This is a genomic window from Actinomycetospora sp. TBRC 11914 (genome assembly GCF_012933465.1).
Lineage (GTDB): Bacteria > Actinomycetota > Actinomycetes > Mycobacteriales > Pseudonocardiaceae > Actinomycetospora.
In genome coordinates this window covers 1-43,813 of the sequence record NZ_JABBND010000031.1, presented here as the reverse complement: position 1 = coordinate 43,813, position 43,813 = coordinate 1, and the positions used below count along the sequence as shown (strand labels likewise).

Sequence of the window (43,813 nt, the reverse complement as noted above, 5' to 3'; positions counted from 1 at the left end):
CGGGTCGGCGAAGCACCCGCCCGGAGCGTCCACCACCGCCGTCATGGTTCGAACACTAGTTCGAGGGTCCGACAGTCACGGCCCGATCCAGGAGAAGATCGGCTAGGCCATTCCGGTGATCTTCACGAACCCAGGTGCCCCCGAGCCACCGTCAGCTGTCGAGGTCGGCCATCGCCGCCGCGGGGTAGCGGTCGCCCGCGACCGCGCCCCGCGGGACCAGGTCCGCCAGCTCGGCGGCCTCCGCCGCGGACAGCGTGACCGGTTCGAGCATCGTCGTCACCTGCTCGACCCGGCGTGCGCCGAGCACCGGCACGATGTCCTCGCCCGCCGCCGACACCCAGGCCAGGGCGAGCTGGGCGACGGTGCACCCCTTGCGCGCCGCGATGTCCGCCAGCCGCGCCACGAGGGCCTCGTTGTGCTCGCGGTTGCCGTCGGCGAAGCGCGGGGTGACCAGCCGACCGCCCGCGAGGACGCCGCTGCCGCCGATCAGCCCGCGGGACAGGACGCCGTACGCGGTGATCCCGATGCCGAGCTCGCGGCACGTCGGCAGGACCTCGTCGTCGATGTCGCGCTGGAGCAGCGAGTACTCGGTCTGCAGGTCGCTGATCGGGGTGACGGCGGCCGCCCGCCGGATCGTCGCCGCGCCGACCTCGGAGAGCCCGACGTGGCGCACGTAGCCCTTCTCGACCAGCTCGGCGATCGCGCCGACGGTGTCCTCGATGGGGACGGTGCGGTCGAGACGGGCCGGCCGGTAGACGTCGACGTGGTCGACGCCGAGGCGCTGCAGCGAGTACGTGAGGAAGTTCCGCAGCGCGGCGGGGCGGGCGTCGACGCCCTGCAGGGCGCCGTCGGGCCCGCGCATCGCGCCGAACTTCACCGAGAGCACCACGTCGTCGCGGTCGCGGCCGGCGATCGCGCGCCCGATCAGCGCCTCGTTGTGCCCACTGCCGTAGAAGTCGCCGGTGTCGATCAGGGTGCCGCCGGCGTCGAGGTAGGCGTGGATCACGCGGAGGCCCTCGTCGTCGTCGACGGCGCCGTACGCGCCGGACAGGCCCATGGCGCCCAGGCCCGGGGAGGTGACGAGGGGGCCGGTGCGGCCGAGACGGCGGAGCTGGGGGGAGGAGGTCACGGGTTCCAGCCTGCGCCGCTCCCCGCGGGGTGGGCAGGGACGCAGTGTCCAGGGACCGGCCGACCCTGGCTGGGCCCGCGGCTCGCGACGATGCTGGGGGCGTGATCGACCGCGCCGCGCTCGCCGACTTCCTGCGTCGGCGTCGTGAGCTGCTGCGCCCGGCCGACGTCGGGCTCCCGCCAGGGTCCCGACGGCGCACACCGGGGCTGCGCCGCGAGGAGGTCGCGGCGCTCGCCGGGGTGTCGGCGGACTACTACACGCGGCTCGAGCAGGCCCGCGGGCCGCACCCGTCGTCGTCGGTCGTGGCCGCGATCGCCCGGGCGCTGCGCTGCGGGCGCGACGAGCGCGACCACCTGTTCCACCTCGCCGGCCTCACCCCGCCGCCGAGGCGGGCCGGGCGCCACGTCCCGCCCGGCCTGCTGCGTCTCGTCGACCACCTGACCGAGGTGCCGGTGCTGGTGCTGACCGACCTGACCGAGGTCCTCTGGCAGAACCGGCTCGCCGATCTGCTGACCGGCCCGCTCTCCCCGGACGGCGGGCGGGCGGACAACGCGGCGTGGCGGTGGTTCACCGACCCGGCCCTGCGCGAGCTCGCCCCGCCCGAGGACCGGGCGCGGCTGTCGGCCTCCCACGTCCGCGACCTGCGGGCGGTGTGGTCGCGCCGGGCCGGCGACGCCGACGTGACGACGCTCGTCGCCGACCTCACCGCGGCCAGCGTCGAGTTCGCCGAGCTGTGGGAGCGTCACGAGGTGGCCGAGCGCCGCGCCGACCACAAGCGGTTCCACCACCCCGAGGTCGGCCTGGTCGAGGTGACCTGCGAGGTGCTGCTGACCCCGGAGTCCGACCTCTCGCTGCTCGTGCTCTTCCCGACCGAGGGCACCGACGCCCGCGAGAAGCTCGACCTGCTGCGCGTGATCGGGACGCAGGACCTCGACCCGTCGCGGCCCTAGCCGCTTCCGGTCGGGCGGAGCACCGGGGCTCCCCGGTCCGGGGGTACTGCTGCACCCGGATGACGACCCGTCACACCGACGGCCGAACGAACCTCGTCGCGGACCGCCCCGCGCCCGTAACCCTGCGCTCGCCTACGACGACAGGGTGAGCACTCCGTTCGCCCTCGAGACCGCTGGGGCCGGCGCCGAAGGGCAGGCCACGTGCCTGCTCTCCACACACTCGAGGTGCCCATGGCGACCAGCCTCGCCGTCACACCGACCGGGCTCCGGGTGCGGTTCACGGGACCCGACCGGGTCGCCGCGTGCTCCCGGGGACTCCACGTGCCGTTCCCGCGCATCATCGGCTCCCGCGTGATGACCCGGCGGGACGCGGTCGCCTCGAGCCCGCATCTTCCCTGTCCCGGCGCCTGGTGGCCCGGGGCGCTCCGCGTGGGCGCCTGGGGCATCGGGGAACGACGCCAGCTCTGGGCTGTCCGGCGGAGCACCTACGTCGTGGTCGTCTACCTCTCCGGTCGCCCGTTCCACCGCGTCGTGCTGGACGTCGAGGACCCCCGCGGGGTCCACCGCGCCATCGAGGCGGCGCTGCTCGAGAGCAAGCGCACCAGCGCGCGGGAGTCGCTGCGCGACCTCCTGGCGGCCCGCGACGACGTCCCTCGCGAGTGATTCCGGGGCGTCGGCGCTCCTATGCTCCCGACGTGGGCCCGGGAGAGCGGAGCGACGGCGGCGCCAGCCTCGCCGACCTCCTGGGCGCGTTCTCGCTCGCCACCGACCTCGGCCTCGGGCAGCCGATGGAGCACGTGCTGCGGGCCTGGTGGATCGCCTCGCGGCTCGGCGAGCGGACGGGCCTCGACGACGCCGGGCGCGCCGACCTGTACTACACCGCTGTCCTCGCGTGGGTGGGGTGCGTCGCCGACACCCCCGAGGTCGCGAGCTGGTTCGGCGACGACATCGCGTTCCGCGCCGACAGCTTCCACGTCGACTTCTCCGGGCTGCCCGCGATGGCGTTCATGGTCCGGCACGCCGGCGCGGGGAGCTCGCCGTGGCACCGCGCCCGGCTCGCGACGACCCTCGTCGCCACCCGCGCCCGCGGCATCGAGCACGGGCTGCTGTCCCACTGCGTGTCCGCCTCGACGATGGCCGAGCGGCTCGGGCTCGGCCCGGACGTCCGGGACGGGCTGCGGCAGTTCTTCTGCCGGTGGGACGGCACCGGGGTTCCCGACGGCGTCGGTGGTGACGAGATCACGCGGTCGATGCGGCTCTTCCACCTCGCCGACGTCGTCGAGGTGTTCCACCGGACCGCGGGCGTCGAAGCGGCGGTCGAGGTGGCCCGGGCCCGGCGCGGCACCAAGTTCGACCCGGAGGTCGTCGACGCCTTCTGCGCGGCCGCGCCGGAGGTCCTGGCCGGCCTGTCCGACGACCTGGACCTGGGCGCCGAGGTCGCCGGCGACCCCCACCTGCGCCGGCCCCTGGCCGGGCGCGACCTCGACGGGGCCCTCGAGGTTGTCGCCGACTTCACCGACCTCCGCTCGTCCTTCCGCGCCGGGCACTCCCGTGGCGTCGCGCGCCTGGCCGGAGCGGCCGCCGAGGTGGCCGGGCTCCCCGCCGGCGACGTCGAGGCGGTGCGGCGGGCCGGGCTGCTGCACGACGTCGGCCTGCACGGGGTCCCCGCCTCCATCCTCGACAAGCCGGGGAAGCTCACCGCGAGTGAGGGCGAGCGGGTGCGAGCGCGGTCGTACTACACGGAACGGGTGCTGGCCCGGATCCCGCCGCTGGCCCCGCTGATCGAGATCGTCGACCCCGCGCCCCGCGGTCGGGGCCCGGCCGGCGGCCCAGTGACCGGGCGGATCCTCGCCGCCGCCGACGCCTTCCGGGCGATGACGGAGGACCGCCCGCACCGGCCCGCCCTGTCGGTGAAGGCCGCCACGACGGCGCTGCACGACGACGTGCGCGCGGGACGGCTCGGCGCGGACGCGGTCGACGCGGTCCTCGTCGGGGCGGGCGCCGCCCCGCCGCGACGGCGCAGCGGTCCCGCCGGTCTCACGCCCCGCGAGGTCGAGGTGCTCGTCCTCGTCGCCCGGGGAGCGTCGACGCGGCAGGTCGCACGGCGCCTCGGGATCACCCCGAAGACCGCCGGCACCCACATCGAGCGCATCTACGCCAAGACCGGCGTCTCGACGCGGTCCGGCGCCTCGCTCCTCGCGGTCCAGCACGGCCTCCTGGACTCGCTCGAGCCGCTCCAGGCGTAGGGAGAACTCCGGACGATTCCTCGGTCCGCCGTTCCTAGCGTCGTCCCCATGACGACGAACAGAGCCGTGATCAGCCTGACGACGGGCCTGGAGGACGCGGAGAAGGTGACCGTGGCGTTCCTCGTCGCGGTCGGCGCCGCGGAGACCGGGCGGGACACCCTGGTGTTCCTCACCAAGGAGGCGGTGCGCCTCGCCCTCGACGGCACCGCGACGGGAGTGGCCTGCGACGGGTGCCCGCCGTTGGCCGAGCTGGTGAAGCGCTACCAGGCCGCCGGCGGGCGCTACTTCGTCTGTCCGATCTGCTTCCACGCCAAGCACCTCGACGACCGCGCCCTGATCGCCGGCGCGGAACTGCAGGGGACGGTGCCGCTGTGGCAGTGGATCGGCGACGACGGCGCGACGACGTTCAGCTACTGAAAGGGGGGTGGAGATGGACAGGGAGCCCCGGGACCAGGTGCTCGACGCCGAGCGCGCGGCGGGCGTCCCGGACGGACCCGGCGAACGGTTCGCCGGCTGGGGCGTGATGGGCCTGCCCTTCCGCAGCGGGCACTACCTCGCGCTGCGGCACTTCACGTCCTCGATCGGCCCGGCCTTCCGCTCGGTGTGGCACCGCGACCCGGCCGGCCGGTGGACCATGTACTCCGACACCGAGCCGCGGCACGCCTGCATCCGCTACTTCGGTGCCCGGCTGGACCGCGTGGAGACGGCGCCGATCGGCGTCGACTGGGACGGTCCGCGGTCGTTCACCGTGACGATCCCCGGGCACGTGCACTGGCGGGTGGAGCTGGCCGCCACCCTCACGACCCGGCTGATGACGTGGACGGGCGGCGCACTCCCGGAACGCCTGTGGCACAGCGACCGGGCCCTGCGCCTCCTCGCCCCCCTGGCCGGGACGGTGCTGAGCGCCGGGCGGCTCCGGCTGAGCGGGACCGCACCCAACGGGCAGACCTTCCGGGCCGGTCCACGGCGCCTCTGGGGCGTCGTGGGCGGTCGGGCCGTCGTCGACGGCGCCGACGTCGGCCCGCCGGGCCGGCTGGCGCGCCAGGACCGGCTCGGGGACTTCTGGCTCCCGCAGCGCGGGCTGCTGGCGATCGGGGACGCGTCCTTCGAGCCCTTCGACCCCGCGCGGCACTCCGTCGCCACCACCGCCGGGTAGCCGGTCAGGTCATGGACGGGCCCGCCGACGACGCGTACCTCGACACCCTCACCACGGCGCTCGAGGCGGCGCTGCGAGCGGCCGTCCGCTGACCCGGGGCGCTAGGAGGCGGCCACGGCCTTCGACTGCTCGACGGCGAGGCGGTCCACCAGGTCGTTCATCTCGTCGCCCGAGTGGCCCTTGGTCCAGCGGAAGGAGATGTCGCCGCGGTCGTTGACGAGGGTGATCAGCGGCTCCCAGAGGTCACGGCTGACGACCGGCTTCTTCGCGCTGGTCACCCAGCCCCGCGCGAGCCAGCCCTTCCACCAGCCGTCGCGGAAGCAGTTGACGACGTAGGTCGAGTCGCTGACGACGACGAGCGGGCCGTCCAGCGCACGGACCGCCTCGAGCGCGGCACGGATCTCCATGCGCTGGTTGGTGGTCCCGGGCTCGCCGCCGCTGTCCTGCCGGCCGTCCCGGGTCGCCCAGGCCCACCCGCCCGGCCCCGGGTTGCCCGAGCACGCGCCGTCGGTCCACACCTCGAGCGCGCCCTCGGCGGCCGGCATGTCCGGCCGGGGGGCCTTCGCGGTCCTGGTCCCGGCCTTGCTCCCGGACGAGACCTTGCTCCCGGGCGAGACCTTGCTCCCGGACGATGCGTTGGCTCCGGACGACGCCGCCGAGGTCCCGTTCGACGACCCGGCGCACGCCGCGTGCGCCCACCGCTCGCCGGCCTTGGCGATGGACTCGCCGGGCTCGACGGGCGAGGCGCAGACCCCACAGGTGGTGGCGTACTTCGCGGTCATCGGCATCGGCGCCGATCCTAGTCGGCGGCCCCGACGGCCCGACGGCGGCGACTCACGGGGCGAGCACCTCTGGCGGGCGCGGCGGTCAGGCGGCCCCCGCCTCGGCCGACAGCGCCTCGGTCAGCAGCGCGACGAGTGCCGCGTGCTGCGCGTCGGTCGACGACCCGACCTCCTCCTCGGACCCGTCGAGGGCCACCGCGGCGAGACCGGCCTTGTCGTCGATCAGCGCGGCGATCCGCGCGTCGATCGTCTGCGCGGCGATGATGCGCCACGCCGTGACCGGCTCGGACTGACCGATGCGGTGACTGCGGTCGATCGCCTGGGTCTGCTCGGCGGCGGTCCACGGGAGCTCCGCGAGCACGACGTTCGAGGCGACCTGCAGGTTGATGCCCACCCCGGCGGCGGTCAGCGAGCAGACCACCACCGCGACCTCCGGGTCCTCGACGAAGGCGTCGATGTTCCGCTGCCGCACGTTCGGCGTCTGGTCACCGCGGATCGAGGAGTAGCGCACGCCCTGCTTGGCGAAGGTCTCCTCGGCCGCGTCCATGACGTCGACGTGCTTGGCGAAGAAGACGACCTTGCCGGCGCTGCGGGCCAGCTGGGCCGCGTAGTCGGCGGCCAGCGCGGCCTTCGCCTGGCCGATGCGGCGCATCATGCCGAAGACGTTGTCGCCGTTGGAGGCGCCGGCCGCATCCTTCTGCTCCCACGTGGCCACCTTGGCAACCAGGTCGTGGTCGATGCCGTCCCGCGGTCCCGAGCCCCGCGCGGCGAGGGCGTCCTCGTAGCGGATCACCATCCGGCGGGCCAGGTCGCGCTCGGCCGCCCGGATCGACCGGCCGGTGGCGCCGTCCAGCTCGACGGGGAGGTCGGCGATGCGGCGGTCGGGGATGTCGGCGGCGACGTCGACCTTGCGGCGCCGCACGATGCCCTGGTCCACCACGCACTGCCGCGCCGCCGCCGAGAAACCCGGGTCGGCCGGCGTCAGGCCGGTGTCGGTCAGGGCGTCCATGAGGGCACCGAGCGGCTTCTTCTCGTCGATCCAGCCGAGGAACTCCCAGATGGCCAGGAAGTCCTCGATGTCGTTGATCAGCGGGGTGCCGGTGAGGGCCATGAGCAGCGGGCGCGCGGTGAAGGCCCGGATGCGCTCGGAGAGCTCCAGCACGTGCTGGGAGCGCTGCGAGCCCTTGTTCTTGATGAAGTGCGCCTCGTCGACGACCATCCCGCGGAACCCGAAGTCGCCGAGCCAGCCCGCGTGCCGGTCGAGGACGTCGTAGTTCACGACGACGATGTCGGCGAAGCCGTCGACGGAGTCCCCGTTGCCCTGCACCGCGGTGGCCTTCCGGCGGGTCGACCAGAGGCCGGCCTCCCGGACCCAGTTGGTCTTGACGACGTTGGGCACGACCACCAGCAGCGGGTAGGCCTTGGCCGCCTCGGCCGCGAGCAGCGCCTGGGCGGTCTTGCCGAGCCCGGGCTCGTCGGCGAGCAGGAACGTCCGGTGCCCCTCGGCGGCCGCGGCCACGACGCGGGCCTGGTGGGGCATGAGCTCCCGGCCGCCGGGCACCGCGAGCGAGGTCGGCTCGGGCAGCTCCATGGTGGTCGAGGTGCCGTCGCCCGCACGCTCGAACGACCGCAGCAGCGGCCCGAGCAGCTCCCAGCCGCTCAGGCGGCTCGGACGGGCCGCGGCCGGCCGGGCCGCGGAGAAGTCGGGCGCGAGGAAGGGGTTGGCCATCTGGCGGGAGATGACCGACTGGGGCACCACCCCGGGCTTGGCGGGCGCCGTGGCCGGCTCCTCGGCCGGCGCGTCGTCCTCCTCCGGCGGGGCCACGTCGATGCCCGCGCGCCCGGCCATCTCGCGCTCGAGCGCCCGCGCGTCGTCGGTGACGACGGCGTCCTCGGACAGCAGCGCGAGGAGCGCCGGGTGCCGCACGGCGGTCTTGGCGAGCGACGTCGCGAGGTCGTCGAGGCGCTTGAGGCGCTCGCCGCGCTGCGAGTCGCTGAGCTCCGCGGCACGCACCCGTGCGCGCTCGTCGCGCAGCAGCAGGGCGGTGGCCTGGAACTTCGTCCGGATCGTGGACGTCACCCGGCCGTTGCCGAGCGCGTTGCGGATCTCGCGGACGGCGTCCGCGAGCACGGACATGACGTCCTCGCGCCCGCGGCCGCGGCGCCGGTCCTTCGGTGCGCCACGCCGGGCCCGGTTCTGGGGCTGGCCTCGTCGAGCCACGTACCTCCTCCGAAAGGTCCGTCCGGCCGGGGTCGGCCCGACGGCACCGTGCTGCGGGTGGCGGGGCCGGGTGACCCCTCGGGTGGCACCTCCGCAGCGCGACCCACCCGCGGAACCTCGGGAGGCCGCCGACCCCGGCTCCGACCCTCGCCGGGCCGGTCGTCGGTGGGACCGACGGCATCCACCGCACGCGCCGAACGGGCCGGACGGCCACCACGGGCGTGCTGGGTTCGCTGTCCAGTGTACCGGCTCGCGCGCGGAGGGCGACGCGGCGCGCCCGGAGCGGTCCGCGCGAGCGCCATGACCTGATCGGGTGACCCGCGGGGCGCTAACGCTTCTGCTCCCGCGCTCGACATCACGGGCAGATAACGGTCCGACCGGCGAGGAGACGATGTGACCATCACGGAGATGCTGTTGGACCGCGCGCACGACATCGACGCGTGCGACGGATACGTCGTGATGGTGGCCGACCCCGACACGAACGCGGTCGACACCCACGGCCCCTTCGACGGCATGGCGGCGGCGGTCGAGGCCGACCGGCGCCGCGTCGAGCTCGACGCCGAGGAGCTGCATGACGTCGTCGTCCGCGTGGTGCGCTGGCACCGGGCCGACCCTTAGGGCGGAGCGGACTCAGCTCGTGGGCCGCAGGTCGGCGACGAGGGGCCGGTGGTCCGAGGACGTCACCTCCGGTGCGTCTGGCGGCCCGACGGTGGTGAGCCCCCGCAGGAGGACGTGGTCGATCGACCCGTCGTCGGTGGTCCGGAGGCGGCCGTCGGGGTCGACCTCGGTGAGCCCGGCGTGCAGCGGGGCCAGCTCCGGGGCGTCGGCGCCGAGGTTGAGGTCGCCGAGCACGACGGCGGGTGCGGTCCCGCCGACGTCGTCGGCGAGGCGGCGGGCCTGCCCGGCGGCGACGCCGTCGAGCCCGAGGTGGGTGTCGTGCACGGTCACCGTCGCCCCGGCCGCCGTCGTGACCCGCAGCCGCAGGAATCCCCGCTGCTCGTCCCGGTGGTCCGGGGGATAGGTGACGACGACGGGGTCGGTCACCGGGAGCCGGGAGAGCACCGCGAGACCGAACTCGACGTCGTCGGGCCCGGTGCCACAGGCCGGGCCGAGCGCGGCGTTCACCGGCGCGTGCGCCTCCGCCGTCGTCGGCGGGCGGACCGGGCCGGGCACCACCCGGTAGACGAGGCCGTGCTCGCGGGCCAGGAGCCCCGCGAGCTCGTCGGCCTCGCCCGTGCAGATCTCCTGGAGGGCGAGCACGTCGGGGCGCAGGTCCGCGACGACGGGTGCCCACTCGGCGGGCCCGTGGGCGTGGGTCTCCACGTTCCACGTCATCACCCGCAGCGTGCCGGGAGGGGCCGGGGGCACCGGCGGGGCCGGTGTCGGTGTCGAGCACGCCGCCGGCGCGAGCAGGGCGGCGACGGCCAGGCCCGCCAGGACCGGCCGACGTCCTAGCCGGACCCGGCGCACCACGAGAGCCATCGCCCCCGCGACCGGGTGCCGGCCCCGGTCGCGGTCAGCACGGGGCGAGCCAGTCGGCCAGCTCCTCGAGGCATTCGGTCATCTCGCCGCCCGCGCCGTCGGCCCAGACCAGCCGGCTGGCCCCGTCGCGGTCGAGCAGCATCTCCACCGCGACCCAGTCGTGGCCCTGCCGGTCCCGCAGCCGGACGTGGTAGCTGCGGCCGCTGAAGCACGGGGTCCACCAGCTGCGCTCGACCTCCCAGACGCCGGTGGTCAGGGCCAGCCGCACCAGCTCGCCGGGCCCCTCGTGGCAGGCGGCGAGCCGGCGCTCGACGTCGCCGGCGTCGTGCGCGGGCGGGCGCGGCGGGGAGGCCGTCACCACCCGGGTCCGCGGTGCGTCCCGGGGCCCGCGCGAGTCGGTGACCGCCGCCCGCGGGCGGGGCACGGCGTCGAACGTCCGCGCCGAGGTCGACGCCCCGCCGCGCAGCGACTGCAGCCAGGCACGCGGCCCGGGGCGCCGGGACGGGTCCGCGCCGAAGCCGTCGAGTATCCGCTCGCGCAGCGCGTCCGGGGTGTTGTGCAGGAACGGGTGGGCGAACAGCTGGTCGGCGACGTCGTCGGGGTCGGCCGGCGGCGGGGTCCCGACGAGCACGAAGAACCCGAGGGCCGCGAACCCGAAGCGGTCCGCCGCCGGGGAGTACTCGCCGCGGGTCCAGACCTCCGGGGCGGCGTAGCCGGGGGTGGCGGCCGGGGTCACGGTCTGGTGGGACGAGAGCCGGACCTGGCCGAAGTCGACGAGCACGGCCCGGTCGTCGTCGGTGACGACGACGTTGCCGGGGGACAGGTCGCCGTGCACCACGCAGCGACCCGACGGGGTCACCCGGCCGCTGTGCAGCATCTCCAGCGCCTCGGCGACCTGCTCGAGCACGCCCAGCCCGGCGACCGTGCCCTCGCGCCCGGGGTGGAGCAGCAGCCAGTCGCGCAGCGTCGGGCCGGGCACCCAGTTCATCACCAGGTAGAGCGCCCGCTCCGTCGCGGTGTCCGCCGGCGCGCCGCCGGGGTGGGGCGGGATCCCCTCGAAGTGCTCGCGCACGGCCACCACGCCGGGGTGGGTGACGAAGCGCAGCAGCTCGGCCTGTTCGGCCCACCGCGCGCTGATCCGCGCCAGGTCGTCCTGGTGCTCGGGCCGCAGCGCCTTGACCGCGACGGTCTCGGACTCGCCGGCGAGGTCGACCTCGGCCCGCCACAGCGACGCCTCGCCGCCGGACCCCTCCAGACGGACCAGCCGGTACTTGTCCGGACGATCCGACGGGCCCACGAACAGGTCCTGGCCCATCGTCGCCAGCCCCCCACCGTCTTCCGTCGAGCCCCCGTGGGCCCCCTCCCGACGATAGCCGCGCGCCGCGCCGGGCCCTACCGTCCGACAGGGTCGCGACCGGGGACCTCCCGGCGCCACCGACCGACAACCCGGGAGTGACCATGCCGCGCCCCTACGCCAGCGGAGTCGTCAGCGCGCCCGTCGACAAGGTCTGGGCCCAGCTGCGGGCCTACGACGACCTGCCCGCCTACCTGCCAGCGATCGGGCACAGCGAGATCGTCGAGGGCGTCGACGGGCAGGTCGGGGCCGTCCGCCGGCTGACCCTCGCGGACGGCGGCGACCCCTTCGACGAGCGGCTGCTCGTCCTGGACGACCCCAACCGCACGTTCACCTACACCTTTACGGGCGCGAACCCCTTCGGTGTCCGTCGCTACGTCTCGACGGTCCGGGTCGCGCCGGTCTCCGACACCGGCGACACCTTCGTGGAGTGGTGGGCCGAGTACGACGCCGACGCGGACGAGGAGGCGGAGCTCACCCGGACCTTCGCGCAGGACGTGTTCGCCGCCGCGATCCAGGGCCTGCGGAGCACCCTCACCTAGCGGTGACGGACTGTGTCGATGGCGGGTCATCGACTACCGCCGACTGCTCCACTCGGTGGACAGCCCTCTTGCAGGGCCTCGGCTCGGCGGCTTTCCTGGTCACGGCGTGTCGAAACCGACATTCCTCACGAACAGGGCGCTGCTCGGTGTATCGGGCCGGCCTGGGGAGGAGACGATCATGACCACCGTGGCGACGACCCGCTCGCACGTGCGCAGGGCCGCCCCGACGGACGCCGTCGCCGTGGGCTCGGCGCTCGCGGCCGCGTTCCACGACGACCCCGTGTTCGCCTGGATCTGGCCGGCGGAGGAGGAGCGCGGCGACGCGGCCCGGGCGTTCTTCGACGCCGTCGTGGATGTCCTCGCCCTCCACGACGACATCTGGACGACGACGGCCGGTGTCACCGGGGCCGCCCTGTGGGTCCCCTACGGCAGTCCGCCGATGAGCGAGGAGCGCGGCGAGCAGTTCGGCGAGGAGCTCGCCGCGCTCGCAGGTCCCCGCGCGGACCGCGCGCTCGCGCTGGTCGCGGCGATGGAGGAACGACACCCGGAGGCCCCGCACGAGTACCTGTGGTTCGCCGGCGTCGTCCCGGTCGCCCAGGGCCGCGGTATCGGGTCCGCCCTCCTGGCGCCGGTGCTCGAGCGGGCCGATCAGCACGGCCGGCCCGCGTACCTGGAGGCCACCAGCGAGCGGAACAAGGTGTTCTACGAGCGGTGCGGGTTCCGGGCCGGTGCGCCCTTCTCGGCGGCCGACGGACCCCCGCTGTGGCCGATGTGGCGGGAACCGGCGACTCCCGGCCCGGCCCGCGGGGCACCGGGACCGATGAGCACCGCCGTGACGACCACCGACGGCCACACCGACATGACGACCGACGGCCGGACGACCGAAGCCTGCGCCGAGGCCGTGTTCGCCGGCATCCTGGGCATGGAGCAGACCACCGCGCTGTACCTGGGCGACCGGCTCGGCTGGTACCGCTCGCTGGCCCAGGACGGCCCGGCGACGGCAGGGGAGCTCGCCGCGCGCACCGGGACCGCGGCGCGCTACGCGCGGGAGTGGCTGGAGCACCAGGCGGTGTGCGGGCTGCTCACCGTCGACCACCCCGCCGCCCCGCCCGACGGGCGGCGCTTCGCGATGCCCGACGCACACGTCCCGGTGCTCGCCGACCTCACCAGCGAGTCCGTGCTGACCCCGTTCGCCCGCATCCTCGTGGCGTCCCTCCGCCGGATCGACGACCTCCTCGAGGCCTACCGCACCGGGGGCGGGGTGAGTTGGGAGCGGCTCGGGGACGACGCCCGGGAGGGCCAGTCGGCCCAGAACCGTCCGCTGCTGCGGGACGCGCTGCCCCGGGACCACCTGCCGCGGCTCGGGGAGGTCGACGTGGCGCTGCGTGCGGGCGGCCGGGTCGCCGACGTGGGCTGCGGGGAGGGCTGGTCGGGCATCGGCATCGCCCGTGCCTATCCGCGGGCTCGGGTCGACGGGTTCGACGTGGACGCCGCCTCCGTCGAGGCGGCCCGGCGGCACGCCGCCGCGGAGGGAGTCGCCGACCGGGTGCGCGTGCACCACTCCGACGTGTCCGCCGCCGAGGCCGGCGTCCACGACCTCGTCTGCGCCTTCGAGTGCGTCCACGACATGCCGGATCCGGTCGGCGCGCTCGCGGGCATGCGCCGGGCTGTGGCTCCGGCCGGCACGGTGCTGGTCATGGACGAGAAGGTCGCGGACGCCTTCGCCCCCGACGGCGACGACGTCGAGCAGCTGTTCTACGGCTTCTCGCTCATGTGCTGCCTGCCCGACGGGCTCTCGACGCCCGGCTCGGTCGGCACCGGCACCGTCATGCGCCGCGGCACGCTCGAGTCCTACGCCCGCGCCGCCGGGTTCTCCGGGGTCGAGGTCCTCGACGACCTCGAGCACGACATCTTCCGGTTCTACCGGCTGGTGCCCTGAGGGATCGGCTCCCGGGGATCGATCACGGCGTCGGGCCGCCACTCGTCACGGCGCCGAGGACCGTCCCAGCAGGTGCCGGGCCACGACGAGCTTCGCGATCTGGGCGGTGCCGTCCCCGATCTCGAGGCCGATGACGTCGCGGAGCCGCTGGCCGACCGGGTTGTCGGTCGACCACCCGGCGTGCCCGAAGGTCAGCAGCGCCTGGTGCACCGCGTCGGCCGCGAGCTTCGGGGCCCACCACTTGGCCATGTTCGCGGGCACGGCCGGGTCCTTGCCGGCGTCCTTGAGCGCGAGCGCCTCGTAGCAGAGGTGCCGGGCGGCGCGGATCTGCGTCGCGAACTCGACCAGCGGGAACGCCACGCCCTGGAAGGTGCCGATGGGCCGGCCGAACGCCTCGCGCTCGCGGGCGTAGGCCAGGGCGTCGTCGAGCGCCGCGGACGCGATGCCCAGGCACATCAGCCCGATCACGGCGCGGGAGTAGTCGAAGCCACGCATGACGGCGACGAAGCCCTCGCCCTCGGCGCCGATCATGTCCTCGCGACCGACCCGGACGCCGTCGAAGTAGAGGCTGGCGCGGCCGATGGAGCGGCTGCCGAGGTCGTCCAGCGGAGTGCGCGACAGCCCCGCGCCGGTGAGGTCGACGAAGAACGCGCTGACTCCCCGCGCCCCGGGGCCCCCGGTGCGCGCGAACACGACCCCGACCGGGGTGTACATCCCGAGCGAGATCGACGTCTTCTCGCCGACCAGCCGCCAGCCGTCGCCGTCGGGCTCCGCGCGCAGCGCGAGGTTCGCCGCGTCCGACCCCTGGCCCGGTTCGGTCAGGCAGACCGCGGGCATCGTCGCGCCGGACGCGATCCCGGGCATCCACCGGGCCTGCTGCTCGTCGGTCGCCCCGGCCAGCAGGATGTCCGAGACGAGCGCCGAGTCGAGCAGCACGTAGCAGGCGTTGAAGTCGTGCCGGGCGATCTCCTCGGCGGCCATCCCGGTGGTGACCGCGTCGGCCTCCTGGCCCCCGAAGCGCTCCGGGACGCGCAGCCCGGTCAGCCCCATCCGCGCCATCGCCGGGACCAGGTCGTCGCGGAGGGTCCCGGCGAGGTCGTCGGCGCGGTAGTGCGGCGCGAGCTCCTTCTCCCCGAAGCCGCGCAGTTCCGTCAGGTACGCCTCCTGCTCGGGGCTCAGGGAGAAGTCCATGGGCGCTGCCGCCTCCTCGGGGGTCCGTGGGCCAGGATCGATCACGACGATCGCGACGCCGCCCCTGGACGTCAACGGGCGGTCGGGAGGGGACAGGGATGGCGCGGGCGGACCAGGCCGGGTACGGGGTCATGCTGCCGAGCTTCGATCCGTTCCGGACCGGCCCGCCGCCGCTCGTCGCGGGGGCAGCCCTCGCCGAGGACCTCGGGTTCGACGCCGGGTGGGTCGGCGACCACCTCGCCTTCCACCCGCCCATCATGGACGCCCTGGGGGCCCTGTGCGCCGCGGCGGCCGCCACCCGGCGGCTGCTGCTCGGCACCGGGGTGCTGCTGCTGCCGATGCGCCACCCGGTGTGGACGGCGAAGCAGCTGGCGACGGTGGACGCCCTCGCCCCGGGCCGGGTGCTGTTCGGGGCCGGCGTCGGCGGGGAGAACCCCGTCGAGTGGGAGGCGGCCGGTGTGCCGGTGGCCGAGCGGGGGCGCCGGCTCGACGAGTCCCTCGCGATCGTCGGCGCGCTGCTGCGGGGCGAGGCGGTGGACCACCCCGGCCCGCTGCTGCCCACCCGCGCGCCGGTCCTCGAGCCGGTGCCGGCCATCCCGCCGCCGCTGGTCCTCGGCGGACGGTCGGACGCCGCCCTGCGCCGGGCCGCGCGGCTGGCCGACGGGTGGCTCGGCGTGTGGCTGTCCCCGCGCCGGGTCGGGGAGTCGGCCGCCCGGCTGGCCGAGCTCGCGGCGCAGCACGACCGCCCGGTGCCGGCCGTGCTCATGATGGTGTTCGTCCACGTGACCGGCCCCGCCGACGATCCCGGGGCGGCGCGCGCCGAGGCGGCCGCCTTCGTCCGCGGTCAGTACGGTCTCCCGTTCGACGCGCTCGAGCGCTGGGTGGTGGTCGGCGACGAGCACGCGGTCGCGGCCGCGCTGCGCGCCCTCCGCGACGCCGGCGCGGCGGGGTTCGTCCTGCTGCCCGCCGCCGCCGCACCGTTGCCGCAGTACGAGCGGCTGGCCTCCGTCCGCGCGCTGGTCGAAGCTGACCGGTGACGAGCGGGTCCGGGAGGCACCGATGACGCTGGCGACCGATTTCTCCGACGAGTACCGGGCCGACATGGCCCGCCGGTCGTGGCCGGGCCGCACGCTCCTCGACCACCTCGACGACGCCGTCGCCGCCGGACCGGACACCCCCGCCGTCGTCGGGTACACCCACGCCGACGACGGGCGTCGCGCCCTGACCCACCGCGAGCTCGCCGAGCAGGTCGACCGCGTCGCCGCCGGACTGCTCGACCTCGGCGTGCGCGCCGGCCAGGTGGTCTCGGTGCAGCTGCCCAACTGGTGGCAGATGCCGGTGCTCAGCCTGGCCTGCCTACGCGTCGGGGCCGTCACCAACGCGCTGATGCCGATCTTCCGCACGCACGAGCTCGAGTTCATGCTCGGGCTCGCCGAGTCGGCCGTGCTGGTGGTGCCCGAGGAGTTCAACGGCTTCGACCACGCGGCGATGGCCCATGACCTCGCGGCCCGGCTCCCCGCCCTCGAGCACGTCGTCACGGTGCGCCCGGGCGGCGGCGGGCAGTTCGACGACGTCCTCGCCGGCCGCGCGCCGACCGACGACGACCGGGCCGAGTTCGCCCGACGGCGGCCCGACCCGGACGCCGTCGTCCAGCTCGCCTACACCTCGGGGACCACGGGCGAGCCGAAGGGCGTGATGGTCACGTCCAACACCGCGCTGTGCAACGTCCGCGACTTCGCCGCGCGGCTCGGACTCACCCGCGACGACGTCCAGCTCATGGCGTCCCCGCTCGCCCACCAGACCGGCTACATGTACGGCTTCCAGATGCCGATCCTGCGCGGGGCCACCTCGGTCCTGCAGGACGTCTGGCGTCCGGAGCGCGCCACCGAGATCATCCGCGCCGAGGGCGTCGCGTTCACGATGGCGTCGACGCCGTTCCTGGCCGACCTCACCCGGCAGGCCGAGGCGCAGCCGGCGGCGTTCGCCAGCTTCCGGGTCTTCCTCTGCGCCGGCGCCCCGGTCCCGCGCGACCTCGTCCGACGCGCCACCGTCGCGATGGACGCCCGCATCGGGTCCGGCTGGGGGATGAGCGAGATGGGCGCGGTGACCGCCACCGGCCCGGACGACCCCGACGAGCGGGTGTTCGAGACCGACGGGTCGCCCCTGCCCGACGTCGAGCTCCGCGTGGTCTCCCTCGACGGCGACGTCCTCGGCCCCGACCTCGAGGGATCGCTGCAGGTCCGGGCGAACAGCCTGTTCGGGGGCTACCTCAAGCGGCCCGACCTGCGCGGGTGCGACGCCGAGGGCTGGTTCGACACCGGCGACCTCGCCCGGATCGACGCGGACGGCTACCTGCGCATCACCGGCCGCAGCAAGGACATCATCATCCGCGGCGGCGAGAACATCCCGGTCGTCGAGATCGAGAACCTGCTCTGGGCGCACCCCGCCGTGGCCGAGGTGGCGATCGTGGCGATGCCCGACGAGCGGCTCGGGGAGCGGGCGTGCGCCGTCGTCGTCCCGACGGCGGGCACGGCGCCCACCCTCGAGGAGCTCGGCGCGTTCCTCGACGAGCGCGGCGTCGCCACCCAGTACCACCCGGAGCGCCTGGAGCTCGTCGACGCGCTGCCCCGGACCCTCACCGGCAAGATCCAGAAGTTCCGCCTGCGCGAGCGGCTGGCGGCGGCGGCGCCCACCCCCGGAGGAGCCCCGTGACCGACGAGGTCGTGACCTGGACGCGCGAGGACCGCGTCGTCGTCGTCCGGCTGGCCGCCCCGCCGGTCAACGCCCTGTCCGCGGCCGTCGTCGCCGGGCTGGAGCGCGCCCTCGACGCGTTCGACAGCTCGGACGCGCGCGTCCTGGTGATCACCTCCGACGTCCCCGGGTTCTTCGTCGCGGGCGCCGACCTCAAGGCGATGGCGGACTTCGCGCCCGAGGACTTCGGGCGCTACCTCGAGGCGCTGCGCCGGCCGATCGAGCGGATCGCCGCCGCGGATCGTCCCTCGATCGCCGTGGTGGAGGGCCAGGCGCTCGGCGGTGGGCTGGAGCTCGCGATGGCGGCGAGCCTGCGCGTGGCCGGGCGGGACGCCCGGCTCGGGCTCCCCGAGACCCGGCTCGGCCTGGTCCCCGGGGCCGGCGGGACGCAGCGCCTGCCACGCCTCGTCGGTCGGGGCCGCGCCCTCGACCTGATGCTCACGCCCCGCACGGTCAACGCCGCGGAGGCCCACGCCATCGGTCTCGTCGACCGGCTCGTCGACGCCGGCGGCGCCGAGGAGGCCGCGCGGGCCTGGGCGGCCGGGCTCGCGGCCCTCCCGACCTCGGCGCTCGGCGCCGTGCTGCGCTGCGTCGACGACGCCCACGACCTCCCGCTCGCCGAGGGACTGGCGCGGGAGGCCGACCGGGTCGGGGAGCTCTTCGCCGGCGAGGACGCCCGCGAGGGCGTGGCCGCGTTCCTCGCGCACCGGCCCCCGGAGTTCTGATCGGTCAGCCGCCGCTCAGGTCGGCGGGCGCAGCGCGTCGTGGAGGTCGTCGAGGGTCCCGGCGAGGTCCTGGAGCGTCGGGGCCCACGGTCCGCCCTGCTCGGCGAGGTGGGTGAGCCGGTGGGTCCCCAGCAGGAGACGCCGCGCGATCTCACCGGCCTCCTCCTGCAGTGCGACGGCGACGGTCACCTCGCGCAGGTCGCGCGCGAGGCGCTCGGCCTCCTCGCGCGCCGCGACGGGCTCGAGCCGCGCGGCCACGCCCTCCAGGGCGCCGCAGACCGCGAGCAGCTCGCCGCGGGCGGCCCGGCGCAGCCGCCGCCGGCGGATCTCGACGGCGAGGGCGTCGAGGACGACCGGGTCGCCCTCGGCGAGGACCAGGGCGGCGCCGAGGAGCTCGGGCCCGTCGGCGTAGCGCGCCCCCTCGGGACCCGGGAGCGGGCCGAGCCGCTCGGCCAGGGTCCCGAGCAGGCGCAGCAGCCGCCGGTGGTCCTCGGCGCCGAGGGGGACCGCCACGGCGGTGGGGTCGTCGGTCACCCCGGGAGCCGGGGGCGTGGCGTGGCCCGGGAGCTGGGGGAGGGGAGCAGGTGTGTGGCGAGGCGGTGCAGCCGGTCGGCGGCGAGCTCCTCGAGGTCGGGTGTCGCGAGGTGGCTCAGGGTCGCGCGGACCAGGGTGTCCGCGACGTCGGCCAGGTAGCTGGGCGACTGGCGCGGGTGGTGCTCGCGCAGGTAGCGCGTGAGCATCCGGCGGGCCTCGACGATGATCGGGCCGCTCTGCGTGGTCAGCAGCGGCAGCAGGCTGGTGTCGCCGTGGTGGGCCTCGAGGACCGCGGCGAGCAGCGGCCGGTCCTTCGCGGCCCGCAGCGTGGTCCCCACCGCGGCGCGCACGCCGGCGTCCCAGGTCGGGGCCTGGCGCAGGGCGTCGGCGGTCTCGGCGAGCATGCGCTGCGCCTCGCGCGCCAGCAGCGCCTGGCCGAGCCCGATCCGCCCCCCGAACTGGCGGTGCAGCGTCGCCCGCGAGAGCCCGGTCTGCCGGGCCAGCTCGGCCAGGCGCACCCGCTCCCAGCCGTGCTCGAGCACCGCGCTCGCGGCGCCGTCGAGCGCCCGCTCTCGCAGTTCCAGGCGGAACTCCTCCCGCAGCGTCGGTCGGTGGATCGTCTGCGCGCTCATCAGGGCGCCTCCGCGGCCGTCGGGGCTTCGGTCCACCGGGTGCATCGGAGACGGCGGCGTCTCCGTTACCAATTCGTGATCTGAGTTCGTTGCGTGTGAGCCCGGCCGCATCTGCGGGGGGCGTGGCGTCACCTTGCGGGGTCGCTCCAGCGCGGCGTGCGCTTCGCCGCGAAGGCGTCGAGGCCCTCCTGCTTGTCCGGCCCGGCGGCGATCCGGCGCTCGGCGCGCTGGGTAGCCGCCCAGCCGCGGGCCTCGTCCTCGTCCCACTGCTCCTCGAGGGCCCGCAGCGTCGCCGAGACCGCCGTCGGCGACGCGGCGCCGATCTCCCCGGCCAGCGCCAGGGCCACCGCGACCGCCTGCCCGGGCTCGGCGAGGCGGTTGACGAAGCCGATCGCGTGGGCCCGCTCGGCGTCCAGCCGCGCCCCGGTCAGCAGGAGCTCGCGGGCGACGTTCAGCGGCAGGCAGCGCATCGCCCGCAGCAGCGCGCCGGAGTTGGCGACGAGGCCGCGGCGCGTCTCGGGGAGGCCGAACGTCGCCGTCGTCGAGGCCACGACGAGGTCGCAGGCCATCGCGATCTCGAAGCCGCCGCCGAGGGCGAGGCCCTCGACGGCGGCCAGGAGCGGCTTCGTGTGCGCGCGGCGGATCACGCCGTAGGGGCCGCCGCGGTCGGTCGGCTCGCCCGGCCCGGCGACGATGTCGGTGCCCGCACAGAACACCTCGGGGGTGCCGGTGAGGATCGCGCACCACAGGCCGGGGTCGTCCTGGTAGGCGTTGAGGGCGTCGTCGATCCCGCGGGCGGTGGCCGCGTCGATCGCGTTGCGCTTCTCGGGGCGCTCGATGCGGACCACGAGCACCCGGTCGTGCCTCTCGGTGGTGACGGCCATCGACGCCTCCTGCGCTGCCGGGACGGGGGCTCCAGTCTGATCACCGTCGGGCGTCCGGGGGCCGGGGCGCTGCCCGTACCGGAACGACCGGGTCGTCGTGACCCGGTTGCTCCGGGGCGCTCCTCGCGGAGCTCCGACGACGACGGTCACCCCCGGATCGCACCGGCCGTGAGCCACCACCGCACGACGTCGCGCTTGGTGTAGCCCTCCGCGGGTGCGGTGAGGGGTCCCGACGGTTCCGTGGTCATCACGTGGCGCAGGCCCTCGGCGAGGCTGTGGGCGTCGCCCGGCGTCGTCAGCGTGACGAGGGGGTGGTCCCGCAGGTCGTCCGCCAGCCCGGTCTCGGTCGTCGTCACCACCCGGCAGCCATGGGCGAGGCCCTCGACCAGGGGCAGTCCGATCTGCTCGCGCCAGCGCCGGAGCCGGACCGACGGCATGGCGACGACGGCGCCGGTCCGGAGGAGCTCGTGGATCGTCCGCCGGCTCGGGCCGGTCCGGACCGACACGCCGGGCGGCAGGTCGGGGGCCCCGTCGCCGTCGGGGTCGGCGACCACCAGCCGCCAGCCCCGGTCCGCGCCGCGGGCGGTCTGCCACGCCGACAGCAGGACGTCGAAGCCCTTCCGCTCGCTCGGCGCGCCGAGGAAGAGCACCGTCCGGTCCCGCGGTGCCGTACCGACCGGACCGCACACGGTGCACGCGTCCAGCCGCGGCGGCAGGACGGCCCACCGCGTGTGGCGCATGGGCCGGTCGAAGGCCCGCCGGTAGTTCTCGCAGGCGCCCGACGTCCCGAAGACGACGACGTCGAGCAGCCGCAGCGACATCCCGACCGCGGCCGTCACGAGCCGGCGCACCAGGGCGCTCAGCAGCGGCCGCGAGTCCAGCGCCCGGAGCGACAGCCGCACGCCCACGTCGAGGTTCTCGATGGCGTAGGTCGCGACCGCGACCGGCCGGCGCCGGGGGAGGGTCGGACGGAGCAGCTTCAGGAGCACGACGTAGCGGACGGCCCGGACCCACTCGGCGAGCCAGAGGGGCTCGGCGACCTCCACGAGCTCGAGGTCCGGGTCGCGCAGCGCCCGCAGCAGCGTCCCCCAGGTGAACGGACGGACCGACGGGTTGCCTTCGAGCAGGGCGGCGTCGGAGTCGCCGATCTGGGAGGTGAACAGCAGCAGCTGCCCCGGGGGCATCTCCTCGACGACCGAACTGCGCAGGTTCGGGACGATCCGCAACGATTGCACCGGCCGAGGTGCCCCGCCCGCGCCCGGATCACACCAGTCGGACGCCTCGCTGCCGATCACCGCCGCCGGATGGACGATGGGACCGGCCGACCCGGGTACGTCCCGGCCCGACCCGACCGCCCGGGAGGCATGGTGAGCACCTCCGCAGTGCCGCCGACGTCCACGTCGCGCGGGGACGAGCTGCGTGTCGCGGCGCACCGCCTGGCGGATCTGCGGGCCCGCACGCCCGCCGGCGAGTGGGAGACCGCCGGACTCCTCGCCTCGCGGCCCGAGGTCATCGCCCGGCACGACGACGGGACGACCGAGCACGTCGCCGAGACCCGGGCCCGGACGGCGGCGTGGATCGTCGGCCTGAGCCCCCGGGTGGTCGAGCCGTTGATCGGCTGGCTGCGGGCGACGGCCGACGCCGTGGACACCGGGGCGATCCCGGAGGAGGCCACCGCGGCCGCGCTGACGTTCGCGGCCGCCGTGACCGGGCACATCGCCGCGCCCCGCTGATCTCGCCCGCTCCGGCCCGTCGCGCTGGGCCACCGGCCTGATCCCGGCGCGGCGAACGGGTGATGCGGGGCCCGGCGTCTGGTATCGACCGGGAGTCGCCCCGACCTTCCTGGCCATGGAGGACGAGCGATGACACCGTTCGCGGCCCCGGACCCGGCCTCGGACCCGGCCGCGGGGCAGCCCGGCGACGCCGCCGAGGCCGCCGCCGCCCGGGCCGAGGCGGCCGCCGAGGCGACCCGGACCCACCTCGACCAGACGCAGTCGGCGGCGGGCATCGCCCAGACCGCCGCGCAGCAGGCACAGGCCGCGGCGACCACCGAGCCCAGCTGGATCTACGGGATGGTCGTCGTGTTCCTGGGGATCGCGCTGCTCGCCCTCATCGCGGCCATCGTCATCGCGTCGCTGACCGGCACCCGGGTGATCAGCACCGAGGTCGTCAGCGCCGCGACCCTCATCCTCGGCGGCCTCATCGGGGTGCTGGCCCCGACCCCGGGGAAGAAGCCCTCCGGCTGACCGTCGAGCGGGTTCGGGACGCATCACCGGGAGTTGAACCGCCGCCGAGACGGCTCGGCGCGGCGCAGAGGCGGGCCGGCGGGGCGCCCGCCCTCCCCTCGGCGGGCCAGCCAGGGGCCGACGAGGAGCCCGATCCCCGTGGGCAGTGTCGACGAGGCCACACCGATGAGGGCGCCGGAGACGAAGAGGTAGGACTGCCCCTGCGCCTCCCGGTTGATGTCGACGAAGTTCGCCTGGGCCTCGAAGGTCCCGGACGGGCTCCACTGCGGGACCCACGACCATTCGAGGGTCGGGGAGAAGTCCCTCGGGGCGGTCTTCCGTGTCTCGGGCATGCTGTAGTCGACGCGGATCGCGCCCGCCGTGGCTGCGGAGTCGCGGACCTCGACACGCCCCAGGTCGACCCCGCGGTAGGACGACTGGTCGGGCGAGCACGACCCGGGCCCGCCGTAGAAGTCGGCCAGCCGCCCGAGACGCGCCACATCGAACCCCGACGTCGTGCGCACCTCCGCGAGCGACCGGGGGAGTCCACGGCACTTCTCGAGGACGATCTCACCCGAGGAGAACGCGCCGCGCGACGTCTCGGTCTGCAGCGCTGCGACCTGTGCGGCGCCGGCGACCTGCGCGCCGAAGAGGTTCGGGGTGGGGCCGAACTCGGCCAGGTACATCTGACGGGCGCCGACCGCGTCGCCGCCGAAGCGCAGCGGACTCCGCACGGGCGGGAGCTGGACCATGTGCGGGCGCAGGTAGAGGTCCGAGGCGCTGTTGGGGGTGGTGAGCTGTGCGGCGCCGTGGAGCTCGATGAGGGCGAGGAAGGGCTTCGTGATGCTCGCCCGACCCTGCCGGGCCACGGTCACGGACTCGTCGCCGGAGAGATCGTCAGCACGCCGGAAACTGAGCTGGACCGACACGTCCGCGTCGTCCGGCACGTAGACGACGACCTTCGCCGGCGTGTACCCGGGAACACGGTCCGATCCCCGAGGGGTGCCCGCCTTGCCTTCCTGGAAGAGGACCGCGGCGCTGACGCCCACCGCCACGGACAGGACGATCAGCGCCCACCCACCCAGGCGCGTGATCCGTGCGGCATCCATCAGCCCGTCCCCCGGTGCACTGATCCCGACCCCTCGGGAGGCACTCGTACCAGGGCGCCGCGCGCGCGTCGATCGTGATCGTGGAGTCGACGGCGCCGTCGGGCTAGGGTCGTCGCATGTTCGGCGCGCGACTGCTGACCACGCGGGGGCACATCGACCTCGCGCGCGTGGCGTCGGCGCTCTGTCGCCGCTGACCCGGACTCCCTGATCCACCCGCGGGCACCGTTCCCGCCACCCCCCCCGCCATCCCGCCCGGCCGCCGCGCCGGTGTGCCGCCGTGACCTCTCCCGGCGGCCGCCCCGCCGTGCGCGCCGGAATCCGAAAGGACACACCCCATGACCGCGACGGCCGACCCGACGACCCGCTCCGGCTACCCCGACGAGGAGCTCGACCGGGTCTTCGCGCCCGTCTTCACCCGGATCGCCGAGGGCGCGGTGCAGCGTGAGCGGGACCGCTCCCTGGCCCACGACGAGGTCGCGGCGCTGAACGAGGTCCGCTTCGGGGCGCTGCGCGTGCCGGTCGAGCTGGGCGGCTACGGCGCCTCGGTCCGGCAGCTCTTCCGGCAGCTGATCGCCCTCGCGGCCGCCGAGTCGAACCTCCCGCAGGCGCTGCGGGTGCACTGGTGGTTCGTCGAGGAGCAGCTCCTCGACGAACCCGGGCCCGAGCGGGACCGGTGGCTGCGGAAGATCGCCGACGGCGTGCTCGTCGGGAACGCCATCTCCGAGCCGGGCGTCGGGGCCATCGACCGCTACCGCACCACGCTGACGCCGGCGGGCACGGACGACGGCGACCTGCGCCTGGACGGCACGAAGTACTACAGCACCGGCAGCCTCTACGCCGACCACATCGTCGTCGCCGCCGACCGCGACGGGGAGCGGCTCGCCGTCCTCGTCGACGCCGACGCCGACGGTGTGACCCAGCACGACGACTGGGACGGCTTCGGCCAGCGCCTCACCGCGAGCGGCACCACCGAGTTCGACGGGGTGTCCGTCCCCGCCGACCGCGTCCTCGGGCCCGGGTACGGCACGCCGGGCCGGACCTACGGGACCGCCTACCTGCAGCTCGTGCAGCTCTCGGTGCTCGCGGGGATCGCGCAGCGCGCGACCGACGACGTGGCCGGCTGGGTCCGCGACCGCACCCGCTCCTACACCCACGCCTCCGCGGACCTCCCGCGGCACGACCCGCTCGTCCAGCAGGTGATCGGCCGGCTCTCGGCCACCGCCCACGCCGCCCGCGTGCTCGTCCTCGAGATCGCCGACCAGCTCGACCACCTGCTGCGCACCGACAGCAAGGACGCCGACCTGCTCGACCGGGTCGAGGCCGACGTCGCCCGCGCCCAGGCCGTCGTCATCCCGTCGGTGCTCGACGCGACGACGCAGCTGTTCGAGGTCGGCGGGGCGTCGATCACGTCGGAGGCCCTGCGCCTGGACCGCCACTGGCGCAACGCCCGGACGATCTCGGTGCACAACCCGCTGATCTACAAGCTCCGCACGATCGGCGACCACGTGCTGAACGGCACCGAGCTGCCCTACGCGTGGAGTGCCGGGAACCGGTAGGTGCGCTGCGCGCTCGTGAGCAGAAAGTGTCGCTATACCGGCATTTTCTGCTCACGAGCCCGAAGGGCACCTACCGGGGCTGGATCTCGCCCATCGGCCCGAAGCCGTCGTGCGGCGTGTCGATGTAGAGGATCTGCGGCTGCGCCGAGACGAGGTCGGGCGCCGTCTCGAAGAACTTCTTCACGTACGGCTGCTGCACGTGGGTCGCGCCCGCGTCGGCGTCGCGGAACCCCTCGATGCAGACGTACTCGTTCTCGTCGTCGAGGCTGCGCGAGAACTTGAAGAACAGGCAGCCCTCCTCGGCGTTGACGTCCTTGGCGTAGGCGTCCGCCACCTGCAGCCACTCGTCCGTCTTCTCGGGACGGATCGGCATGACGATGTTGATGACGATCATGGAGGGCTCCCCTTCGACTCCGGCGTCGGCCGTCGCCATCGTGGTGACGGGGCCCACAGCCGTCAACGTCCGGCGGTGTCGCCCTCGCCCGTCCCTGACACCACGGACGCCGCTCGAGTCGGTGGTGAGCGACAGGGCCGAGCCACCAACGCCTCTGTTGGGCGAGCTGCGCTGGGCTAGGATGAGCGGCATGGCCTGGTCCACCACGACGCGGTACGAGTCCACCGTCGCCGACGGGGGACTCGCGCTCGTCGAGGACCTGATGAACACGATCCCCGCCGGCCGCCCGCGGCACACGGACCTCCTCCAGGACCTCGCGACCGCCCAGGAGTGGGCCGACACCGCCCTCGCGGACTGGGCCGGGGCGACCGGGCAGCCGGCACCGGCGGTGCTCCTCGACGAGCGCGGGCTCGCCGAGCTCCAGGCGTTGCGGGCCGACCTGCGCGGCGTGGTCGCCGGGTCGGGGGACCCGTCGTCGCCGGAGCTGCGGGCCGCGTCCATCGGCGTCTCCCTCGGCGCCGACGGAACGGCGGAGCTGCACCCCCGTGGCCAGGGCTGGCGTCTCCTGGTCGGCCGGATCCTCATCGAGGTGGTCGAGGCCCAGCGGGCCGACACCTGGCGCCGGCTCAAGGTCTGCCGCAACGACCGCTGCGCGGTGGCGTTCTACGACCGCTCGCGCAACAACAGCGGCACGTGGCACAACGTGAAGATCTGCGGGAACGCGGTCAACCTGCGCGCGTCGCGGGCCCGTCGTCGGGCCGCCGCGGCTGCGCCGGACTCGTGATCAGGGGCGCGTGAGGCAGTTCCGGGGGCCGCGCGTCCTGCCTGTTGTGCCCCTCGGGACCGGGGAGCGAGCCCGGCCCACCCGACCCGAGCCGGCGGCACCGTCGCCGCACCTCCACGCGCGACGGTGCCGTCCGCTCCGGGCTCAGGGACGCGCCACGAACAGGATCTTGCCGCTTCGGCCGTAGTGGCGCGCATGCTCCAACGCCTTGTCGACCTCGTCGAGCGGATACGTCGCCTCGATCGGCACGCTCAGGGCGCCGTCGGCGACGAGACCCACGACCTCGTCGTACAGCGCGGTGATCTCCTCGCGCGGCGCGGTGGACAACCAGTTGTTGAGCCAGAACCCGTGCACGTGCAGGTTCCCGAAGATCAGGTACCGGATCGGGACGGCGACCGGGACCCCGGACAGCGTCGCGAAGCTGACGATGTCGCCCTCGCGCGCGAGGAACGGCGCGAGCGCCGGCACGACGTCACCCCCGACCCCGTCGAGCAGCAGGGCCACCCGCTCGTCGCCCAGCACCTCGCGGAGCTGGTCGGCCAGCGTCTCGTCGCTGACGACCACGTGGTGCGCCCCCGCCGCCCGCAGCGATGCCGCCGCGTCCGCGCTGCGCACCACGTCGAGCACGCGGAAGCCCGCGCGCTCGGCGAGCCCGCGCACGAACGCCCCGAGCCCGGAGTTGGCCGCGGTCTGCGCGACCCACGAGCCCTCCGGGAGCCCCGCGCCGTACCGCAGCAGCAGCACCGCGGTGGCGGCGTTGATGCCGACCGTGGCGAGCTGGGCCGGGTCGACGTCGCCGGGGACAGCCAGCGCGTGGCGCTCGTCGACGACCACCGACTCCTGCCAGGTCCCGGGGGTCCACGACGGCAGGATCAGCACCCGGTCGCCGACGTGCACCCCCGCCACCGCCGACCCGGTCTCGACGACGACGCCGACCCCCTCGGCGCCGGCCGGGGAGGGCAGCGTCGGGTGGACCGGGTAGTGCCCGGCGAGCATCAGGAGGTCCGACGGGTTGATCGGGGCGGCCTCGACGGCGACCCGCACCTGGGTCGGGCCCACGGCCGGCGGGTCGACGTCCACCAGGGTGATCGACTCACGGTTGCCGTACTCGGTGAACTGCACGGACTTCATGGCGGGATTCCTCTCAGGGCTCGGTACGCACCGACCCCGACGGCGACCAGGCCTCGGTGTCGATGGGGCTGAAGGTGGCGTCCTCGTCGTCGAGGCGGCGCATCCGCCCACCGCGGACGTCGAGCACGGCGTCGTCGAGCGGGGTGGTGAAGACGTTCTGGACCAGCGTGTACTCGGCGGCCGGCCGCCCGACCGGGGCGGTGGTGTCGATGATCATGCCGTGACCTCCGCGGGGAACGCGGCCCGCGCCGAGCCCCAGAGCGCGCCGGGGTTGACGCGGTCGGGGTGGCGGGCGCGCATCGCCCGGTAGAACCCGAGGGCGCTCGAGGTGCGGGGCAGCAGGTCCTCGACGTCGTCGAGGTAGCGCCGCGTCGCGTCGATCGCGGTGGGGTTGCCGGTGCTGCCGGGGCGCTGGTGCCCGGCGACCACCGTCGTCGGGTGCAGGGTCCCGACGACGTCGAGGGCGTCGCGCCAGGCCCGACGACCCCCGCCGTCGGACTCGGCGAGGTAGAGGTGCACGTCGTCGTAGACGGCGTCGCCGGCGACGACGAGGCCCAGCGACGGGACGTGCAGGGCGCTGGTGTGGTCGGTGTCGGTGTGCCCGAGGGGGACCGCGACGAGCTCGTGGCCCTCGAGGTCGAACTCCTCGCCGTCCAGCGGCTCGGGCGGCGTCAGGGTCGTCGGGATCTGCCCGCCGGGGAAGCGGGGCTCCCAGAACGCGGCGATGTCCTCCGGGCTCTGGCGTCGGGCGGCCTCGGCGACCGCGGGCAGCGCGACGACGCGGGCCGCGGGGAAGTGCTCGAGCAGCGCCGCGGCGCCGAACCAGTGGTCGCCGTGGGCGTGGGTGACGTAGATCGTCGTGAGCTCCCGGCCCCACGCGAGGACCCGCTCGACGACCGAGGCCGACTGGGCCACGGTCAGCGGCGGGTCCACCACGACGGCCTCGCGCTCGCCGCCGAGCAGGGTCGTGGCGATCGGCGACCACACCCGCACGTCGAGATCCGGCGGCAGGTCGGTGACCGCGGTCGGGATGGACGGGCTGAGGTGCACGTGGACGTGCAGGTCCGCGGTCATGGTCAGCGTCCTTCGAAGGGCATGACGGGGCGGGGCCGTCCGGCGTGGGCGGCCTCGACCGCGGTGGGGATGGCCATGCGGGTGTCGGCGGAGTCGAACAGCGGGAGCGCCACGTCGAAGATGACCTCGTCGGCGGCGGCCGTCCCGCCGACCGCCCAGGTCCGCAGGAGGGCCTTGTGGGCGGCGTGGGCCAGGGTGGGGCCGGCCGCGACCCGTGCGGCGAAGGCCGCGGCCTCGTCGTCGAGGGCGTCGTCGTCGACCACCCGGTCGACCACGCCGAACCGCTCCATCTCGGCCGCGGGGACCTGCTCGGAGGTCAGCGCCCAGCGCATCGCCCGCGACCGGCCGACGCGCTCGGCGATCCGGTAGACCCCGCCGAGCAGGGTGATGATCCCGATCGACTGTTCCGGGTGGCCGAAGCGTGCCGACGCCCCGGCGATGATCAGGTCCGCGCGCACCGCGAGCTCGAGACCACCCCCGAAGCACCGGCCCCGGACCGCGGCGATCGTCGGGACCGGCAGCCGCTCGAAGCGGTTGAACGTCTGCAGGTAGTGCTCGAAGTGGGTGCGCATCTCGCGGCGCCCCCACCCGGGCCAGGGCTCGATGTCGCCGCCGAAGCTGAAGTCGGGTCCCTCCGTGCGCAGCACCACCGCGCGGGCGTCGCCGCCCGCGATCTCGTCGAGGGCCCGGTCGAGCTCGTCGACCATCTGGTTGCCGATGCGGTTCTGCGGCGGGCGGTGCAGGACGAGCGTGGCCACGCCGTCCTTCGTCGTGACCGATACCTGGGACATGGTCAGTCCTTCTGCTGGAGGTGGTCGGCGAACCACGCCCGGGCCGCCCCGCTCGCCGTCGGGAAGTCGGCGACGTAGGGGTCGAAGTGGCCGCCGGGGATCGTCACGAGCCGCTTGGGCTCGAGGGCGCGCTCGTAGGCCGCGAGGGCGGTGTCGGTGAGGGTGATCGTGTCGTGGGTAGCGACCACCATGAGCAGCGGCGTCGGGCTGATCCGCTCCACGTACACGCCCGGCTCGTAGGTGGTGGCGGCCTGGGTGGAGCGGACCGTCACCTCGTTGGCCCAGACGCCGTCGGGCACGTCCTGCAGGTAGAACGCGACGGCGTCGGGGGCGCGGTAGGACGCCGGGACCGTCGGGTCGGCGGAGACGATCGCGCGGCGGGCGGGCGGCCGGCCCGCGGCGCGGGCGCGCTCGTCGTCGAGCAGCCCGGCGTGGAAGGCGGCCATGTCCTCGGGCCGGACCCGCCGGCGCGCCTGTTCGCCGCCGCTGATCGTCGGAACCTGGGCGACGACGGCCCGCAACCGGGGGTCGGTGGCGCCGAGCACGAGGGCGTGGCCGCCGGCGTAGCTGGTGCCCCACAGCCCGAGCCGGTCGGCGTCGACCCGCGGGTGGGCCTCGAGGTGCGAGAGCGCGCGGCGCCAGTCGGCGATCTGGGTCCAGGGGTCGACGTCCTGGCGCGGCCCGTCGCTGTCGCCGAAGCCGCGGTGGTCGTGCAGGAGCACGACGTGGCCGTCGGCGGCGAAGGCCTCGGCGAACGGCTCCAGCCCGTGGTGCCGGGTGCCGGCGTAGCCGTGGGCCATGCTGATCGCCGAGTGCGGGCCGGGCTGGTCGGGCAGGTAGAGCCAGCCGCGGAGGACCGTGCCGTCGTCGGCCGTGAAGGCGGTGTCCTCCCGCCGCGCGCCGCTCACGGCCGGTGGAACGTGTCGGGGTCGATCCGGTCCACGAGGCGGCGACCGAGCTCGGCGGAGAAGGAGAGCGCACCGTCGAGCGGGCGGTGGTGGATCGCGACGTCGACGGTGCGCCCGTCGTCGTCCGCCTCGAGCCGGGTCACCCCGCTCACCGGGGTCCCGTCGTGCAGCGTCGCCTCCCACTCGAGGTAGGTGCGGCGGCCGTTCCGCGCCTCGTGGGTGAAGACCAGCGAGGTGTAGATGCCGCTGGCCGCCGCCATCACCGCGGCGACCGCGTCCCGGCCCTCCACGGGCCGGCGCAGCACCGAGGCCCGGAGGACGACGTCGGGGGCGAACGTGTCGGTGAAAGCGGGGGCACTGCCCTGCGCGAAGGCGGTGGTCCAGCCCTGCTCGGCCACGCCGTCGGCGGTGTCGTCGGCGGTGGTGTCGGCGGTGGCCCGGGCGACGAGCCCGTCGATCAGGGTCGCGACGGCGTCGGGCTGCTCGACGTGGGGCCAGTGACCGGCGCCGTCCACCGTCGCCACCGAGACCTCGGCGAACCGTGGCACGACGCCTTCCGCGACGACGTCCGCCGTGATGAACGGGTCGCCGCCGCCGCGGACGACGAGGACGGGGGCGGTGACCGGCGAGGTCCGGGTCCCGGCGGGATCGCCGTCGTTCCAGGCGTCGGCCGTCTCCGCCACCGCCGTGGGGGTCGTCGACTTCCCGGCGGCGCAGAGCCGGTCGAGCTCGTCGCCCGGGAACGCGACCGCGAGCTGCCGGCGCACCTCGCGCTGCCCGTCGGCGTCCCCGCCCAGGGCCCGGAACGGTGCGATCGCCTCGCGCGGGAGCGTCGTACCCGCCAGCGGGATCGGTGTGAGGAGGGCGAGGGCGACGACCCGGTCGGGCCGCGCGGCGGCGGCCAGCTCGGCCACCTGGGCGCCCAGGCTCTGACCGACGAGGACGACGGGTCCCTCGACGCCGTCGAGGAGGTCCACGACGTCGGCCGCGTGCCGGGCGAGCGTGTACGGACCCGGGGCCTCGGGCCGGCCGGCCATACCCGCCAGGTCGGCGACGACGGCGGGTGTCCGTGTCGCCCGCCGGTCCAGGACGGGATCCCAGACCGCGGCGTCGTCGAGGAAGCCGTGGACGAACAGGGTGGTCGGGGGTGCGTTCCGCGTCATCGCCGAACCTCGCTCCGGTAGGCCGTGGCAGGACCACGACCAACATAGCCGTCAGGCGATGGATTCTGTCAACCGTGAGGCGCGTCGCAGCGGGTTCGCCCCGGACCGTCAGGGCCAGGGGCGCACGCGGACCACCTCGTCGGCCGGCACCTCGCGCTTCGTGCCGTCGGAGTAGGAGAGTCCGACGACGCCGTGCTCCTTGACCTTCACCAGGGAGACGCCCTGGACGAGGCGCTCACCGTGGTCGAGGTCGACGACCACGGGGTCGATGTCGCGGGCGGGGGTGGAGTACTCGTCGCTCATGTCCCGGAGCGTGCCCGATGGCCGCGGTCCGTGGGGTCGTTGCGGCTGCTCGGGGCGCGCTACGAGTCGGACGCCCCCCGGCCTCCCTGTCGGGAGGCCCCGAGGGCCCACCACGCGAAGGCTGCCGCGCCCAGCGACAGCACCGCCGCCAGCGTGTAGGCGTGCCCGAGGCCCGGCACGAAGGCCCCGGAGAACACGATCGTCCCGAGGAGGGCGACGCCGAGGTTGCTCCCGACCTGCCGGGACGTCGTCGCGATCGCGCCGGCCACCCCGGAGCGGTCGCGGGGCATCGACGAGACCGCGATGGCGTTCACCGGCGTGTTGGTCAGGCCCAGCCCGACGCCGAGGAGCACGTAGCCGGGCACGACGTGCCAGACCGGCCCGGCGGCCGACACCGTCAGCGCCAGCCACGCGGTGGCCGCGGCGAGGCATGTCGCGCCGGCCGTCGCCGGGACCCGCGGCCCGATCCGCCCGACGATGCGCCCGGCGATCGGCGAGAGCAGGAACGAGCTCAGCGTGGCCGGGGCGGTGAGCAGGCCCGCGTGCAGCGCCGAGAGCCCGCGCACCTCCTGCAGCCACAGGGTGTTGAAGAACAGGAACCCGCCGAGCGTCACGAACGCGGCGATCGCGAGCCCGACCGCGCCGAGCAGGGCCGGGCGGCGGAAGTCGCGCAGGTCGAGCAGCGGGTGGTCCGACCGGCGCTCGATCACGACGAAGGCCGCCCCGGCGAGGACCGACACGGCCACCAGCGAGAGCGTGACCGGTGAGGCCCAGCCCCGCTGGGGCGCGGTGATCAACGCGTAGGTCAGCGGGAACAGCGCCGCGACGATCGCGGCCTGGCCGAGCAGGTCGAGCCGGGGCGGGGTCGCGGGGCGCTCGCCGTCGGACACCAGCCGCCGGCACGCGAGGGCGACGACGACGATCGGCACGTTGACCATGAACACCGACCGCCAGCCCACCGAGTCGACCAACAGGCCACCGACGACGGGGCCGAGCCCCATCGCGATGCCGGTGCTGGCCGACCAGATGCCCAGCGCCTGGGCCCGCGCCGGTCCGGCGGGGTAGGCGCGGGCCAGCATCGCGAGCGTCGCCGGGGTCATCAGCGCGCCCCCCAGCGACTGCACCACCCGGAACCCGATCATCGCACCGAGGCTCGGGGCGAGCCCGCAGGCCAGCGAGCCCGCGCCGAACAGGACCAGGCCGGCGACCCACACCCGACGGTGCCCGAAGCGGTCGCCGAGCGCGGCGCAGACGAACAGCGAGCCGGCCCGGGCCAGGACGTAGGCGTTGACGGTCCACTGGAGACCGCTGGTGGCGGCGCCGAGGTCGTGGCCCATCGTCGGCAGCGCGACGTTGAGGATCGTGGTGTCCAGGTTGGCCATGAACACCGTCAGGCAGCCCAGCGCGAGCGTGAGGCCCGCCGCGCCCGCACGTCCCCTGACGATCGTCGGCATCGCCCGAGAGCTTAGTTCGCCTCAGTACAGGAGTCCCTGCGTCGTGCGTCTCCTCCGGGGTCAGCGGGGGCGTTCGAGGAACACGTGCAGCAGGGCCGCGGCCGGGGGGTCGACGCGCAGGGCGGGCGTCGGCGTCCGGCGACGCCGCAGCTCGAGCTCGGCCTCGACGTCGGGGTCGACGTCGGGATCGATGTCGGCGGACGGGGTCGGGTCGGCGGTCGGCTCGCCGGGCCGTCCGAGCTCGAACCAGATCCGGTACCCGCCGCGGTGCGGCTCGTCGCCCCACCCCCGGGCGGAGGACACGAGGAGCCCGACGAGGCCGGGGGCGGCGTGCGCGAGGTCGGCGGCCAGGGAGCGCACCGCCGAGCTGTCGGCGAGCGAGACCCGCAGGCCGTCCTCCGTGGCGTCGAGCTCGAGCACCAGGCTGTGCTCGGCGGGCACGGCCTCCCGTGCGACCTGCGCGAGCACTCCGGCGGTCAGTTCCTCCACCGCCAGCAGGAGGACGTCCGACGCCACGTCCGGTTCCCACGACTGCGCGGCGGCCAGGGCGAACGCCCGGGCGTCGCGCACGGTGTGCTCGCCGAGGGGGAGGTCCGTGTGGGCGGTCCAGGTCGCCATGGGCTGCTCCTCGTCCGGCCCCCGCGAGGGCCCGGTGGGTGGTGGCCCACGACGGGGTGTCGCACGCCGGAACGGAGGAGCGAGATCGGTTGCGCACCAACGAACTACGCACTGTTGTACAGGTCGGGGTCGAGCAGGTCAGGCCGCGCGACGGTGCATCACCTGTTCGGCCGAAGTGCGGGTCGTTCGTCACGCACGGTTGCTCATGGCAACCGGTTCCTGAGCCCCTCGGGGTGGGACAACGGCGCGCCCCGAGCCGGCCCCATGATCACGGGCACGTGGGGCAGGCCGTGGGATCACTGCGTCTGCACCCTGTGCCCCTCGAGGGGCGCACCGGGCTGGGTCGGGGTGCTCCTACGCCGTGCGCAGGGACGGGGTGATCTCCTCGGCCACGGGCTCGTCGGCGGCCGGGTGCTCGACCAGCGCGATGACACGGCCGGCCAGGAAGCGGGCGGTGCGGACGGCCGAGCCGCCGCGGGTCACCTCGCTCACCTCGACGGTGCCGCGAGTCTGTGCGATGTCGACCCGGCGCCCGGCGCGGGTGGCCTCGATCTCGTACGTACGGGTGGTGCCGCTGCCGGCATCGACCACGATCTCGACGCGGTCGCCCTTCATGGTGTCCTCCTCGGACTAAACGGACGGGCCTGGTGGCCCACCGCGTACAACACCCGCCCGGACGGCGTTGTTCCTGGTCAGCAGGGGTGCGGGGTCAACCGGAACCCGCCGCACGGCCTCGTCGTCGTGTGAAGAACGGGTTAGTTCTCTGCGCCGTTCGGGCAAGGATCGATCACCAGGCCGGTCCATCCCCGAGGAGGAGAGCCATGGCGGGCAACCCGACAGTGGAGTCGGTGATCGAGCAGGTCCACGAGCTGAACGACCGCATCGTGGAGAAGGCCCGGGCCGGGGGACGCGAGTCCCTGCGCGTCTACCGGGACCTGCTGGAGAACCTCGCCGAGGCCGAGGAGGCCGCGGGCGAGCGCACGGTGGAGTGGGTGCAGGCCCTCACCCGCGCCCAGGCCTCGTTCACCCGGGAGCTGGCCGAGGCCTTCCCGTCGTTGCTGCAGCGGGTGGGCGACGGGCTGAACGCCGCGGCCGGGACCGCGGCCGAGCAGGTCCGCCGAGTGCCGGGCGCGGCCACCGGCGAGGGTGAGGTCAAGGGCTCGGTCGCCACGGCCGACGACCTCCCGATCGCCGGCTACGACGAGCTCACCGTCGAGGAGATCACCCCGCGGCTCTCCGGCCTCTCCGAGGTCGACCTCGGCAAGGTCGACGCCTACGAGCGCCGGACCCGCAACCGCAAGACGGTGCTCGACCGGATCCGGTCCCTCCGCTCCTGAGCGCCCCGGCGGGGCCGGGCCCCGACCGTGGGGCCCGGCTCAGCCCACCGGGAGGTCGGCCTCACCCGGCTCGGCCCACCGGATCAGCGCGATCGCCGCGACGACGAGCGCGCCGCCGGTGACCTGGGTCGCCGTCGGGCGCTGGGCCACCAGCCACCACGCGCCGAGCACCGCGAACAGCACCTCGGACAGCCCCACGAACGACGCGATCCGCGAGCCGAGTCGCCCGACGGCCGCGATCCCCGTCAGGTAGGCCAGCGCCGTCGACAGTGCGGCCACGAGGACCACGCCGACCCACCAGGGGGCGGTCCAGCCGCCGAGGTCGATCGGCGTCGTCGTGGCCCGCAACGGCAGCAGACCGACCGCCCCGACGAGCACGACGACGACGGCGGCCACCACCGCGCCGCCGGCGGTGAGCACCAGCGCCGGCGGCCCGGCGGCGTCCCGCCCACCGCCCGCGTCGGCCGAGAGCCGGAAGTAGGCCGCGAGGCACACCGCGGCGCCCAGGCCCCACAGCACCCCGACGACGTCGACGGCGGTGCCGCGCCCCACGTCGAGGACGAGGACGAGCCCCCCGATGGCCACGGCCGCGCCGAGCAGCGTCGCCGGGCGAGGACGGGCGCGGCTCCGGGCCCAGGTCCACCCGAGCAGCAGGACCGGCGCGGTGTACTCGATGAGCAGCGCCACGCCGACCGAGAGGTGGCCGACCGCGTTCAAGTAGCAGACCTGGGCGCCGGCCAGCGCGACCAGCCCGTAGACGACGACGGCCCGCAGATGCCCGGGTCGCGGTCGCCATCCCCGGGCCAGGACGACGGCCAGCGGCACCGCGAGCAGGACCGCCGCGCCGGCCAGCCGTCCGAGCGCCACCGCGAGCGGCGACCAGCCGGTGGCGAGCAGCGAGGCGGCGAACGGGCCGGCCAGCCCGAAGGACGCCCCCGAGAGCAGCGCGATCGCGAGGCCGGTGCCGGTGGCGGCCCGGGCCGGCTCCTCCCCGGTCACCGGGTACGTCTACCCGACGACCCCGGCCGATCACAAGTTCCGCCGGCCGCCGGGGTCCGGGGGCTCGTCGACGTCGACGACGTGGCAGGCGTTGCGGTCGCCCTCGAGCGGCTGCCGGGCCCCGGTGGCGTCGCGGGCCCGCGCGCGGACACGGGCCGTGCCCGCCGACGGCACCGTCGCGCGGAAGCGTCGCCAGGAGTACGGCCCTCCGACGGGAGCCGCGAGCTCGGCACGCACCCAGCCCTCGCCGTCGTCGTCACCCAGCGCCTGGACCTCGACCCCGACCACCTCGGACGACCCCCACGCCCACCCCTCGACGCGGACGGTCGGGCCGTCGCGGCGCACGTCGGTGACCAGGCTCGTGACGTCGAGGTCGCGCACCGGGCGGAGCTCGGAGCCCACGAGGCGCTGGTAGAGCTCGGTGGTGAACAGGTGCTCGGCGCGGTGGTCGGCGACGGTCAGCGACCGCAGCCACTTGACGTTGTTGGTGCCGAAGTAGCCGGGGACGAACAGGCGCACGGGGGCGCCGTGCTCGACGGTCAGCGGCTCGCCGTTCATCTCGTAGGCGAGGAGGCCCCGCTCGCGCACCACCGCCAGCGGGAGGTCCTTGAGGTACTCGGTGCAGGCCCGGCCGTCGAAGACGCCGGAGTCGTACCCCTGCGCCCACAGCAGCTCGCCGTCGGCGCCGGCGAGGTCGAGCACCGCCGAGACCGGGGTGCCGCGCCAGACGACGTTGCCCGCCCGGCGGGTCGGTTCCCGGGGCAGCAGCGGGTTCCCGAAGCACTCCAGCACCGCGGTCACCGTCGTGCCCGGCATCGCCCGGAGCGCGTCGAGGTCCAGCTCGAGCGGCCGCCGCACCCGGCCGTCGACCCGCAGCCGCCATGTCTCGGGTGACAGGTGCGCGATCCCGAAGTGGCCGATGAGGTAGAGATCGTCGACCGCGGTCACCGGGGCACCGAGCGCCTCGGGCGGGCGCTGGCGCTTGATCGTGCCCGCGGGCGCCATCCGGGCGGCGTCCACGGCCCGGGACGCTACGCACGCGGCCGACGCGCTGTCACGGGCTCCGCACGGAAAGGACCGACCGCGCCGATGACCGACGACCCCACCCCGCCCGCCGGGACCCCCGACCCGGATGACGACGTCGGGGCCGCCCGCCGCGCCGTCGTCCGGCAGGGCGTCTCGGTGGCCGTGGCGACCTCGCTGTACGGCGTGAGCTTCGGGGCGCTCAGCGTGGCGGGCGGGCTCAGCGTGGCGCAGACGTGCGCGCTGTCGCTGCTGCTGTTCAGCGGGGGCTCGCAGTTCGCGCTGATCGGGATCCTCGGCGGGGGCGGGACGGCGGGGGCGGCGGTCGCGGCGGCGTCGCTGCTCGGGGTCCGCAACGCGCTCTACGGGCTCCAGCTGGTCCCGACGATGCTGCCCACCGGCTGGCGGCGGTTCGCGCTCGCCCAGCTGACGATCGACGAGTCGACCGCGGTCGCGGTCTCGCAGTCGGCGCCGCCGCTGCGTCGGCTGGGGTTCTGGGTGACCGGCCTCGGCGTCTACGCCGGCTGGAACCTGATGACCTTCCTGGGTGCCCTCGCCGGGGACGCGCTCGGCGACCCCCAGCGCTACGGCCTCGACGCCGCCGCGTCCGCGGCCTTCGTCGCGCTGCTGTGGCCCCGGCTGCGGGCCCGCCAGCCGGTGGCGATCGCGATCGTCGGGGCCGTCGTCACCACGGTGCTCGTGCCGGTGATCCCGCAGGGCCTGCCGGTGCTCGCCGCGGCCCTCGTCGGGGCGCTGATCGCGCTGTGGTGGCCGGACCGGTGGCGGGCCGGGGAGGCGGCCGGATGAGCACGTGGATCGCGGTGATCACCGCGTCGGTGATCGCGTTCGGGCTCAAGCTGGCCGGCTACACGGTGCCGCGGGCCCGGCTCGAGCACCCGCGGGTCCTGCGCGTCACCCAGGTGCTGCCCGCGGCGCTGCTGGCCTCGCTGGTGGTCCTGCAGACGTTCTCGACGGGCACCCACCTCGTCCTCGACGCCCGGGCGGCCGGTCTCGGCGCCGCGGTCGTCGCGCTGCTGCTGCGGGCCCCGTTCATCGTCGTGGTGATCGTGGCCGCGGCGACGGCGGCCCTGCTACGCCTCGGTGGCTTCGCCTCGTGAGCAGAAAGTGCCGCTATACCGACAGTTTCTGCTCACGAGCGCGCAGCGCACCTCCCGAACCATCGGGTCATCGAGCGGTCCAGGCCCTGCTGGTCCTCGCCGACCCACGCGACGTGCCCGTCGGGCCGCAGCAGCACCGCCGGGACGTCGAGCTCCTCGGTGACGTCGACGACGTGGTCGACCCGGTCGGCCCAGCCCGCCACGGCGAGCCGGCCGGTCTGGTCGAGGAGCAGCCCGCGCCCGCCGTGCAGCAGCTCGTAGAGCCGCCCCCGCGTCAGCTTCACGTCGCGCAGGTGGCGCCCGACCAGGTCGTCGTCCTCACCGAGGTCGTAGCGCACCCCGAGCCCGGTGATCTTCTCGGTGAGATACCGGTTCACGTCGTCGAAGCCCATCAGCTCGGCGACGAGGTGCCGGACGGCCCGGGCGCCGGGGTCGGTGCCCATCAGCGCCATCTGGGCGCGGGTGTTGACCAGGACGTCCGCGGCGACCGGGTGCCGCTCGGCCTCGTAGGTGTCCACCAGCCCGTCGGGGGCGGAGCCGCGGACCGCGGCGGCCAGCTTCCAGCCGAGGTTGAAGGCGTCCTGGAGGCCGAGGTTGAGCCCCTGGCCGCCCGTCGGCGGGTGGACGTGGGCCGCGTCGCCGGCCAGCAGCACCCGGCCGACCCGGTAGCGCTCGGCCTGGCGGGTGGCGTCACCGAAGCGGGAGAGCCAGCGCGGCGAGTGCACGCCGAAGTCGGTCCCCGCGAACGCCCGCAGCTGCGTCCTGACCTCCTCGAGCGTCGGGGGCGTCGCGCGGTCCTCCGACACCCCCGCCGCCGGCACCACCACCCGGTAGGGGCCGTCCTCGACGAGCCGGCCGAGCCCGAACCGGAACTGGGTCTTCCGGACCTCGGCGACGACGGCCGCCACCGTCTCGGCCGGCACACCGACCTCCATCTCGCCCAGCAGCGTCTCCACCTGGGTGGGCTCGCCGGGGAAGGCGACGCCGAGCAGCCTGCGGACCGGGCCGCGCCCGCCGTCGCACCCGACAACCCAGCGGGACCGCAGCCGGCTGCCGTCGGCGAGCTCCACGGTCACCGCGTCGTCGTCCTGCTCCAGCCCGACGACGGCCGCGCCCCGGCGCAGCGCTGCCCCGACGGCGACGGCGTGCTCGGCGAGCAGCCTCTCCGTGGTGGTCTGCGGAATGCCGAGCACGTATCCGTGGGCGGTGTCGAGTTCCTCCGGGGCGGGCCTGCTGATCGCGGCGAAGAATCCGCCCAGGGGATGGGTCCGGCCGTGCGCGAGGAACCGGTCGAGCAGGCCGCGCTGGTCCATCACCTCGATGCTGCGCGCGTGCAGTCCCAGCGCCCGCACGTAGGGCGCCGGTTCCGTCTCCTTCTCCAGCACCAGGACACCGACGCCCTGCAACCGCAGTTCGGCGGCCAGCCAGAGTCCGGTCGGCCCGGCACCCACGACGATCACGTCGATCACGGACATCTCCACGGGATTCGCGCTCCGGCGGAATGCCGGAATGGGCCGGGAGATGGTGGCGCAGGCAGCGGGTCTTGCCGCAAGACCCGTGTCCCGCTATACGTTGGAGGTGGCCGGAAGTGTCACAGATCGGCGAGGGACACGTCCGGATCCGCGAGCCGCCGGGGGTCGAGCGTGCCGCCCGAGCGGATCAGCCGCTCGATGTCCTCGGTGACGTCCCAGATGTTGACGTTCATCCCGGCGAGCAGCCGACCCCCGCGCAGCCAGAACGCGACGTACTCGTGGCGTTCGAGATCCCCGCGGACGACGAGCTCGTCGGCCTCCCCGGGCCCGGCGTACCCGGTGTACTCCATGCCGAGGTCGTACTGGTCGGTGAAGAAGTAGGGCAGCGCGTCGTAGGTGGCGGCCGGCAGCCCGAGCACCGCGGCGGCGGCGACCGGTCCGGTGTTCTGGGCGGTCGCCCAGTGCTCGACCCGCAGCCGCCGCTCGAGGGCGGGGTACCAGATCGCCGCGATGTCGCCGACCGCGTGGATGCGCGGGTCGCTGGTGCACAGGCGCTCGTCGACGAGGACGCCGTCGTCGAGCTCGAGCTCGGCGGCCTCGGCCAGCCCGATGTTCGGGGCGGCCCCGACGCCCACCAGCACGACGTCGGCCTCGACCACGTCGCCGTTGCCGAGACGCACCCCGCGGGCGAGACCGCCCTTGCCCACGATGTCGGTGACGTGCACCCCGAGGCGGACGTCGACGCCGTGCTCGCGGTGGAGCGCGGCGAACGCGGCCCCGATCCGCGGACCGAGGGCGGCCTCCAGCGGCTGCCCGGCCGCCTCGAGCACGGTGACCTCGGCCCCGGCGGTGCGGGCCGCCGCCGCGACCTCGAGCCCGATCCAGCCGCCGCCGATCACCGCGACCCGCGACGCGCTGAGGATCCCGGCCCGCAGCCGGTCGCTGTCGTCGAGCGTGCGCAGGTGCAGCACGCCGTCGAGCTCGGTCCCGGGGATCGGCAGGCGCCGTGCCGAGGACCCGGTGGCCAGCACCAGCCGCTCGTAGCCGATCCGCTCCCCGTCGGCCAGCACCACCTCGGCCGCGCCCCGGTCGATCGCGGCCACCGCGGTCCCGGTGCGCAGGTCCACCCCGTGCTCGCCGAACCACGCGGCGGACTGCAGGAAGACGCCGTCCTGGTCGGTGGCGCCCTGCAGGTAGTCCTTCGACAGCGGCGGCCGGTCGTAGGGCCGGTGCTCCTCCGCGCCCAGCAGCACCACCTCGCCGTCGTACCCGGCCTCGCGCAGGCCCTCGGCGGTCCGCACCCCGGCGAGACCGGCTCCGACGATCACGTGGCTCATGGCGCCTCCCCGGGCCCGGTCCCGCCCGCGTCGTCGCGGCGGCGACGTGCCCGTGACCCGGGACCGTAGCCCCTCCGGCGGGTCGCGGACGAGGGACCGGCCGCCGCCTACGTCGTGGAGTCCCCGGGCATCGTGAGGTGCTGACCAGGCATGATCATGTTCGGGTTGGTGCTCACGCCCTGGTTGGCCGCGGCCAGCGCCCGCCAGCCGCCGCTGACGCCGTGGCTGCTCGCGATCGAGGAGAGCGTGTCGCCGGAGACCACGGTGTAGCCCCCCGACGACGGGGCCGGCGTGCTGCGGTGGGTGCCGCTCGACTTCTTCGGGGTGCTGGTGTGCCCGGTGGAGGAGCTCGAGCTGCCGACATTGCTGGTGTGGCCGCCGAGCCCGTGGGACCCGCACACCGGCCAGGCCTTGATGCCCTGGCCGTCGAGGACGCGCTCGGCGACCGCGATCTGCTCCTCGCGGGAGGCGCCCTGTGGGCTGCCGCTGCCGCCGAACGCCTTCCACGTGGACTGGGTGAACTGCAGGCCGCCGTAGAAGCCGTTGCCGGTGTTGGCCGCCCAGTTCCCGGAGGACTCGCACTGGGCGACGGCGTCCCAGTTGACCGACGGGGCGGCCTGCGCGGCGGGTGCGGCGACGGCGCCGAGGGCGGCGAGGGCGAGGGGGCCGGTGGTGCTCGCGACGACCGTCGAGCGCAGGCGGGTGGTCGAGGCGGGGGCGCGGTGCTTCGCGGACATCGGGGAGTCCTCACGGGGAGCGGCCGCGGTGCGGGGAGCGGCGGCCGGGGGAGCGGGGGAGCTGCGGTGCGCGGGGAGCGTCAGGGGAGCGGCACGCGGGCGAGGTTAGGAACGCCGCGTGTGAGCGCCGCCGGAGCTGAGAGTCCTCAGCGACGGGTGGCGCCGACCTGCGGTTCCCACGCGCCCATCGACCGGAGGAGAGGCCGACCCGCTCAGCGCGTTGAGCCGTTCGCCGTGGCGCGGTCTCAGCCTGGTCACGCCCGACGTCGGGTGAGGGCGATCAACGGCGCGGGGACGCGCCGGGCGGGCGTGTCGTTCGGCGTCGTTTGGCGCGCGAGGGCCAGCGGCAATGTCCACGCATGTCCAGCGTGACCGACCGCGCCCGCGAGGCGCTCAGCGACACCGAGTTCCCCGCGGACCGCAACACCCTCCTCGTCCGGGCCACCGAGCACGGGGGCGCCGCGGACGACGTCCTGCATGCCCTCACCGTGCTGCCCGAGGGCACGTACGGCTCCCTGGACGCCGTCGTCGCGGGCCTGGGCGCCGACCACGAGCGCGGCGACGACGAGGGCGCGCCCACCTCGGGGCGCCCGGACGTCGTGCGCGACGACGACTGACGGCCGGCACGGCCGCCACCGTGCCCGTCGCCGCGCCGAGGGCCGTGTGCCCGACCGACGACGACGGGTACCGATCGCCATGAGTGCATGCGAGGTCTGCGGCAACGACTACGACAAGGCCTTCGAGATCCGGACGCCCGACGGCGGGTCCCACACCTTCGACAGCTTCGAGTGCGCGGCCCACCGCCTGGCGCCGCGCTGCGAGCACTGCGGGGTGATCATGCTCGGTCACGGCCACGAGGTGGACGGGCACCAGTACTGCTGCGGTCACTGCGCGCAGGCCGCCACGGGCTGACCAGCCGTCGGTGGGTTCGGCCGGCCGGTGATCGGAGACCCCCGGAGCGCACCACCAGCGATCCGAGGAGCGTGCACGTGGCAGGACGACTGGACGGGACGACCGCGGTGGTCACCGGGGCGTCGAGCGGCATCGGGAACGCCACGGCGCGGGCCCTCGCGGCCGAGGGGGCGACGGTCGCCCTCCTCGCGCGCCGCAAGGAGAAGCTCGACGACCTCGCCCAGGAGCTCGGCGAGGGCACCGCGGTCCACGAGGTCGACGTCACAGACGCGGACGCGGTGCGCGAGGTGATCGAGGCCGTGGTCCGCGAGCGCGGCCGCATCGACGTGCTCGTCAACAACGCCGGCTACGGCACGATGGACCCGGCGCTCGAGGCCGATCTCGGCGAGTGGCAGAAGATGGTCGACGTCAACCTCACCGGCGTGCTCGCCACGACGCACGCGGCCGTCTCCCACCTGACCGCGGCCGCGCAGGGGCCGCGCGGGATCGCCGACGTCGTGACGGTCAGCTCCGTCGCCGGACGCACCGTCACCGGGCCCGGCAGCAACGTCTACGCGGCCACCAAGCACGCCGTGAACGCGTTCTCCGAGGCGCTGCGCCAGGAGCTCGGGACGAAGCACGTGCGCGTCGGGCTGGTCGAGCCGGGTCTGGTCGACACCGAGCTCACCAACTCCGGGCGCGAGAACACCCCGGACGCGTCGTCGGCTTCCGAGCTGGGCGTCCTCGAGGCGGACGACATCGCCGACGCCGTCGTCTACATGGTCACCCGGCCCCGGCGGACCGCGGTGAACGAGGTGCTGATCCGGCCGACCGAGCAATAGGTGCGACTTCGTCGCACGTGAGCACTAAA

At 75.1% G+C, this 43,813-nt stretch carries 49 protein-coding genes; 22 read left to right on the top strand and 27 right to left on the bottom strand.

The genetic code is table 11. The features are described from left to right. Positions 1-151 precede the first annotated feature (151 nt). On the bottom strand, positions 152-1,057 hold the full coding sequence (locus tag HH311_RS29430; protein ID WP_169187291.1) for an aldo/keto reductase: 906 nt from the start codon (positions 1,055-1,057) through the stop codon (positions 152-154). A 176-nt stretch (positions 1,058-1,233) separates the two neighbouring features. Between HH311_RS29430 and HH311_RS29425 the strand changes: the two genes are divergently transcribed. The 5 genes from HH311_RS29425 to HH311_RS29405 all read left to right on the top strand — a co-directional run bounded on the left by HH311_RS29425 (position 1,234) and on the right by HH311_RS29405 (position 5,481). Next, positions 1,234-2,079: a helix-turn-helix domain-containing protein gene (locus tag HH311_RS29425; RefSeq protein ID WP_169187290.1), complete on the top strand. Its 846-nt coding sequence runs from the start codon at positions 1,234-1,236 to the stop codon at positions 2,077-2,079. 231 nt (positions 2,080-2,310) lie between these two features. Then, a complete protein-coding gene (locus tag HH311_RS29420; protein WP_169187282.1) occupies positions 2,311-2,742 on the top strand; it encodes a hypothetical protein in 432 nt (143 codons plus the stop codon). Positions 2,743-2,774: 32 nt separating this feature from the next. Next, complete coding sequence (locus HH311_RS33635) at positions 2,775-4,325, top strand: HD domain-containing phosphohydrolase (protein ID WP_211190983.1); 1,551 nt, start codon at positions 2,775-2,777, stop codon at positions 4,323-4,325. Positions 4,326-4,373: 48 nt separating this feature from the next. Continuing rightward, positions 4,374-4,742, top strand: a complete 369-nt coding sequence (locus HH311_RS29410) for a DsrE family protein (RefSeq protein WP_211190982.1) — start codon at positions 4,374-4,376, stop codon at positions 4,740-4,742. A gap of 13 nt (positions 4,743-4,755) precedes the next feature. Beyond that, on the top strand, positions 4,756-5,481 hold the full coding sequence (locus tag HH311_RS29405) for a hypothetical protein (RefSeq protein WP_211190981.1): 726 nt from the start codon (positions 4,756-4,758) through the stop codon (positions 5,479-5,481). A 101-nt stretch (positions 5,482-5,582) separates the two neighbouring features. On the opposite strand, the gene HH311_RS31175 is transcribed toward HH311_RS29405, so the two are convergent. Together HH311_RS31175 and HH311_RS29395 are read right to left on the bottom strand one after the other, a co-directional pair. Next, on the bottom strand, positions 5,583-6,269 hold the full coding sequence (locus tag HH311_RS31175; protein WP_211190980.1) for a ribonuclease H: 687 nt from the start codon (positions 6,267-6,269) through the stop codon (positions 5,583-5,585). A 79-nt stretch (positions 6,270-6,348) separates the two neighbouring features. After that, on the bottom strand, positions 6,349-8,400 hold the full coding sequence (locus tag HH311_RS29395) for a DEAD/DEAH box helicase (protein ID WP_169187281.1): 2,052 nt from the start codon (positions 8,398-8,400) through the stop codon (positions 6,349-6,351). A 477-nt stretch (positions 8,401-8,877) separates the two neighbouring features. On the opposite strand from HH311_RS29395, the gene HH311_RS29390 reads away from it, so the two are divergent. Then, positions 8,878-9,102 carry a hypothetical protein gene (locus HH311_RS29390; protein ID WP_312030492.1) on the top strand — a complete coding sequence of 75 codons (225 nt, stop codon included), beginning with the start codon at positions 8,878-8,880 and terminating at the stop codon, positions 9,100-9,102. Between the two features lie 12 nt (positions 9,103-9,114). On the opposite strand, the gene HH311_RS29385 is transcribed toward HH311_RS29390, so the two are convergent. Beyond that, positions 9,115-9,819, bottom strand: a complete 705-nt coding sequence (locus HH311_RS29385) for an endonuclease/exonuclease/phosphatase family protein (protein ID WP_169187280.1) — start codon at positions 9,817-9,819, stop codon at positions 9,115-9,117. Positions 9,820-10,000: 181 nt separating this feature from the next. Next, the gene (locus HH311_RS29380) at positions 10,001-11,281 is read right to left on the bottom strand and encodes a serine/threonine-protein kinase (RefSeq protein ID WP_169187279.1); all 1,281 of its coding nucleotides are present in this window, start codon (positions 11,279-11,281) and stop codon (positions 10,001-10,003) included. A gap of 143 nt (positions 11,282-11,424) precedes the next feature. Here HH311_RS29380 and HH311_RS29375 point away from each other — a divergent pair, with 143 nt between their 5' ends. Both HH311_RS29375 and HH311_RS29370 read left to right on the top strand, forming a co-directional pair. After that, positions 11,425-11,862: an SRPBCC family protein gene (locus HH311_RS29375; RefSeq protein ID WP_169187278.1), complete on the top strand. Its 438-nt coding sequence runs from the start codon at positions 11,425-11,427 to the stop codon at positions 11,860-11,862. Positions 11,863-12,040: 178 nt separating this feature from the next. Further along, positions 12,041-13,801, top strand: coding sequence for a GNAT family N-acetyltransferase (locus HH311_RS29370; RefSeq protein WP_169187277.1), 1,761 nt, complete (start codon positions 12,041-12,043; stop codon positions 13,799-13,801). Positions 13,802-13,846: 45 nt separating this feature from the next. Here the strand turns inward: HH311_RS29370 and HH311_RS29365 are convergent, their stop codons facing one another. Then, the gene (locus HH311_RS29365) at positions 13,847-14,992 is read right to left on the bottom strand and encodes an acyl-CoA dehydrogenase family protein (RefSeq protein WP_169187276.1); all 1,146 of its coding nucleotides are present in this window, start codon (positions 14,990-14,992) and stop codon (positions 13,847-13,849) included. A gap of 98 nt (positions 14,993-15,090) precedes the next feature. On the opposite strand from HH311_RS29365, the gene HH311_RS29360 reads away from it, so the two are divergent. The 3 genes from HH311_RS29360 to HH311_RS29350 are packed head-to-tail and all read left to right on the top strand — an operon-like array spanning position 15,091 to position 18,468. Beyond that, entirely contained in the window at positions 15,091-16,029 is a 939-nt protein-coding gene (locus HH311_RS29360) for an LLM class flavin-dependent oxidoreductase (RefSeq protein ID WP_169187275.1), read from the top strand. A 22-nt stretch (positions 16,030-16,051) separates the two neighbouring features. Beyond that, positions 16,052-17,704, top strand: a complete 1,653-nt coding sequence (locus HH311_RS29355; protein WP_169187274.1) for an AMP-binding protein — start codon at positions 16,052-16,054, stop codon at positions 17,702-17,704. Next, a complete protein-coding gene (locus tag HH311_RS29350; protein WP_169187273.1) occupies positions 17,701-18,468 on the top strand; it encodes an enoyl-CoA hydratase/isomerase family protein in 768 nt (255 codons plus the stop codon). Before HH311_RS29355 ends, HH311_RS29350 begins: the two co-directional genes overlap by 4 nt. Before the next feature lie 15 nt (positions 18,469-18,483). Here HH311_RS29350 and HH311_RS29345 read toward each other — a convergent pair whose 3' ends face one another. From HH311_RS29345 to HH311_RS29330, 4 genes are all read right to left on the bottom strand, one after another. Continuing rightward, positions 18,484-19,002, bottom strand: a complete 519-nt coding sequence (locus HH311_RS29345) for a hypothetical protein (protein ID WP_169187272.1) — start codon at positions 19,000-19,002, stop codon at positions 18,484-18,486. After that, positions 18,999-19,634 carry a TetR family transcriptional regulator gene (locus tag HH311_RS29340; RefSeq protein WP_169187271.1) on the bottom strand — a complete coding sequence of 212 codons (636 nt, stop codon included), beginning with the start codon at positions 19,632-19,634 and terminating at the stop codon, positions 18,999-19,001. The genes HH311_RS29345 and HH311_RS29340 overlap by 4 nt, the downstream gene beginning before the upstream one ends. A gap of 128 nt (positions 19,635-19,762) precedes the next feature. Continuing rightward, positions 19,763-20,518: an enoyl-CoA hydratase-related protein gene (locus tag HH311_RS29335; protein ID WP_169187270.1), complete on the bottom strand. Its 756-nt coding sequence runs from the start codon at positions 20,516-20,518 to the stop codon at positions 19,763-19,765. A gap of 146 nt (positions 20,519-20,664) precedes the next feature. Continuing rightward, positions 20,665-21,744, bottom strand: coding sequence for a glycosyltransferase (locus tag HH311_RS29330; protein WP_169187269.1), 1,080 nt, complete (start codon positions 21,742-21,744; stop codon positions 20,665-20,667). A 141-nt stretch (positions 21,745-21,885) separates the two neighbouring features. Here HH311_RS29330 and HH311_RS29325 point away from each other — a divergent pair, with 141 nt between their 5' ends. Both HH311_RS29325 and HH311_RS29320 read left to right on the top strand, forming a co-directional pair. Continuing rightward, positions 21,886-22,251, top strand: coding sequence for a hypothetical protein (locus tag HH311_RS29325; RefSeq protein ID WP_211190979.1), 366 nt, complete (start codon positions 21,886-21,888; stop codon positions 22,249-22,251). Between the two features lie 129 nt (positions 22,252-22,380). Beyond that, positions 22,381-22,764: a hypothetical protein gene (locus tag HH311_RS29320; RefSeq protein ID WP_169187268.1), complete on the top strand. Its 384-nt coding sequence runs from the start codon at positions 22,381-22,383 to the stop codon at positions 22,762-22,764. A gap of 23 nt (positions 22,765-22,787) precedes the next feature. Here the strand turns inward: HH311_RS29320 and HH311_RS29315 are convergent, their stop codons facing one another. Continuing rightward, positions 22,788-23,852: a hypothetical protein gene (locus HH311_RS29315; protein WP_169187267.1), complete on the bottom strand. Its 1,065-nt coding sequence runs from the start codon at positions 23,850-23,852 to the stop codon at positions 22,788-22,790. Positions 23,853-23,968: 116 nt separating this feature from the next. Here HH311_RS29315 and HH311_RS33785 point away from each other — a divergent pair, with 116 nt between their 5' ends. Next, a complete protein-coding gene (locus tag HH311_RS33785) occupies positions 23,969-24,046 on the top strand; it encodes a putative leader peptide (RefSeq protein WP_396027471.1) in 78 nt (25 codons plus the stop codon). A gap of 141 nt (positions 24,047-24,187) precedes the next feature. Beyond that, entirely contained in the window at positions 24,188-25,408 is a 1,221-nt protein-coding gene (locus HH311_RS29310; RefSeq protein WP_169187266.1) for an acyl-CoA dehydrogenase family protein, read from the top strand. Between the two features lie 70 nt (positions 25,409-25,478). Here the strand turns inward: HH311_RS29310 and HH311_RS29305 are convergent, their stop codons facing one another. Then, on the bottom strand, positions 25,479-25,802 hold the full coding sequence (locus tag HH311_RS29305; protein ID WP_169187265.1) for a putative quinol monooxygenase: 324 nt from the start codon (positions 25,800-25,802) through the stop codon (positions 25,479-25,481). 190 nt (positions 25,803-25,992) lie between these two features. Here HH311_RS29305 and HH311_RS29300 point away from each other — a divergent pair, with 190 nt between their 5' ends. Further along, positions 25,993-26,586, top strand: a complete 594-nt coding sequence (locus tag HH311_RS29300; protein ID WP_169187264.1) for a CGNR zinc finger domain-containing protein — start codon at positions 25,993-25,995, stop codon at positions 26,584-26,586. A gap of 144 nt (positions 26,587-26,730) precedes the next feature. Here the strand turns inward: HH311_RS29300 and HH311_RS29295 are convergent, their stop codons facing one another. From HH311_RS29295 to HH311_RS29250, 10 genes are all read right to left on the bottom strand, one after another. After that, entirely contained in the window at positions 26,731-27,717 is a 987-nt protein-coding gene (locus tag HH311_RS29295) for a zinc-dependent alcohol dehydrogenase family protein (protein WP_169187263.1), read from the bottom strand. Positions 27,718-27,730: 13 nt separating this feature from the next. Next, the gene (locus HH311_RS29290; RefSeq protein ID WP_248304370.1) at positions 27,731-27,934 is read right to left on the bottom strand and encodes a hypothetical protein; all 204 of its coding nucleotides are present in this window, start codon (positions 27,932-27,934) and stop codon (positions 27,731-27,733) included. Beyond that, the gene (locus HH311_RS29285; RefSeq protein ID WP_211190978.1) at positions 27,931-28,791 is read right to left on the bottom strand and encodes an MBL fold metallo-hydrolase; all 861 of its coding nucleotides are present in this window, start codon (positions 28,789-28,791) and stop codon (positions 27,931-27,933) included. The genes HH311_RS29290 and HH311_RS29285 overlap by 4 nt, the downstream gene beginning before the upstream one ends. Before the next feature lie 2 nt (positions 28,792-28,793). Next, the gene (locus HH311_RS29280; RefSeq protein WP_169187262.1) at positions 28,794-29,582 is read right to left on the bottom strand and encodes an enoyl-CoA hydratase/isomerase family protein; all 789 of its coding nucleotides are present in this window, start codon (positions 29,580-29,582) and stop codon (positions 28,794-28,796) included. A gap of 2 nt (positions 29,583-29,584) precedes the next feature. Then, positions 29,585-30,490, bottom strand: a complete 906-nt coding sequence (locus HH311_RS29275) for an alpha/beta hydrolase (protein ID WP_169187261.1) — start codon at positions 30,488-30,490, stop codon at positions 29,585-29,587. Further along, complete coding sequence (locus HH311_RS29270) at positions 30,487-31,653, bottom strand: alpha/beta fold hydrolase (RefSeq protein ID WP_211190977.1); 1,167 nt, start codon at positions 31,651-31,653, stop codon at positions 30,487-30,489. The genes HH311_RS29275 and HH311_RS29270 overlap by 4 nt, the downstream gene beginning before the upstream one ends. Before the next feature lie 108 nt (positions 31,654-31,761). Continuing rightward, positions 31,762-31,956: a hypothetical protein gene (locus HH311_RS29265; RefSeq protein WP_169187260.1), complete on the bottom strand. Its 195-nt coding sequence runs from the start codon at positions 31,954-31,956 to the stop codon at positions 31,762-31,764. Between the two features lie 59 nt (positions 31,957-32,015). Further along, positions 32,016-33,410: a DHA2 family efflux MFS transporter permease subunit gene (locus tag HH311_RS29260; RefSeq protein WP_169187259.1), complete on the bottom strand. Its 1,395-nt coding sequence runs from the start codon at positions 33,408-33,410 to the stop codon at positions 32,016-32,018. A gap of 60 nt (positions 33,411-33,470) precedes the next feature. Then, on the bottom strand, positions 33,471-34,028 hold the full coding sequence (locus HH311_RS29255) for a hypothetical protein (RefSeq protein WP_169187258.1): 558 nt from the start codon (positions 34,026-34,028) through the stop codon (positions 33,471-33,473). Between the two features lie 354 nt (positions 34,029-34,382). Next, positions 34,383-34,643 (bottom strand): hypothetical protein, encoded by a 261-nt coding sequence (locus HH311_RS29250; protein WP_169187257.1) that lies wholly within the window; start codon positions 34,641-34,643, stop codon positions 34,383-34,385. Between the two features lie 206 nt (positions 34,644-34,849). On the opposite strand from HH311_RS29250, the gene HH311_RS29245 reads away from it, so the two are divergent. Beyond that, positions 34,850-35,365, top strand: coding sequence for a hypothetical protein (locus HH311_RS29245; RefSeq protein WP_169187256.1), 516 nt, complete (start codon positions 34,850-34,852; stop codon positions 35,363-35,365). Positions 35,366-35,404: 39 nt separating this feature from the next. Here HH311_RS29245 and HH311_RS33630 read toward each other — a convergent pair whose 3' ends face one another. Continuing rightward, a complete protein-coding gene (locus HH311_RS33630) occupies positions 35,405-36,364 on the bottom strand; it encodes a DMT family transporter (RefSeq protein ID WP_169187255.1) in 960 nt (319 codons plus the stop codon). Positions 36,365-36,394: 30 nt separating this feature from the next. Then, on the bottom strand, positions 36,395-37,384 hold the full coding sequence (locus HH311_RS29235) for a molybdopterin-dependent oxidoreductase (protein WP_169187254.1): 990 nt from the start codon (positions 37,382-37,384) through the stop codon (positions 36,395-36,397). 69 nt (positions 37,385-37,453) lie between these two features. Here HH311_RS29235 and HH311_RS29230 point away from each other — a divergent pair, with 69 nt between their 5' ends. Together HH311_RS29230 and HH311_RS29225 are read left to right on the top strand one after the other, a co-directional pair. Further along, positions 37,454-38,194 carry an AzlC family ABC transporter permease gene (locus HH311_RS29230; RefSeq protein WP_169187253.1) on the top strand — a complete coding sequence of 247 codons (741 nt, stop codon included), beginning with the start codon at positions 37,454-37,456 and terminating at the stop codon, positions 38,192-38,194. After that, the gene (locus tag HH311_RS29225) at positions 38,191-38,505 is read left to right on the top strand and encodes an AzlD domain-containing protein (protein ID WP_169187252.1); all 315 of its coding nucleotides are present in this window, start codon (positions 38,191-38,193) and stop codon (positions 38,503-38,505) included. The genes HH311_RS29230 and HH311_RS29225 overlap by 4 nt, the downstream gene beginning before the upstream one ends. A gap of 32 nt (positions 38,506-38,537) precedes the next feature. Here HH311_RS29225 and rox read toward each other — a convergent pair whose 3' ends face one another. The 3 genes from rox to HH311_RS29210 form a co-directional block, all read right to left on the bottom strand. Next, a complete protein-coding gene (rox, locus tag HH311_RS29220; RefSeq protein ID WP_169187251.1) occupies positions 38,538-39,974 on the bottom strand; it encodes a rifampin monooxygenase in 1,437 nt (478 codons plus the stop codon). 122 nt (positions 39,975-40,096) lie between these two features. After that, complete coding sequence (locus HH311_RS29215) at positions 40,097-41,314, bottom strand: NAD(P)/FAD-dependent oxidoreductase (protein WP_169187250.1); 1,218 nt, start codon at positions 41,312-41,314, stop codon at positions 40,097-40,099. A gap of 107 nt (positions 41,315-41,421) precedes the next feature. After that, entirely contained in the window at positions 41,422-42,051 is a 630-nt protein-coding gene (locus HH311_RS29210) for a transglycosylase family protein (RefSeq protein WP_169187249.1), read from the bottom strand. Positions 42,052-42,410: 359 nt separating this feature from the next. Between HH311_RS29210 and HH311_RS29205 the strand changes: the two genes are divergently transcribed. The 3 genes from HH311_RS29205 (at position 42,411) to HH311_RS29195 (ending at position 43,784) form a co-directional block, all read left to right on the top strand. Beyond that, positions 42,411-42,668 carry a DUF2795 domain-containing protein gene (locus tag HH311_RS29205; protein ID WP_169187248.1) on the top strand — a complete coding sequence of 86 codons (258 nt, stop codon included), beginning with the start codon at positions 42,411-42,413 and terminating at the stop codon, positions 42,666-42,668. Between the two features lie 79 nt (positions 42,669-42,747). Further along, a complete protein-coding gene (locus HH311_RS29200) occupies positions 42,748-42,963 on the top strand; it encodes a Prokaryotic metallothionein (protein WP_169187247.1) in 216 nt (71 codons plus the stop codon). A gap of 77 nt (positions 42,964-43,040) precedes the next feature. Then, a complete protein-coding gene (locus tag HH311_RS29195) occupies positions 43,041-43,784 on the top strand; it encodes an SDR family oxidoreductase (protein WP_169187246.1) in 744 nt (247 codons plus the stop codon). The last annotated feature ends 29 nt before the right edge of the window (positions 43,785-43,813 follow it).

What these genes read in the sequence shown, in the direction of transcription:
- HH311_RS29210 (WP_169187249.1), bottom strand. Translation starts at nt 42,051, where the DNA reads ATGTCCGCGAAGCACCGCGCCCCCGCCTCGACCACCCGCCTGCGCTCG.
- HH311_RS29280 (WP_169187262.1), bottom strand. Translation starts at nt 29,582, where the DNA reads ATGTCCCAGGTATCGGTCACGACGAAGGACGGCGTGGCCACGCTCGTC.
- HH311_RS29355 (WP_169187274.1), top strand. Translation starts at nt 16,052, where the DNA reads ATGACGCTGGCGACCGATTTCTCCGACGAGTACCGGGCCGACATGGCC.
- HH311_RS29335 (WP_169187270.1), bottom strand. Translation starts at nt 20,518, where the DNA reads ATGGCCGTCACCACCGAGAGGCACGACCGGGTGCTCGTGGTCCGCATC.
- HH311_RS29290 (WP_248304370.1), bottom strand. Translation starts at nt 27,934, where the DNA reads ATGATCATCGACACCACCGCCCCGGTCGGGCGGCCGGCCGCCGAGTAC.
- HH311_RS29200 (WP_169187247.1), top strand. Translation starts at nt 42,748, where the DNA reads ATGAGTGCATGCGAGGTCTGCGGCAACGACTACGACAAGGCCTTCGAG.
- HH311_RS29305 (WP_169187265.1), bottom strand. Translation starts at nt 25,802, where the DNA reads ATGATCGTCATCAACATCGTCATGCCGATCCGTCCCGAGAAGACGGAC.
- HH311_RS29225 (WP_169187252.1), top strand. Translation starts at nt 38,191, where the DNA reads ATGAGCACGTGGATCGCGGTGATCACCGCGTCGGTGATCGCGTTCGGG.
- HH311_RS29230 (WP_169187253.1), top strand. Translation starts at nt 37,454, where the DNA reads ATGACCGACGACCCCACCCCGCCCGCCGGGACCCCCGACCCGGATGAC.
- HH311_RS29270 (WP_211190977.1), bottom strand. Translation starts at nt 31,653, where the DNA reads ATGACGCGGAACGCACCCCCGACCACCCTGTTCGTCCACGGCTTCCTC.
- HH311_RS29295 (WP_169187263.1), bottom strand. Translation starts at nt 27,717, where the DNA reads ATGAAGTCCGTGCAGTTCACCGAGTACGGCAACCGTGAGTCGATCACC.
- HH311_RS29285 (WP_211190978.1), bottom strand. Translation starts at nt 28,791, where the DNA reads ATGACCGCGGACCTGCACGTCCACGTGCACCTCAGCCCGTCCATCCCG.
- HH311_RS29205 (WP_169187248.1), top strand. Translation starts at nt 42,411, where the DNA reads ATGTCCAGCGTGACCGACCGCGCCCGCGAGGCGCTCAGCGACACCGAG.
- HH311_RS29260 (WP_169187259.1), bottom strand. Translation starts at nt 33,410, where the DNA reads ATGCCGACGATCGTCAGGGGACGTGCGGGCGCGGCGGGCCTCACGCTC.
- HH311_RS29250 (WP_169187257.1), bottom strand. Translation starts at nt 34,643, where the DNA reads ATGAAGGGCGACCGCGTCGAGATCGTGGTCGATGCCGGCAGCGGCACC.
- HH311_RS29420 (WP_169187282.1), top strand. Translation starts at nt 2,311, where the DNA reads ATGGCGACCAGCCTCGCCGTCACACCGACCGGGCTCCGGGTGCGGTTC.
- HH311_RS31175 (WP_211190980.1), bottom strand. Translation starts at nt 6,269, where the DNA reads ATGCCGATGACCGCGAAGTACGCCACCACCTGTGGGGTCTGCGCCTCG.
- HH311_RS29255 (WP_169187258.1), bottom strand. Translation starts at nt 34,028, where the DNA reads ATGGCGACCTGGACCGCCCACACGGACCTCCCCCTCGGCGAGCACACC.
- HH311_RS29365 (WP_169187276.1), bottom strand. Translation starts at nt 14,992, where the DNA reads ATGGACTTCTCCCTGAGCCCCGAGCAGGAGGCGTACCTGACGGAACTG.
- HH311_RS29215 (WP_169187250.1), bottom strand. Translation starts at nt 41,314, where the DNA reads ATGAGCCACGTGATCGTCGGAGCCGGTCTCGCCGGGGTGCGGACCGCC.
- HH311_RS29245 (WP_169187256.1), top strand. Translation starts at nt 34,850, where the DNA reads ATGGCGGGCAACCCGACAGTGGAGTCGGTGATCGAGCAGGTCCACGAG.
- HH311_RS29380 (WP_169187279.1), bottom strand. Translation starts at nt 11,281, where the DNA reads ATGGGCCAGGACCTGTTCGTGGGCCCGTCGGATCGTCCGGACAAGTAC.
- HH311_RS33785 (WP_396027471.1), top strand. Translation starts at nt 23,969, where the DNA reads ATGTTCGGCGCGCGACTGCTGACCACGCGGGGGCACATCGACCTCGCG.
- HH311_RS29360 (WP_169187275.1), top strand. Translation starts at nt 15,091, where the DNA reads ATGGCGCGGGCGGACCAGGCCGGGTACGGGGTCATGCTGCCGAGCTTC.
- HH311_RS29370 (WP_169187277.1), top strand. Translation starts at nt 12,041, where the DNA reads ATGACCACCGTGGCGACGACCCGCTCGCACGTGCGCAGGGCCGCCCCG.
- HH311_RS29430 (WP_169187291.1), bottom strand. Translation starts at nt 1,057, where the DNA reads ATGGGCCTGTCCGGCGCGTACGGCGCCGTCGACGACGACGAGGGCCTC.
- HH311_RS29395 (WP_169187281.1), bottom strand. Translation starts at nt 8,400, where the DNA reads ATGTCCGTGCTCGCGGACGCCGTCCGCGAGATCCGCAACGCGCTCGGC.
- HH311_RS29265 (WP_169187260.1), bottom strand. Translation starts at nt 31,956, where the DNA reads ATGAGCGACGAGTACTCCACCCCCGCCCGCGACATCGACCCCGTGGTC.
- HH311_RS29405 (WP_211190981.1), top strand. Translation starts at nt 4,756, where the DNA reads ATGGACAGGGAGCCCCGGGACCAGGTGCTCGACGCCGAGCGCGCGGCG.
- HH311_RS29310 (WP_169187266.1), top strand. Translation starts at nt 24,188, where the DNA reads ATGACCGCGACGGCCGACCCGACGACCCGCTCCGGCTACCCCGACGAG.
- HH311_RS29340 (WP_169187271.1), bottom strand. Translation starts at nt 19,634, where the DNA reads ATGAGCGCGCAGACGATCCACCGACCGACGCTGCGGGAGGAGTTCCGC.
- HH311_RS29385 (WP_169187280.1), bottom strand. Translation starts at nt 9,819, where the DNA reads ATGACGTGGAACGTGGAGACCCACGCCCACGGGCCCGCCGAGTGGGCA.
- HH311_RS29300 (WP_169187264.1), top strand. Translation starts at nt 25,993, where the DNA reads ATGGCCTGGTCCACCACGACGCGGTACGAGTCCACCGTCGCCGACGGG.
- HH311_RS29320 (WP_169187268.1), top strand. Translation starts at nt 22,381, where the DNA reads ATGACACCGTTCGCGGCCCCGGACCCGGCCTCGGACCCGGCCGCGGGG.
- HH311_RS29375 (WP_169187278.1), top strand. Translation starts at nt 11,425, where the DNA reads ATGCCGCGCCCCTACGCCAGCGGAGTCGTCAGCGCGCCCGTCGACAAG.
- HH311_RS29315 (WP_169187267.1), bottom strand. Translation starts at nt 23,852, where the DNA reads ATGGATGCCGCACGGATCACGCGCCTGGGTGGGTGGGCGCTGATCGTC.
- HH311_RS29410 (WP_211190982.1), top strand. Translation starts at nt 4,374, where the DNA reads ATGACGACGAACAGAGCCGTGATCAGCCTGACGACGGGCCTGGAGGAC.